The organism is Oceanobacillus caeni, from assembly GCF_042678465.1.
GTDB lineage: Bacteria > Bacillota > Bacilli > Bacillales > Amphibacillaceae > Oceanobacillus > Oceanobacillus caeni.
Genome location: NZ_JBHTKV010000013.1, coordinates 1 through 57,671, shown reverse-complemented (window position 1 = coordinate 57,671; position 57,671 = coordinate 1). Strand labels below are relative to the sequence as shown.

At 35.1% G+C, this 57,671-nt stretch carries 56 protein-coding genes, 2 tRNA genes, 1 other RNA gene and 2 other annotated features; of the genes, 19 read left to right on the top strand and 40 right to left on the bottom strand.

Features of this window, described 5'->3' with window-relative positions; all coding sequences use genetic code 11:
* Positions 1 to 146: 146 nt before the first annotated feature.
* The 7 genes from veg to metG all read right to left on the bottom strand — a co-directional run bounded on the left by veg (position 147) and on the right by metG (position 7,851).
* The gene (veg, locus tag ACFQ18_RS10840) at positions 147 to 401 is read right to left on the bottom strand and encodes a biofilm formation stimulator Veg (RefSeq protein ID WP_047186895.1); all 255 of its coding nucleotides are present in this window, start codon (positions 399 to 401) and stop codon (positions 147 to 149) included.
* Positions 402 to 800: 399 nt separating this feature from the next.
* On the bottom strand, positions 801 to 1,691 hold the full coding sequence (yabG, locus tag ACFQ18_RS10835) for a sporulation peptidase YabG (RefSeq protein ID WP_204798309.1): 891 nt from the start codon (positions 1,689 to 1,691) through the stop codon (positions 801 to 803).
* 260 nt (positions 1,692 to 1,951) lie between these two features.
* Entirely contained in the window at positions 1,952 to 2,830 is an 879-nt protein-coding gene (rsmA, locus tag ACFQ18_RS10830) for a 16S rRNA (adenine(1518)-N(6)/adenine(1519)-N(6))-dimethyltransferase RsmA (protein ID WP_145523710.1), read from the bottom strand.
* The gene (gene rnmV / locus ACFQ18_RS10825) at positions 2,823 to 3,389 is read right to left on the bottom strand and encodes a ribonuclease M5 (RefSeq protein WP_047186892.1); all 567 of its coding nucleotides are present in this window, start codon (positions 3,387 to 3,389) and stop codon (positions 2,823 to 2,825) included. Before rnmV ends, rsmA begins: the two co-directional genes overlap by 8 nt.
* 113 nt (positions 3,390 to 3,502) lie before the next feature.
* Entirely contained in the window at positions 3,503 to 4,711 is a 1,209-nt protein-coding gene (locus ACFQ18_RS10820; RefSeq protein ID WP_145523711.1) for a G5 and 3D domain-containing protein, read from the bottom strand.
* 357 nt (positions 4,712 to 5,068) lie between these two features.
* Positions 5,069 to 5,836, bottom strand: a complete 768-nt coding sequence (locus ACFQ18_RS10815; RefSeq protein ID WP_047186890.1) for a TatD family hydrolase — start codon at positions 5,834 to 5,836, stop codon at positions 5,069 to 5,071.
* A 65-nt stretch (positions 5,837 to 5,901) separates the two neighbouring features.
* Positions 5,902 to 7,851: a methionine--tRNA ligase gene (gene metG / locus ACFQ18_RS10810; protein ID WP_060668395.1), complete on the bottom strand. Its 1,950-nt coding sequence runs from the start codon at positions 7,849 to 7,851 to the stop codon at positions 5,902 to 5,904.
* Between the two features lie 353 nt (positions 7,852 to 8,204).
* Between metG and ACFQ18_RS10805 the strand changes: the two genes are divergently transcribed.
* The gene (locus ACFQ18_RS10805; protein WP_047186888.1) at positions 8,205 to 8,489 is read left to right on the top strand and encodes an AbrB/MazE/SpoVT family DNA-binding domain-containing protein; all 285 of its coding nucleotides are present in this window, start codon (positions 8,205 to 8,207) and stop codon (positions 8,487 to 8,489) included.
* A 237-nt stretch (positions 8,490 to 8,726) separates the two neighbouring features.
* On the opposite strand, the gene rsmI is transcribed toward ACFQ18_RS10805, so the two are convergent.
* The 18 genes from rsmI to tadA all read right to left on the bottom strand — a co-directional run bounded on the left by rsmI (position 8,727) and on the right by tadA (position 21,034).
* Positions 8,727 to 9,596, bottom strand: coding sequence for a 16S rRNA (cytidine(1402)-2'-O)-methyltransferase (gene rsmI, locus ACFQ18_RS10800; protein ID WP_145543129.1), 870 nt, complete (start codon positions 9,594 to 9,596; stop codon positions 8,727 to 8,729).
* Positions 9,574 to 9,867, bottom strand: a complete 294-nt coding sequence (locus ACFQ18_RS10795; protein WP_060669069.1) for a GIY-YIG nuclease family protein — start codon at positions 9,865 to 9,867, stop codon at positions 9,574 to 9,576. Before ACFQ18_RS10795 ends, rsmI begins: the two co-directional genes overlap by 23 nt.
* Entirely contained in the window at positions 9,860 to 10,600 is a 741-nt protein-coding gene (locus tag ACFQ18_RS10790) for a tRNA1(Val) (adenine(37)-N6)-methyltransferase (protein WP_204798310.1), read from the bottom strand. The genes ACFQ18_RS10795 and ACFQ18_RS10790 overlap by 8 nt, the downstream gene beginning before the upstream one ends.
* A gap of 169 nt (positions 10,601 to 10,769) precedes the next feature.
* Complete coding sequence (gene yabA / locus ACFQ18_RS10785; RefSeq protein WP_204798311.1) at positions 10,770 to 11,126, bottom strand: DNA replication initiation control protein YabA; 357 nt, start codon at positions 11,124 to 11,126, stop codon at positions 10,770 to 10,772.
* Positions 11,127 to 11,140: 14 nt separating this feature from the next.
* Entirely contained in the window at positions 11,141 to 11,965 is an 825-nt protein-coding gene (locus ACFQ18_RS10780) for a PSP1 domain-containing protein (protein WP_204798312.1), read from the bottom strand.
* Between the two features lie 5 nt (positions 11,966 to 11,970).
* Entirely contained in the window at positions 11,971 to 12,960 is a 990-nt protein-coding gene (gene holB, locus ACFQ18_RS10775; RefSeq protein ID WP_047186882.1) for a DNA polymerase III subunit delta', read from the bottom strand.
* A 93-nt stretch (positions 12,961 to 13,053) separates the two neighbouring features.
* Positions 13,054 to 13,485, bottom strand: coding sequence for a YaaR family protein (locus tag ACFQ18_RS10770; protein ID WP_047186881.1), 432 nt, complete (start codon positions 13,483 to 13,485; stop codon positions 13,054 to 13,056).
* 33 nt (positions 13,486 to 13,518) lie between these two features.
* Complete coding sequence (locus tag ACFQ18_RS10765; RefSeq protein ID WP_047186880.1) at positions 13,519 to 13,848, bottom strand: cyclic-di-AMP receptor; 330 nt, start codon at positions 13,846 to 13,848, stop codon at positions 13,519 to 13,521.
* 83 nt (positions 13,849 to 13,931) lie between these two features.
* On the bottom strand, positions 13,932 to 14,561 hold the full coding sequence (tmk, locus tag ACFQ18_RS10760) for a dTMP kinase (RefSeq protein WP_204798313.1): 630 nt from the start codon (positions 14,559 to 14,561) through the stop codon (positions 13,932 to 13,934).
* A gap of 97 nt (positions 14,562 to 14,658) precedes the next feature.
* Positions 14,659 to 16,080, bottom strand: a complete 1,422-nt coding sequence (locus ACFQ18_RS10755) for an aminotransferase class I/II-fold pyridoxal phosphate-dependent enzyme (protein WP_204798314.1) — start codon at positions 16,078 to 16,080, stop codon at positions 14,659 to 14,661.
* A 112-nt stretch (positions 16,081 to 16,192) separates the two neighbouring features.
* Positions 16,193 to 16,384, bottom strand: a complete 192-nt coding sequence (locus tag ACFQ18_RS10750) for a sigma factor G inhibitor Gin (RefSeq protein WP_047186877.1) — start codon at positions 16,382 to 16,384, stop codon at positions 16,193 to 16,195.
* 151 nt (positions 16,385 to 16,535) lie between these two features.
* On the bottom strand, positions 16,536 to 16,799 hold the full coding sequence (locus ACFQ18_RS10745; RefSeq protein WP_047186876.1) for a pro-sigmaK processing inhibitor BofA family protein: 264 nt from the start codon (positions 16,797 to 16,799) through the stop codon (positions 16,536 to 16,538).
* A 233-nt stretch (positions 16,800 to 17,032) separates the two neighbouring features.
* Entirely contained in the window at positions 17,033 to 17,248 is a 216-nt protein-coding gene (locus tag ACFQ18_RS10740; RefSeq protein WP_047186875.1) for a YaaL family protein, read from the bottom strand.
* 118 nt (positions 17,249 to 17,366) lie between these two features.
* Entirely contained in the window at positions 17,367 to 17,963 is a 597-nt protein-coding gene (gene recR / locus ACFQ18_RS10735; RefSeq protein WP_047186874.1) for a recombination mediator RecR, read from the bottom strand.
* 10 nt (positions 17,964 to 17,973) lie between these two features.
* Positions 17,974 to 18,288, bottom strand: a complete 315-nt coding sequence (locus ACFQ18_RS10730; RefSeq protein WP_047186873.1) for a YbaB/EbfC family nucleoid-associated protein — start codon at positions 18,286 to 18,288, stop codon at positions 17,974 to 17,976.
* Between the two features lie 40 nt (positions 18,289 to 18,328).
* Positions 18,329 to 20,014, bottom strand: a complete 1,686-nt coding sequence (gene dnaX / locus ACFQ18_RS10725) for a DNA polymerase III subunit gamma/tau (RefSeq protein WP_204798315.1) — start codon at positions 20,012 to 20,014, stop codon at positions 18,329 to 18,331.
* Positions 20,015 to 20,245: 231 nt separating this feature from the next.
* An RNA gene (gene ffs / locus ACFQ18_RS10720) (signal recognition particle sRNA large type) lies at positions 20,246 to 20,511 on the bottom strand.
* A 55-nt stretch (positions 20,512 to 20,566) separates the two neighbouring features.
* A complete protein-coding gene (gene tadA / locus ACFQ18_RS10715) occupies positions 20,567 to 21,034 on the bottom strand; it encodes a tRNA adenosine(34) deaminase TadA (RefSeq protein ID WP_047186871.1) in 468 nt (155 codons plus the stop codon).
* 160 nt (positions 21,035 to 21,194) lie between these two features.
* Between tadA and ACFQ18_RS10710 the strand changes: the two genes are divergently transcribed.
* Complete coding sequence (locus ACFQ18_RS10710; protein WP_204798316.1) at positions 21,195 to 22,484, top strand: LysM peptidoglycan-binding domain-containing protein; 1,290 nt, start codon at positions 21,195 to 21,197, stop codon at positions 22,482 to 22,484.
* A 65-nt stretch (positions 22,485 to 22,549) separates the two neighbouring features.
* Here ACFQ18_RS10710 and ACFQ18_RS10705 read toward each other — a convergent pair whose 3' ends face one another.
* On the bottom strand, positions 22,550 to 22,990 hold the full coding sequence (locus tag ACFQ18_RS10705; RefSeq protein ID WP_204798317.1) for an RrF2 family transcriptional regulator: 441 nt from the start codon (positions 22,988 to 22,990) through the stop codon (positions 22,550 to 22,552).
* Positions 22,991 to 23,157: 167 nt separating this feature from the next.
* Between ACFQ18_RS10705 and hmpA the strand changes: the two genes are divergently transcribed.
* Positions 23,158 to 24,384, top strand: a complete 1,227-nt coding sequence (gene hmpA, locus ACFQ18_RS10700) for an NO-inducible flavohemoprotein (protein WP_204798318.1) — start codon at positions 23,158 to 23,160, stop codon at positions 24,382 to 24,384.
* A gap of 217 nt (positions 24,385 to 24,601) precedes the next feature.
* Here the strand turns inward: hmpA and acsA are convergent, their stop codons facing one another.
* The 7 genes from acsA to guaB form a co-directional block, all read right to left on the bottom strand.
* Complete coding sequence (gene acsA, locus ACFQ18_RS10695) at positions 24,602 to 26,317, bottom strand: acetate--CoA ligase (protein ID WP_204798319.1); 1,716 nt, start codon at positions 26,315 to 26,317, stop codon at positions 24,602 to 24,604.
* 167 nt (positions 26,318 to 26,484) lie between these two features.
* A tRNA-Arg gene (locus tag ACFQ18_RS10690) sits at positions 26,485 to 26,557 on the bottom strand.
* A 134-nt stretch (positions 26,558 to 26,691) separates the two neighbouring features.
* Entirely contained in the window at positions 26,692 to 27,504 is an 813-nt protein-coding gene (gene proC / locus ACFQ18_RS10685) for a pyrroline-5-carboxylate reductase (RefSeq protein ID WP_204798320.1), read from the bottom strand.
* A gap of 68 nt (positions 27,505 to 27,572) precedes the next feature.
* Positions 27,573 to 27,779 (bottom strand) — a binding site (T-box leader).
* A 121-nt stretch (positions 27,780 to 27,900) separates the two neighbouring features.
* Positions 27,901 to 27,993 (bottom strand) — tRNA-Ser (locus ACFQ18_RS10680).
* 83 nt (positions 27,994 to 28,076) lie between these two features.
* Positions 28,077 to 29,351, bottom strand: coding sequence for a serine--tRNA ligase (gene serS / locus ACFQ18_RS10675; RefSeq protein WP_047186865.1), 1,275 nt, complete (start codon positions 29,349 to 29,351; stop codon positions 28,077 to 28,079).
* A 52-nt stretch (positions 29,352 to 29,403) separates the two neighbouring features.
* Positions 29,404 to 29,628: a binding site (T-box leader), on the bottom strand.
* A gap of 51 nt (positions 29,629 to 29,679) precedes the next feature.
* A complete protein-coding gene (locus tag ACFQ18_RS10670) occupies positions 29,680 to 31,008 on the bottom strand; it encodes a D-alanyl-D-alanine carboxypeptidase family protein (protein ID WP_052771800.1) in 1,329 nt (442 codons plus the stop codon).
* A gap of 211 nt (positions 31,009 to 31,219) precedes the next feature.
* Complete coding sequence (gene guaB / locus ACFQ18_RS10665; RefSeq protein ID WP_060668658.1) at positions 31,220 to 32,692, bottom strand: IMP dehydrogenase; 1,473 nt, start codon at positions 32,690 to 32,692, stop codon at positions 31,220 to 31,222.
* Between the two features lie 170 nt (positions 32,693 to 32,862).
* Here guaB and ACFQ18_RS10660 point away from each other — a divergent pair, with 170 nt between their 5' ends.
* Positions 32,863 to 33,819, top strand: coding sequence for a YaaC family protein (locus tag ACFQ18_RS10660; protein ID WP_047186863.1), 957 nt, complete (start codon positions 32,863 to 32,865; stop codon positions 33,817 to 33,819).
* 98 nt (positions 33,820 to 33,917) lie between these two features.
* On the opposite strand, the gene gyrA is transcribed toward ACFQ18_RS10660, so the two are convergent.
* The 7 genes from gyrA to dnaA form a co-directional block, all read right to left on the bottom strand.
* On the bottom strand, positions 33,918 to 36,434 hold the full coding sequence (gene gyrA / locus ACFQ18_RS10655) for a DNA gyrase subunit A (protein ID WP_060668660.1): 2,517 nt from the start codon (positions 36,432 to 36,434) through the stop codon (positions 33,918 to 33,920).
* A 215-nt stretch (positions 36,435 to 36,649) separates the two neighbouring features.
* Entirely contained in the window at positions 36,650 to 38,569 is a 1,920-nt protein-coding gene (gene gyrB / locus ACFQ18_RS10650; protein WP_204798324.1) for a DNA topoisomerase (ATP-hydrolyzing) subunit B, read from the bottom strand.
* Between the two features lie 176 nt (positions 38,570 to 38,745).
* Positions 38,746 to 39,027, bottom strand: coding sequence for an extracellular matrix regulator RemB (gene remB, locus ACFQ18_RS10645; protein ID WP_145524099.1), 282 nt, complete (start codon positions 39,025 to 39,027; stop codon positions 38,746 to 38,748).
* A gap of 27 nt (positions 39,028 to 39,054) precedes the next feature.
* A complete protein-coding gene (gene recF / locus ACFQ18_RS10640) occupies positions 39,055 to 40,167 on the bottom strand; it encodes a DNA replication/repair protein RecF (RefSeq protein ID WP_145524098.1) in 1,113 nt (370 codons plus the stop codon).
* A 2-nt stretch (positions 40,168 to 40,169) separates the two neighbouring features.
* Positions 40,170 to 40,391 (bottom strand): S4 domain-containing protein YaaA, encoded by a 222-nt coding sequence (gene yaaA, locus ACFQ18_RS10635; RefSeq protein WP_060668663.1) that lies wholly within the window; start codon positions 40,389 to 40,391, stop codon positions 40,170 to 40,172.
* Between the two features lie 234 nt (positions 40,392 to 40,625).
* Positions 40,626 to 41,762, bottom strand: coding sequence for a DNA polymerase III subunit beta (gene dnaN, locus ACFQ18_RS10630; protein ID WP_047186857.1), 1,137 nt, complete (start codon positions 41,760 to 41,762; stop codon positions 40,626 to 40,628).
* A 196-nt stretch (positions 41,763 to 41,958) separates the two neighbouring features.
* Positions 41,959 to 43,296 (bottom strand): chromosomal replication initiator protein DnaA, encoded by a 1,338-nt coding sequence (dnaA, locus tag ACFQ18_RS10625; protein WP_047186856.1) that lies wholly within the window; start codon positions 43,294 to 43,296, stop codon positions 41,959 to 41,961.
* A 1,017-nt stretch (positions 43,297 to 44,313) separates the two neighbouring features.
* Between dnaA and rpmH the strand changes: the two genes are divergently transcribed.
* The 15 genes from rpmH to ACFQ18_RS10550 all read left to right on the top strand — a co-directional run.
* Entirely contained in the window at positions 44,314 to 44,448 is a 135-nt protein-coding gene (gene rpmH / locus ACFQ18_RS10620; RefSeq protein ID WP_010094630.1) for a 50S ribosomal protein L34, read from the top strand.
* Between the two features lie 108 nt (positions 44,449 to 44,556).
* The gene (gene rnpA, locus ACFQ18_RS10615) at positions 44,557 to 44,898 is read left to right on the top strand and encodes a ribonuclease P protein component (RefSeq protein ID WP_204798321.1); all 342 of its coding nucleotides are present in this window, start codon (positions 44,557 to 44,559) and stop codon (positions 44,896 to 44,898) included.
* Between the two features lie 166 nt (positions 44,899 to 45,064).
* A complete protein-coding gene (yidC, locus tag ACFQ18_RS10610) occupies positions 45,065 to 45,844 on the top strand; it encodes a membrane protein insertase YidC (RefSeq protein WP_047186854.1) in 780 nt (259 codons plus the stop codon).
* Entirely contained in the window at positions 45,841 to 46,458 is a 618-nt protein-coding gene (jag, locus tag ACFQ18_RS10605; RefSeq protein ID WP_047186853.1) for an RNA-binding cell elongation regulator Jag/EloR, read from the top strand. The genes yidC and jag overlap by 4 nt, the downstream gene beginning before the upstream one ends.
* A gap of 250 nt (positions 46,459 to 46,708) precedes the next feature.
* Positions 46,709 to 46,987: a hypothetical protein gene (locus ACFQ18_RS10600; RefSeq protein WP_145524096.1), complete on the top strand. Its 279-nt coding sequence runs from the start codon at positions 46,709 to 46,711 to the stop codon at positions 46,985 to 46,987.
* The gene (locus ACFQ18_RS10595) at positions 46,980 to 47,171 is read left to right on the top strand and encodes a YozQ family protein (RefSeq protein WP_047186851.1); all 192 of its coding nucleotides are present in this window, start codon (positions 46,980 to 46,982) and stop codon (positions 47,169 to 47,171) included. The genes ACFQ18_RS10600 and ACFQ18_RS10595 overlap by 8 nt, the downstream gene beginning before the upstream one ends.
* Before the next feature lie 41 nt (positions 47,172 to 47,212).
* Entirely contained in the window at positions 47,213 to 47,461 is a 249-nt protein-coding gene (locus ACFQ18_RS10590; RefSeq protein WP_060668667.1) for an alpha/beta-type small acid-soluble spore protein, read from the top strand.
* Positions 47,462 to 47,863: 402 nt separating this feature from the next.
* Positions 47,864 to 49,240 (top strand): tRNA uridine-5-carboxymethylaminomethyl(34) synthesis GTPase MnmE, encoded by a 1,377-nt coding sequence (mnmE, locus tag ACFQ18_RS10585; RefSeq protein WP_047186927.1) that lies wholly within the window; start codon positions 47,864 to 47,866, stop codon positions 49,238 to 49,240.
* 276 nt (positions 49,241 to 49,516) lie between these two features.
* A complete protein-coding gene (gene mnmG, locus ACFQ18_RS10580; RefSeq protein ID WP_060668668.1) occupies positions 49,517 to 51,403 on the top strand; it encodes a tRNA uridine-5-carboxymethylaminomethyl(34) synthesis enzyme MnmG in 1,887 nt (628 codons plus the stop codon).
* A gap of 216 nt (positions 51,404 to 51,619) precedes the next feature.
* Complete coding sequence (gene rsmG, locus ACFQ18_RS10575) at positions 51,620 to 52,333, top strand: 16S rRNA (guanine(527)-N(7))-methyltransferase RsmG (protein ID WP_047186848.1); 714 nt, start codon at positions 51,620 to 51,622, stop codon at positions 52,331 to 52,333.
* 486 nt (positions 52,334 to 52,819) lie between these two features.
* On the top strand, positions 52,820 to 53,677 hold the full coding sequence (gene noc, locus ACFQ18_RS10570; protein ID WP_047186847.1) for a nucleoid occlusion protein: 858 nt from the start codon (positions 52,820 to 52,822) through the stop codon (positions 53,675 to 53,677).
* Between the two features lie 423 nt (positions 53,678 to 54,100).
* The gene (locus tag ACFQ18_RS10565; RefSeq protein WP_047186846.1) at positions 54,101 to 54,874 is read left to right on the top strand and encodes a ParA family protein; all 774 of its coding nucleotides are present in this window, start codon (positions 54,101 to 54,103) and stop codon (positions 54,872 to 54,874) included.
* Entirely contained in the window at positions 54,855 to 55,694 is an 840-nt protein-coding gene (locus ACFQ18_RS10560; RefSeq protein WP_047186845.1) for a ParB/RepB/Spo0J family partition protein, read from the top strand. The genes ACFQ18_RS10565 and ACFQ18_RS10560 overlap by 20 nt, the downstream gene beginning before the upstream one ends.
* A 184-nt stretch (positions 55,695 to 55,878) precedes the next feature.
* The gene (locus ACFQ18_RS10555) at positions 55,879 to 56,496 is read left to right on the top strand and encodes a stage II sporulation protein M (protein ID WP_047186844.1); all 618 of its coding nucleotides are present in this window, start codon (positions 55,879 to 55,881) and stop codon (positions 56,494 to 56,496) included.
* 297 nt (positions 56,497 to 56,793) lie between these two features.
* Positions 56,794 to 57,671, top strand: an 878-nt coding sequence (locus tag ACFQ18_RS10550; protein WP_379566317.1) for an ISLre2 family transposase, incomplete at its 3' end; no start/stop codon positions are given.

Below are 57,671 nucleotides of genomic sequence, written 5' to 3'. Positions count from 1 at the left end.
TCGCCGTTTCTTGGGACGAATGCCTAGTTGCACTTATACAAATCTTTACGGTGGGACGAATAATCGGAGCTCAGAAAGAAAGGGTCTTTATACTCTCAAAAAAAAGAAAAAAAACAGTAGACGTATGGCTGTCCACTGTTTCACTCTTAAATAATGGAAGTATTATCTTCTAAAAAATTAATTTCTACCGTTTCAGTTAGTACGTCTGCATAGCTGTAAGAAACACGCTCGAATGCATTTTCGTCTTGGTCTAACTCGACAATAAATACAGAAGGATATGTTTCCGCTAAAGTACCTTGGCGTACAATTGTCTTTCGTCTGCCACCGTTAGCCTTTAATCTAAGTTTTCTTCCTACCTGACCTTCAAGACCTTGCTTAATTTCGATTAATGTTTTAGCCAATACACTCCACCTCACTATGAATAGTATAGCACAAACTTGTATAATAGTCAAAAAGTAATATTATAACAAGATGTGTTTTTACATGTCAACAAAGAGTTTTGTCTACTTTTCATATTATTTGTCAAAGTTTTCAATTTATGTATAGAATTTTCACTTTTGTTAGTAGGAATTTCAATGAACCAACGCGAAAAAGCCCTTGTTAAGAACGCGATGTCATGTCGCAACGCCTGTACTCACACATCTTGTGCTTCGTAGCAATGTATGGAGGCGAAGGAAGTCTCGCTATTGCTTTAGCGCTGGAGCCGGACATGGCCCTCCCTATGACAAGATTTAATAAGCCAATTTTTTATACTTTCTTTTCTTTTTAAAAAAACTTATCCAGCATTCGGATAAGCTTTTTCAATCATTATCATAGTTATTACCGTCTAAGTCATCATCTAATAAATATGGCATTCCAGTACGGAGTAAACCTTTCGTTTCTACCCCACCCATTCCTTTTTCTCCTGTTAACGTATTTCTAATTGCGTCCCACACACTGACTCGTTCCATAAAAGAGGTATAAGCAATTTTTGCTGCAATATAAACAGGGTCTAACGCATGTATATTAATTCGGGTAGGGGAACTCGCAAAATTTGCTCCTGCACGTATAAGAGACTCAAAATGAGACTGACAAGCACCTGCAAATATAACTAGTTGATCAAGATTAGGATTAATTCGCCTAGCTTCTCTAACTGACTCAGCGAAATACCTTGAATGTCGGTAGGCCCTTAAGTCCTTTTTTGTTCCTTTATTTTTTGAGAAGGAATCGTGTCCTGTTATTACAATCATATCTGGCTGGATTTTTTGAACTAATTCACCAATTTGATTTGGCATTTCCTTTTCATTCAGATGGACACCGTGTACTTGTAAACCTATTCGCTGATAGAGTTCTATACATTTTCTTAAGTACATTTGATCACCATCTAGATGAAGGACTTTTGCGGGCAATTGGAAGTACTTTGCATAGTTTTGATATCCATCTGATGCTTGATAATCGCGTTTTTCCTTCATTAATTGATAATCTTGACGAAATAGCCTATAAGAGAATTCTTCTTTTTCCTTTTCTTTTTTTCTTCTTGTTTCTAATTCTCTATCTTCAATTCTCCGGAGATCTTCTAATGGTGCATCTGCCTCAAGTCGCATGTCTTCCCCATATAAACTTGCTATATTGTCTTTAATATTCGCAATACGGAATAGCAAATCATGGTTATAGGATTTTCTAGTTACTAAATTATTTTTCGTTAAATCCATACGTTCACCCCATAGTCTACTTGAAAGAACGACGCCTTCCCACTATAAACTATGAATGGAAAATAAGTATTGTGCCTTATATGAACTCGATCTCTAGAAAACTTGATATTTAGCCAAGCCTTTTTAGGAAATTGTGCCCAAGTTGCACTTATGCAAAGACGAGTAATTTTTATAAAGAAGACTTCCAACATCGGGGGGTTCCTTCATTCCCCACTGATGGTTAATCGCAAAAAATAAGCTATCTGCCGTGGACAGACAACTTATTTTTGTAGTGCATTAGTAAATGTATTTGCTAAATGTGCAAATTCCTCTATACTTAGGGATTCGCCGCGCCTTTTAGCATCTATACCGGATTGCAAAAGAATATCCGTAATCATGTCTTTATCATATTTATCTTTGAAGAAACTTTTTAAATTATTTTGAAGTGTTTTCCGTCTTTGTGCAAAACTTGCTTTTATTATGTCAAAGAAAAAATCCTCATCTTGTACATGAACAGGAGGCTTCTCTCTTAGGTTTAATTTTAATATGGCTGAGTCTACATTTGGTTGTGGCATAAAAACTGTTTTAGGTACGACCATAACCACTTCAGCCTCCGTATAATATTGTAAAGCAATAGTTAAGGACCCATAACTTTTTGTATTTGGCTCTGCTGCCATTCTCTCGGCAACTTCTTTTTGAATCATCACCGTAATGCTCGATACTGGTAATTTATCCTGAATTAACTTCATTAGAATTGGGGTAGTAATGTAATATGGTAAATTTGCAACGACATGTACTTTTTGATCCGGAGCAAAGTTTTCCTTAATTACTTCCTTAACATTTGCTTCTAAAATATCTTGATGGATGAGATTGATATTAGAATAATCACCTAAGGTATCCTTCAATATTGGTAATAATCGTTGGTCGATTTCAAAAGCAACCACTTTATCCGCATGAATTGCTAACTGCTCCGTTAACGCTCCAATTCCTGGTCCTATTTCTATGGCACCTGCGTCTTTATCTATACCAGCATGTTTCACTATATTTTGAAGTATATTCACATCGACTAAAAAGTTTTGTCCTAAACTTTTCTTAAATGTAAACTTATATTTATTTAAAATTTCCTTCGTACGCGATGGTGTGGCGATATAATTACTCATCTTCTTCCTCCTGATCCAGTTTTAAAATTGCTTGATTAAACTGGTCTTTCGTTATTTGAAATAATGTTAGTCGTTTTAATAACTGCTTCCCATTCGTATGACCTATTTGGAGAAGTTCGCCTAGTCTTTCCCTTCTTTTTCGTGCTTCTTTTGTCCCGATTAATCGTGCTTTAATAATATCTTCTTGATCTATTTCACTTTCTATAGGTTCAGCTAATTCATAAACATCCTTTAGGGCTTGTCTTATATCTTCAATGCTTGCATGTTCAATCCCCAAACTTTTATTATGCGGATGTTTTGCCCTTGCTTTATCTTTCGTTAAAAAAGCATGTTTACAACCCGGAACATATTCATTAATAATTTGTCTAATTCGTTCACCAGGATAGTCTGGATCCGTGAAAATAATGACCCCACGCTTTTCTTGTGCATGTTTGATTTGGGTAAGTGTAGATTTATTAATTGCTGATCCATTTGTTTCTATCGTATCTGCATCGACTGCGTGTTTTATTTTCGTCGTATCGTCTCTTCCTTCAACTACTATGACTTCTTTAATTTTCATTGATTTCCCCTATCATCTATTGTTAATAAAAAGGCCACATCTAGCTCCAGCGCTTTTAAATATAAAAAGCTCCTACCATTTATCATGGTAAGAGCATATAACTTACATACATCTTAATCAAGGATTTTCACTTGGACATCACGAACTCCCCAACTGTATGCTTTCGATTTATCCGGTACATGAACATCAATTCGGTTTCCATTAATATTACCACCAGTATCACCAGCAATTGCCTCTCCATATCCTTCCACCCATACTTTTGTTCCTAAAGGAATGACATTTGGATCTACTGCAATTACCTTATTATTTGGATTATCCTTCAAGTTAATTCCTGTTGTTGTGTAACCAGAACAGCCATTACAACTTGCTGTAAACGCACTTGCAGTCATGGTTATTGTTTTATCACTTGAAGCATTATTATTGCTTGAACTAGAGGTAGAGGTTTCAGATACTACTTGTGCAGGCTCTTTCGTACCTACTGCGACAACACGATTTACCTTTTTCTCCTGAATCGCTTCGTCTAATAATTTACGATCCACCTCTTCTCCATTTTCTAAGGTAACTTCAAAAGTTTTATGGACCTTTCCTTTTTCCCCTTCCGTTACCACCTTTTCTTTCCCTTTTTCTAATGAAGAATCCTCTTTAGTTTCTGTATCAAAGGCAACTTCTTCTACTACTTTCTCCTTCTTTTTTTCCACACGGGTAATCGTAATAACAGTATCTTTAGTAACTACATCGTCTAAGGAAGGAGAAATCTTATCTAGGTCATTTAACTCTATTTCACTTTTCTCTAATAGATTTTGTACGGTTCCACCTGTAACTTTTGATGCTTTCTCTTCTCCACCATCATTTACTGTTACTTCAAACGCCTTTTTCACTTTTATTTCTTGTCCATCTTTTAATATGTCATTATCCTGGAGCGAAACTTCATCATCCTTCGAGAATGAAAGGCTTTGCTCCTCTAAGAATTCTTTTAATGTTTGTGCTGTTGAATAATATGTATGAACTTTACCGTCTATCTCTAAGGTAAGTCGTTTTGCAGATTCATAATCAATCTTCATACCGTCTTCAATATCAGCATCTAAGTTATGGGATAATGCATCATGATCACCAACTTCGATACCTTCTTGATCTAGTATTTCACCAACGGTATTTTTATGTGTCTTTATTTTTTTCTCTTCACCGTTGTTTGTAATGATTACTTCTGCTTTTGTTGATTCAAAAACAACCATACTGGTAAATAAAACTAGTGCAAGTACACCTATACTAGAAATAACCAGCTTCATTTTTGATGCCGGCAATAGCTTTGATACAAATCGCATGCATCTTGCCCCCCTTTGTATGAACGATTATATGAACAAAATATACGTAAAGTAAATGAATTTCCTTTTACGGTTGATTTACAATTCCATTACACAAGCCCTATTCGACATCGTTTTACTTTACTTAAAAAGAGAAGATAATTGATTCTAAAGGGATATGTTGGAATCTATTAGAAAACAAAAATAGGGACTAGCTTATCGCTAATCCCTATTTTCGCCATCATTCTTCTATTAATTCACTTGGGTTCTGGTATTATTTCACTATAATGTTACAGTTATATTTCATTTGATTGCTAACATAATAAAATTAAGGGAAAACAATAAAATACTTTCCCAAAAGATGATTTTTTAATGAAATTATTCTATTCCAAAGAAGCGAAATGCGTTTTTTGTAGTTATTTCACTAATATCTTCATAGCTCATATTCCTAAGTTCGGCAATTTTCTCCGCTACTAGTTTTACATAAGCTGGTTCATTTCTTTTACCTCTATTAGGATGTGGTGCTAAATAAGGTGCATCCGTTTCTATTAATAGACGGTCTAAAGGGACATATTGAGCTACTTCTTTTGGTAGTGGCGCATTTTTAAATGTTACAGGTCCTCCCAAAGAAATATAAAAATTCATATCTAAACAATCATCTACATATTTGACAGAATCACTATAACAATGCATAATGCCGCCAATTTCCTTTGCGTTTTCCTCTTTTAAAATTTGAATAATGTCCTCGGTTGCTTCACGATTATGGATAATGATTGGCATTTTTAGCTTTTTAGCTAGACGAATTTGTTTTCGGAAGACATCTTTCTGGACATCCTTTGGTGATTTATCCCAATGATAATCAAGGCCCATTTCACCTATTGCTACTACTTTAGGATGCTTTGCTAATTCTTCAATCCAATCAAGTTCCTTGTCTGTCATATCTATTGCATCAACAGGATGCCAACCTACAGCTGCATAAATGGTTTCATATGCTTCCGCAATTTCAATGGCAAGTGGAATTGTTTCATGGTCAAAGCCAACTACCGTCATGTATGTTACACCAGCATCGAATGCACGCTGTATTGTTTCTTCGCGATCCTCTAGAAATTGTCTTGCATTTAGGTGAACATGTGTATCAAATAACATATTTACCTCCTATGAATAAAAAGCCAAGCTCTCCACGAGATTGGCTTTTAAAGTTTGAATTTTACTTACTTCACAACGGATCCATTTGGTAAAGATGAATCTACGGTTGCTAGAGATAAGTTCCCTTTTTCATCTTCGCCTGACAAAATCATACCCTCTGACATTTCTCCGCGTAGCTTGACAGGTTTCAGATTTGTTACACAAATAACCTTTTTACCTACTAATTGTTCTGGCTCATAGTACTTCGCAATCCCTGAGACAATTTGACGTTTTTCCGATCCAAGGTCAAGTTGTAGTTTTAGCAATTTGTCAGCTTTTTTTACCTTTTCAGCTTTTAATACTTCACCAACTCGTAAATCTAACTTCATAAAGTCGTCATACTCGATTTGTTCTTTTTTATCTTCTTCTTTTTTTGGTTCTTCAACCACTGTTTTTTTCATCATTGCTTTAATAGCTTCGATTTCTTTTTCTACATCGAGTCTTGGGAAAATAGGGTCACCTTTTTGAACCTTCGTTCCAGCTGGGATTTCTCCGTCCTTATAAACACTATCCCACACTTTTAAAGATTCATTCGTAATATTTAACTGACGGAATATTTCTGTTGGTGCTTCTGTTAAGAATGGTTGAAGCATCACAGCTGACTTTCTCAATGATTCGGCTAAATGAGCCATCACATTTCCTAATCTTTCATTATTTTGTTCGTCTTTTGCAAGTACCCATGGTTGGGTTTCATCAATATATTTATTTGTTCGGCTAATATATTGCCATAAGGAAGAAAGCGCAACAGAGAACTGCATATTTTCCATCGCTTCTTCTACTCTTTTAATCGTATCCTTAGCAAATTGTTCAAGTTTACCGTCTACTTCTGTTTCAGATGATTTATATACAGGGATTTCTCCATCAAAATACTTTTTAATCATTGCCACTGTTCGATTTAACAAATTACCTAAGTCATTTGCTAAATCATAATTTGTTCTTTCTACGAATCCTTCTGGAGTAAATACACCATCATGACCAAATGGTACTTCGCGTAATAAGTAGTAACGTAAAGCATCTAGCCCATAACGGTTTATCAGACTTACCGGGTCTACCACATTACCTTTTGATTTCGACATTTTTCCATCCTTCATCAAAATCCATCCGTGTGCAAATACCTTTTTCGGTAAAGGTAAATCAAGCGCCATTAATATGATTGGCCAATAAATAGTATGGAATCGAACAATCTCTTTACTCATTAAGTGAACATCCGCAGGCCAATATTTCCTAAACTTCTCATCGTTTTCAGTTCCGTAACCAAGTGCCGTAATATAGTTCGTTAACGCATCTACCCATACATAAATAACATGTTTTGGGTTTCCAGGGACTTTAATTCCCCAATCAAAAGAAGTACGTGATACAGCTAAGTCTTCTAAACCTGGTTTTATAAAGTTATTAAGCATTTCGTTTTTACGACTTTCAGGTTGGATGAATTCCGGATTATCTTCATAATATTGAACTAGTCGATCCACATACTTGCTCATTTTAAAGAAATAGGACTCTTCTTTAACCTTTTCAACCGGACCACCACAATCTGGACAGCTTCCTTCATTTAATTGTCTCTCCGTAAAGAAAGATTCACAAGATGTACAATACCAGCCTTCATATTCATCAAGGTAAATATCGCCTTGTTTTACTAGCTGATCAAAGATTTTCTCAACGACATCTTTATGTCTATCTTCTGTTGTACGGATAAAATCGTCATTTGAAATCTTTAGTTTTTTCCATAAATCTTGAATACCACTAACAATCTCATCTACGTATTCCTGTGGGGTTACACCTTTTTCTTCTGCCTTCTTTTGAATTTTTTGTCCGTGCTCATCCGTTCCAGTTAAATACATTACATCATAACCACGCATACGTTTGTACCTAGCTATTACATCACCTGCAACTGTTGAATATGCATGACCTATATGTAAATTACCACTTGGATAATAGATTGGTGTAGTAATGTAAAACGTTTTTTTCTCCTCTAGCATGCTGCTACCTCCTTAAAAAAACTTGGCTTTAGGGGTTTTTCCGACAAAGTTCTAATTAAAAATTAAAAAGTCTACAAAAATGTCATTTTTAAACTATTACCATTGTAGCTATTATAACGTATTTTGCCAAATACTGTGTATTATTAATTATGGACCAAATCAAGATAAGATAAGCATTTGCATAGGCTTTTTTTAATTTAGCATTCAAATTATCATACCTTAAATATTGACATCGAAATAAAATATTGCTATTCTAAAGCAAAGAAATTGTCAGAAAATCTAAATTATTTAAAAATCACCATTTCCTTTACTAATATAGATAGAATTCAAATTCAAAAATTAGGGGGCTTACTATGAATTCAACCGGAATGTTCCGTAAAGTTGATGAACTTGGAAGGGTAGTACTTCCAGTAGAAATTAGAAATACGTTAGACATTCAACCAAAAGATAAAATGGAAATATCCCTTGATAAAAATAAAATAGTTCTTAAAAAACACCAACCAAATTTGACATGTCAAATTTCAGGTGAATATTCGGAGGAAAACTTGGTATTAGCAGATGGTAAGATTGTTTTAAGTCAAACTAGTGCTAAATTACTACTTAAGGAAATTGAATCCCTATTAAACCACAATGATTAATAAAATTGAAAATAGGATAATTTTCTACAAATTTCTATTTACAAAAACGTAACCCCTTGTTAAAATCAATTAAAAGCCCAAAGAGAGCTGACGCTTGCAGAAGCACGTCAACTCTCTTTTTTAGTAGGTAAGAAGATATAAGAATTCAGCTTATCAAAGCTTGCCATAAGGAAGGCCACGTCCAGCTCCAGCGCCCAGGAACTAGCGAACTTCCCTAACCAGGCTCTTCCGCTTTTGTTAATCTACATGATAGGCTTGATATATTTCTCGTTTAGGCATATTCCTGTCTGTGGCAACTTGTTTTATGGCTTCCTTTGAAGATAATTGACTTTTATTGATATAGTAATTTACATGTTCCATAATGGTTAAGTCTTTCCACCATATTTCCGTCTCTTCCTCTTCTGCGTCATTTCCAGCAACAACTAAGCAAAATTCCCCTTTTTGCTCATTCTGATTTGCCCACTCTATTAATTCTTCAACAGAACCCCTAGTAAATTCCTCGAACCGTTTCGTTAGCTCTCTAGCAATCGCTATTTGTCTATTTCCCAGAACTTTATGCATTGTTAGTAGGGTTTCTTTAATACGATATGGCGATTCGTAAAATAATAAAGAAGCTTGAATATATTTTAAACGCTCTAATTCTGCTTCCTTATCTTTCTTCTTTCGAGGCAAGAATCCATAAAAATAAAACTCATTCGTGGAAAGCCCAGAACCTACTAAAGCACAAAGGGCTGCATTCGCTCCTGGTAGAACGACTACTTTCAGTTCCTCTTCTATTGCTGATCTTACTAATTCATATCCTGGATCTGAAATAGCTGGCATCCCAGCATCACTGACAATAGCAATGGACTCCCCTTTTCTCACCCGCTCCAATAACTTCTCTTCTCTAGAAAGCTTATTATGCTCATGATAACTAATAAGTGGTACATTTATTTCAAAATGGTTTAAAAGCTTCTTTGTGTTTCTTGTATCCTCTGCTGCTATGATTGATACATCTTTTAATGTATTCAAAGCCCTAAATGTAATATCTTCTAAATTTCCAATTGGTGTTGGTACAACATAAATAGCCCCTAGGTTTTCATCACTAAAGCTCTTTTGAATTTTCATTCTGAACCACTTCTTTCAACCAATTCTGGATTAGTAATAGTTTCTCTTTTCTTTTTAGTTGTTTTATTTCATATTCTCTTTTTAAAGCTTGCTCTTTCGTTTCTATTTTTTCAATGTATACCACTTGAAACGGCCCTCTACCTCTAGTATACTTTGCCCCTTTTCCGTCCCTATGTGCTTTCAAACGGTTCTCTAGGTTATTTGTATAACCTGTATATAGAGAATTATCTTTACACCTTAAAATGTACACGACATGTTCCTTATCATCCATATATAATTTCCTTTGCTTCCTCCGTATATGTACCATCTTCGTTGTATATATACAATGGTGGTAAAATTTTTAAATCTGCTTTGCCATCCCGGATTCCTTCTATTAAAAGCATGTTTGCTTCTTTCCCCATTTTTGGAAATACCAACTGCATCCGTTTTGGTTCAATGTTATATTTCCTAAATAAAGCTATCATATCTACAAGTCTCCCTGGTCTGTGAACCATCGCTACTTTTCCTCCCGGTTTTACATGTAGTTTACACGCCTTTACAACATCTTCTAATGTACAATAAATTTCATGCCTTGCGATGGTTAAATATTCATTTTGATTTTGTTCCTTACTAGAAGGTGTTTGAAAATAAGGTGGATTACATGTTACCGCATCATAAGCACTTTGCTTTAAAACATGTTTCATTTCTTTTAAATCACCGTGAATGACATGTATTTGCTCCTGCAATTGATTTAACTCAATACTTCTCTCTGCCATACTAAAAATACGATTTTGAATTTCAACACCAGTTATTTCAACCTTGGTTTTTCTAGCTAACAATAATGGGATGACCCCATTACCTGTACATAAATCTAAAACCTTTCCTCTTCTTTTTGGGACAGAAGCAAAATGTGCAAGTAGCACAGCATCTAAAGAAAAGGCGAAAGCAGTCGCACTTTGAATAATACTCATACTTTCGTCAGCTAATAAGAAATCTATACGTTCATCGTCCAATAATTGTACCATTTATTTCTCCTACTCCTAATCGAAACTTTAGCTATTACCGTTTAACATATCCATGATCTTTCTATACATTAGAAAACTAGTTATGTAAATTTTATACCAATTAAAAGAAAACTGCCCCTATATAGAGACAGTATTTTTTCGTTTATATGGATTAACATATTTCCGAATTCTACTTTGTTTTATCAAAGAACTCAAGACAAAACATACAATCCTCGTTTCTTCTCGGTCTTCCAAATTCTAAATTACAAATATGGAATCCTTCATCATACAATCTTGCTAAATTGTCATATCCTTCACTTGGTAAGTTATCTTTTTTCTTAGCTGATTTTTCTTTATTAGTTGTTTTTTGTTTACCTTCTTCTATCGTATCTAAATGGTTTCTGAGATTATGATTTTCCATAGCAAGTCGATTATTTTCTTCTAGTAATTCACTTAACTTTTGTTTAAGATCACCAAGTTGCTGATATAATTCTCCGATTTGTTTTTCCATATCAGACACTTGATCAAAGATTTGCCGATTCCTCACTCCCACTCACCTCGTTATCTTTGGCCCTGAGCTAAAATTCCCTCTTCAATTAGTTCATCTAAAGTATACTCAATAACACGTTCCTTTTCTGGGATTTCGATTTGAATCAATTTCTCAAGGATATTTAATCCAACCACTTTCCCTTTTCCATACGGAGTATTCATGGCTTCTCCTATATCTGGTAATTCCCGCTTCGCATTTTCGTATTCGTCATTTTCGTATTTTAAACAACACATAAGGCGACCACATAGACCAGATATCTTAGCCGGGTTTAAAGAAAGATTTTGATCCTTTGCCATTTTAATAGATACAGGTTCAAAATCTCCCAAAAAGGTTGAACAACAAAGCATTCTTCCACACGGTCCAATACCACCAAGCATTTTTGCTTCGTCTCGAACACCAATTTGTCTTAATTCAATACGGGTTTTGAACATCGCTGCTAAGTCTTTTACTAATTCTCGAAAGTCTACACGTCCATCAGAGGTAAAGTAAAAAATAATTTTGTTACGATCAAATGTATATTCTACCTCTACTAGATTCATATCTAGCTGATGTTCCTTTATTTTTGTTGTACATATATCAAAGGCCTTTTTAGCTTCTTCCTGATTTTCTAAAACGGTGAGCTTGTCTTTTTCATCAGCAACCCTGATTACTTTTTTCAAAGGCAGCACAACATCTTCCTCGTCTACCTTTTTATTTTGTATAACTACTTTTCCAAACTCAACGCCACGTACCGTTTCCACAATAACATAACTGTTTAGTAAAATATCTTCTTCACCAGGGTCAAAGTAATAGATCTTCCCCGCCTTTTTAAACCGAACGCCAATAACTTCAATCATTTGTTTCACCTCTGTATTTGAAGAGCCAATTGTTCAAACACTAATGTTGGTTGAACATTTTGCTTCAATTTTCTTTTAGCTTTTAAAATAGCATTTAAGTTATCTATAATTTGCTCTTCGGAAAATGACATTGCTGCTTTTTCAAGTAAAACATCTGTCGATTGATAGAATATAGGTTCATTTTCATTACCGATGTGATAATAAAGAATATCTTTAAATGCTAATAATAATAAATCGAGAAATTTCTCTTGATCTTTTCTTTCTTTTAAGAGAGGTATCAAATGACTATGGATAAATAAGTACACATCTTCTGGTTTGGTTGAAAACATTTCAACCAATTGTATCACTAACTTCCTAGCTTCCTCAAACCACTGATCTTTTGACCATTCAATCGCTTCTTGAAGGTTATTGGTTAAAGCACTGAATAGGATGGCTTCTTGTTTTTTTAGCCCGTTTTCTAGTAGCTTATTTTGAAAGGAAACTGGATTTAGTGGTTTTAAGTCTATAATTTGACAACGTGAACGAATCGTTGGGAGAATGGCTTGACTGTTTTCTGTAATCATAATTGCTGTTGTTTGTCTTGTCGGTTCTTCTAAAAACTTCAAAATACGATTAGAAGCATTTACAGTTAAAGTATCAGCGTCTTTTATTACATATACCTTCCTATTAGATTCAAGTCCAGAATATGTAAATTCCTTTTGCAGATTTTCAACCTGTTCCTTTTTTATGGACTTTCCTTCAGGTTCAATCCAATGAACATCAGGGTGGTTATGGGACTCAATTCGTTTACAGTTTATACATTCATTACATGGTTCTATTCCATTAAGATCCATACAAAATAGAACCTTTGCAAGAATAATAGCGATTTCCTCTTTTCCAGTGCCACGTTCTCCATGAATTAAATATGCATGTGAAACCCGATCTTTTTTAATACTATTTGTTATTATCTTACTTGCTAAAGGCTGTATCTCTGCAATTTCCGACCACGTCTTCATCCAATATCCATCCTTCAAAACATATCAAATTACCGATTATTCTTAACGACATAGGAAAGTATAAAAATTTAGCTTACGCTTACGTCTTTGTTTCTAAGTATATAAATTAATCAACAAGCCTTTTATTTCTCCTATTAGCCCAAGTATATCAACTGTTTTCTTCTCTTGGCTCATGACTTGCTCCGTTAATTCTATGAGTTTTTCATCTACTTGTTTGATTAAAGTTAAATGACTACTACCATTCCTATTGAAACTTTGTTCCTTTTTAATACGTAAACCGCCAGATACCGTTTCTCCTAAGAAGGATTTAATCAATCTTTTAAATTTAGCAAGGTCTTTAAAGTTTCGGGAACGGGCTAATTTTTCGCCTTGTAAGGTAATATTCTTCATCATATTGTCTAATTCCTGTTTTTTTTGCGATAGATATTGGGACTGAAGTGAATGATGGAAAGATTTCATTTCTGTAGTTGCTTGTCTAGTATATGATGGATCTCTTTGCCTATGCACTTCATTTATGATTTTCATTTACTTCGTCCCCTTAAAGAGATTATTCAATATTTAAAATTGATAAAACGATTCAATCGGTAAAACAAACACGGTTGCTCCACCAACCTCTACTTTGACAGGATTCGGTATATAAGAATCTACATTTCCTCCCATCGGGGAAATAGGTGCAACCATTTGTTCACGATTAGAACAGTTATCTTTAATGATTTTTAACACCTTATCTACATTTCCATCTTCGCATCCAATCATTAATGTTGTATTACCTTCTTTTAAAAAACCACCAGTTGAAGCAAGCTTCGTAGATTGGAAATTCTCCTCACCTAAAACGTTAATTAAGCGATTTGTATCCTTATCCTGAACAACAGCCATTATTAGCTTCATACTTGGCCTCCTCTATATTTTTTTTTAAATAAGAATTGATTAATATACATTATGAGATCTTACATCATGAGTGACTAACAAGATTATTTTTTTATATAAAGAAGAATCTTATTCAAAACTTCCTTTCCAACCTGTTCCAATGGTTGATCTGCATTTACGGATTGAATACGGTTGGGAAATTTATCTAAAAGGATTTGGTAACCTTTATACACTCTTTCGTGAAATGAGATAGTTTCCAAATCCAAGCGATTTCTTTCCCTATCTTTATTCGACGCAATACGGCTTAACCCCTTTTTTGGCTCAAGGTCAAATAATATAGTTAAATTAGGCAGCTGATCTTTAATTGCAAATTGATTGATTGCAAATACCTCATCAATCCCAAGCCCTCTTGCATATCCTTGATACGCCAAGCTACTATCGATAAAACGATCACATAGAATGACTTTCCCTTGTTCAAGTGCCGGGATTACCTTTTCCACTAGATGTTGTCTTCTAGCGGCAGCATATAGTAATGCTTCTGTTCTTTCTTCCATTTTAGTATTGTTTGTATTAAGAATAACATGACGTATTTGTTCAGCAATTTCGATTCCACCAGGCTCTCTTGTTGAGACAACATCATAGCCTAGTGACTCTAATTTACCGTGAATGTCCTGCAATATCGTTGTTTTCCCCGCACCCTCGACACCTTCAAAAGTAATAAAATATCCGTTCACTCTACTTGTACTCCTTTATTATGTCCAGCTTAAGCGCCTAGCAACTAGCGAGACTTCCTCACCTACATATGTCGCTAAACGGGCACTTACGCTTGTCTTATCCATTGCTATAAATTTTGATACCATTTGTTCTTTGTTGTATGTTAACCCCTTGCTTAAGCAAATGGTTCACCGTCATAGCTTGAGTTTCTGTTATTTTTTCCCCTTTTAAAATAAGTGGGATTCCAGGTGGATATGGAATAATGGATTCAGCAGCAATTTTCCCTAATCCTTTATCAAGAGTGACAGTTGTATATGTTAATTGATTCATTTCTTGATAGGTTAAAGCTAATTCAGAAATGGCTTCTGGAAAAAGCTTTGATACATCTATTGTAGCATGGATTATATCTTTTTTTAATTGTTCATTGATTCTTTTTATCGCTTTTTCTAACTGCCTAAATGGTTTAAACCGCGCCAATCCATGAATGAGCAATATTTGACGGTCTGTCGTTAATTCCGGGTATATATGAAATTCCTCAAATCCTGAGACTACTTGTTGGACAGAATAGTATGGTTTTACGTTTAAAGATATTTTTAATGGGTCATCTTTACTTGTTAACGGTAATACTTCAAATCCTTTACATTGTCCAAGTAATTTTCTTACTTTGGAAACGCTACTAATGATCTCTTCTGTATCCTCATCTGTTCGTGTAGCTAAATAATTCCTTGCTATATCCAATGATGCCATTAGGGGATAAGAAGGACTACTAGATTGTAACATCTGCAAATAATAAGCAACCTTGTCTTTAAGATTAAAAACACTTTTAATATGTAAGTATGAGGATTGGGTCATGGCAGGAGCTGTTTTATGTGCGGATTGAACTACGATATCCGCTCCTAACTCAAGAGAAGATACTGGAAAAGGAGCTCCTAGAGAAAAATGTACTCCATGGGCCTCATCTACTAAAACAGGAATATGATACTGATGAATGAAGTCTATCATTCTTTTTATATCGTAGGTTCTCCCAAAGTAATCTGGATAAGTAAGAATAACAGCCTTTGCATCTGAGTGTTTCTTAACTGCTGCTACTACAGTTTGATAACTAGGAGAAGTAAAACGACCAACATCCTTATCAAACTCAGGCGCAATAAAAACAGGCTTTGCACCACTTAGTTCTAATCCATGCATAATGGACTTATGGCTATTACGTTGCACAATAACTTTATCCCCTGGTTGAACAGAAGCCATGATCATTGCCAAATTACCAACTGTACTCCCACCAACAAGAAAAAAAGTGTGCTCTGACTTAAAAAATTCCGATGCTAGTTGTTCTGCTTCTTGAATTGCACCGGTTGGGGCATGCAAATCATCCAAACCCGGAAGCTCAGTGACGTCTAATGTTAAAACTTGTTTAAAATATGAACTTGCAAAGTCTGCAAAAATCTCACCATTTTTATGACCAGGAACATGGAAAGATGTAGATTGTTTCCTTGCAAATCTATCTAACAAAGAAAATAAAGGTGTACTTGACTGATCCATTTCTTATCTCCATTCTATTTTTGTTATAAAGTAAGAAAGAATGTATAAATATTGAGCTTATTAAATATTATAATACGGCAAGAAAAAAAGCCTTTGCAAGCAAAGACTTGGACTAGGAGTATAGTTTTGGTGTACTAATATTTTTCAACTTGTGCAAATAATATTTATACTTTTCTTCTCTTGGCTCCGTATGAATCATGTTATGTTCACACTCTGAACAAATAAACATGTTGTATAAATGAATCCCAGTCTCTTTTTCATCTTCACAAATTCCACATCGTTCAAATAGATTTACTTTCTCCATCCTTTCCACCTCCGTTAAAATTTAGTATCTCCTAATCTAACGGAAAGTATACAAGGAATCTTTGAAACTTTAATTTCACCTAAATGTGCGTATTCAAAAAGGAGGATGAAAAGGAACAAGGTCGGCTAAGGTCACCTTTTTGGAACAACCTCTAAATGATGAATAAATGAATGGCGGTTAAGGAGGCTACCCCAAATAAACCTAGAAATCCAGCCACAATGGCGGTATACATATTAATAGGAATATGTAAGCCAATGGCACCGCCAAATACATTTACAAAAAATAGAAATAGAATTCCTATTCCAATTTTTACAGTAGCTTGTCCAATAAATCTCATTGGCTTTATAGGAGCTCCAACTAACAATAAAAGGACAATTAATGCTACCATAATAGTAATAATGAGTGTTGAACTCATAAAAAATCAACCCCTCTTTTTCCGCATATATTTTTATCCCACTAAACGGGTAGTAAGATCCCCACCTCAAGCTTCTGGGGATACAAAGAAAAGTGCGACTAACCATCAGGAGGATGAAGGAAAACACCCACTGATGGAAGCCTTCTTTATCTTATACTTATGACTAAAGGAAAGAGAAAAGAACTAAAAAAGACAAGGAATTACCCTTGTCTTAAAGTTATTCTAGTATTCTATTACTCTATTTTAAAAGCATGCAAATTCCGATGTCTTGCCTCTTTTAATAAAAATATATACTTCGCTTGAGCGAGTGACTCTTGAAGACGACCAACATAAGATGCCTCCACACTATGCTCCATGATAGAATGAATTTGTTTCCATTCTAATTCTAATTGATATATCGAATTTAATAGTTCCATGTCGACATCTTTTTTCTTTATTTTTTTCCCCATAATTTCACCTTTTTAATGCGTGTTCAAAAAGGAAGATAAAAAGAACCGGAACGGCTAAGAAGTCCTTTTCAACCCCGACACTAGCACGTCCTGTACCGGACTCTTTGAACATCTTCTTTTATAAGTCTCTTCTACCCTCTAACGCTTTTGATAAAGTCACTTCATCTGCATATTCCAAATCTCCACCAACTGGAAGACCATGTGCAATTCGGGTTGTGCGAATACCTGATGGTTTCACAAGGCGTGAAATATACATTGCGGTAGCTTCACCTTCAATATTTGGATTTGTTGCAAGTATAATCTCTTGAACTTCCTCATCCTTTAAGCGTTTCAGTAAATCAGGGACATTTATATCCTCTGGGCCAATTCCATCCATTGGGGAAATTGCACCGTGAAGAACATGATATTTACCTCTGTATTCTTTCATTTTTTCCATAGCAATGACATCTTTTGGATCTTGTACAACACAAATAATAGAATTGTCTCTAGATGTATCGGAGCAAATCGCACATGGATCTTGATCGGTAATATGACCACAAACAGAGCAGTGCGTTAGTTCCCGTTTAGCATTCACTAGAGCATTCGCAAAATCCATTACGTCGTCATCCTTCATATTAATAACGAAAAAGGCCAGGCGTACAGCTGTTTTTGGCCCTATACCTGGCAATTTGGTAAAACTATCAATTAATTTTGAAATAGGTTCTGGATAATACATGTTGTGCCTCCTAGAACATTCCCGGCATATTTAACCCCTTCGTAAACTGCCCCATTGTATCATTTGTTTTGTCATCTACTTGTTTTAAAACATCATTTGTCGCAGCAAGAATTAAATCTTGAAGCATTTCAATATCATCGGGATCTACAACTTCCTCTTTAATTTGAACATCAGTAATTTCCTTTTTACCATTTGCAATAACCGTTACCATTCCGCCGCCAGCTGAAGCTTCAAATGTCATTTCAAACAGTTCATCTTGAGCCTTCATCATTTTTTTTTGCATTTTTTGCATTTGTTTCATCATATTATTCATATTTCCCTTCATGGAAATACCTCCTTTTATTTATCCTATTTTCTAAAGAAAATTAATCATGTATTTCTACTAAATCATCACCAAAAAGCTTCTTTGCTTCATCTACTACAGGATCTGGTTGTTCTTTCGTTTTTTCAGGATTACTTTTCTCCTGATTTTGGATAAAATCAGCTCGTAGTTCCTGCCAATCGTGATCAGGTATAGCAATTATTTCCATTTGCTTTCCTAATACACTCATAAGTACGGATTGTACAGTATCTTTATGATCTAAAAACAAGGAGCAATGTATTTCATATTTAAAAGAAACTACTATTGCCTGGTCAGATGCTGCTACTGGTTTACTATCCTGAATAGTAGCATGTGCCGGAGCATTTGTCCCTTTTAACTGACTTAGAAAATTAGCCCAACCCGATTGAACCTGTTTTAGTGAAGGTTTATTTGCTTCTTTAAGAACCCCACGAATTCTTTCATAAGGAACTTTATAACTGCTCTTACCAGTAGCTCTTTGTGGCCTTCTTTTTTCCACTTGTGGTGGATTAGCGGTTGCAACTGGATTTTGCCTCAATTGTTGTAATTGCGTTTCGAGTTGGGATATCTTTTGGTTTAATTTCAATATAGCATCAGAATCTATAGTCCCGGACTGTTGTTCTTCACTATGGTAGCGATTTGTAATCGTTAGGATTGCAATTTCAATAAACACCTTTGGACTATTTGTCCATTTTATTTCTTGCTGACATTGATTTAATTGCATGATAGCTGCTTGAATCCAGTCATTTCCAATTGTTTTGGAAAGCGTTTGAAATGCTTCATCAGCTCTCGCCCTTTCCAAAAGTTCAAGAGCCGGAGCACTTTTATATAAGAGTAAATCCCGTAAAAAGTAGATTAAATCATATACAAATCGACCAGGATCTTTCCCGTTTTGAATAATCGTATCCAACAGCTTTAAAGCCTCTTGAACGTTTTTATTATACATTGCATCGACTATTTCAGTAAGTACCCCTTGGGATACTCCACCGGTAACAGCTAGAACATCTTCTAACTCTACGATATCTTCACTATATGAAACAGCTTGATCTAAAATACTTAATGCATCACGCATTCCACCCTCTGCAGCAAGAGCTACAGTTTCCAAAGCCTCTTCCGTAACAGTTAGGTTCTCCGCTTCTATAATTGTCTTCATTCGATTCACTATCGCTTGATTAGAGATTGGCTTAAAATCAAATCTCTGACATCTCGATAAAATGGTTAAGGGAATTTTATGCGGTTCTGTTGTTGCTAAAATAAACACAACATGTTTTGGTGGTTCTTCTAGTGTTTTTAATAAGGCGTTAAATGCATTATTAGAAATCATGTGTACCTCATCAATGATATACACCTTATAAGGAACAGAGCTTGATGCGTATTTTACATTTTCCCGTATTTCACGAATGTCATCCACACTTGTATTGGAAGCAGCATCAATCTCAATCACATCTGGAATCGTACCATCTTGTATTCCTCGGCAGGCTGCACATTCATTACACGGTTCTTTAACGGGGGCGTGCTCACAGTTAATTGCTTTTGAGAAGATTTTGGCAGCACTTGTTTTCCCAGTCCCCCTTGGCCCTGAGAATACATAAGCATGCGAAAACTTTTGTTCAACAATTGCATTTTGTAATGTACGAGTAATATGTGTTTGTCCTGCTACGTCTTCAAATTTCCTTGGACGCCAGACTCGGTATAATGCTTGATAGCTCATAGCGTAAATTCCCCTTTATAGAGGTTGTTCAAAAGGTCCGGTGAAAATGACATTTCGCATTTCATCCTCCCTTTTGAACACGCACTTATATTTATTTTCATTATACCCGATTTGAAGGGTGAATGTGAACTGTCACGAAAAAATCATTTCATTAATAAAGGCTGCATAAGGTAATTTATTGTACAAAAAAAGTTAGAGATGCTATCTCTAACTTTTTATATTCTATGTATACCGTGCACCCATTGTCGATGAGACGACTATATGCGTTACTTAAGTTCATGGCTCAGCCTAGGCTTCCCTGCGGCACACAGAAATGACCACTTACTGCTGCTTCCTTCCGGACCTGACAGGGTTCGTGGGTTTCTGTTGCGCAGGACCCGGGCGTCAACGCCAATTCCTTAAGGACAGACCATACAATCGCCCACCTCGAATGGGGATTCGGCCTCGCTATAGCGGATTGCGAGTATAGGGCACCGCTACCTCCCCGCTTAGCACGGTAATTATCATTATATCGGTATTAGGTTCATTTTGCAATGGAAATAATAGTAAAGTTCAATTAGAGCTATCTTTCTTCCTGTTTCTAAGGTCACGGAAAAAGTCAGTTAATAATTTTGAGCACTCTTCCTCCAGTATTCCGCTAGTTACCTTTACTTGATGATTAAACCTAGGTTCATCAAGTAAATTCATTATGGTTCCTGCACACCCTGCCTTAGGATCATATGCACCATAAACAACATGTGGGATCCTAGATTGAACGATAGCACCTGCACACATAGGGCACGGCTCTAAAGTCACATAAAGTGTACAATCTTCCAATCGCCAACTTCCTATTCCTTTGTTAGCTTCCTCTATTGCAATCAATTCCGCATGAGATAAAGCCGATTGAGAGGACTCACGCAGATTAAAACCTGAAGCAATAATTTCATCTTGATAAACGATGACAGCACCAATTGGTACCTCATTTAATTTACGTGCCTTTTCCGCTTCCATAATAGCAGCATGCATAAATTTTTCATCCATTGTGATCACAACTTTTCTAAAATTATATCGCTAATAATAATGACTCTTCAACAATATATCAAGTATCTTTTATTAATTAATATCATTCCATTGACATAAGTCCTTTCGAATTTTCATACAATTGGTAATAACAAACATTCATTTTAAAGGAGGAAGTTTATTGCAAATTCATGTTGTTCAGCCAGGAGATTCTTTGTATCAAATAGCACGTACATACCATTCCTCTATAAATGCTATTACCCAAGCTAATGAGTTAGAGACTCCCAATCAACTTGTAGTAGGCCAGTCCTTAGTTATTCCAATAATAGGCCAGTTTTATTTTGTACAACCGGGAGATTCCCTTTCCTCCATTTCTAGAAAATTCGGATTATCTTATACAGAGTTGGCTGCTATTAACAACATATCGGTTAACGCCAATTTGCCTATCAACTTTAGATTATATGTCCCCCCACCTAAAAAAAGGGCGATAACATCCATAGCTTATTTTGAACCACTTGGTGGGACTGTTTCCGAAAATCTTGAGAATGCAGCACGGAAAGCATCTCCTTATTTAACTTATTTAGCTCATTTCAGTTACCAAGTGAATCGGGATGGAACGCTTAGTCCGCCTCCTACCGGTAATTTGCCACAAATAGCTAGGCAATATGGTACATCACTATCAATGGTCGTTACCAATTTAGAAGAAGGTTCCTTTAGTTCAGATTTAGCACATATTATATTGACCGTTAGCGCTGTTCAAAATACATTATTAGACCAAATAGTGAATACCGCTACAGCAGGTGGTTATCGTGACGTCCACTTTGATATAGAATTTGTAAACCCTGAAGATAGGGAGGCGTATAATGAGTTTCTACGTAAAGCTAAAGCACGCTTATCCCAGGTTGGGCTTATTATGTCGACCGCCTTAGCCCCGAAAACAAGTGCAACACAACAAGGAACCTTATATGAAACTCATGACTATAGAACACATGGGGAGATTGCTGACTTTGTCGTACTAATGACATATGAATGGGGATATAGTTACGGACCTCCGATGGCAGTTTCTCCGATTGACGAAGTTCGTCGTGTTTTAGAGTATGCCTTAACAGAAATACCAAAGGAAAAAATTGTAATGGGGCAAAATTTATATGGGTATGACTGGACCCTTCCATTCGTCCAAGGAGGACCTGCAGCAAAAGCAGTAAGCCCACAGCGAGCCATTGCAATCGCCCGTGAAAATAATGCGGCCATTGAATATGACGAAGGTTCTCAAGCTCCATATTTTCATTATTGGGATTCAAATGGAAAAGAGCATGAGGTATGGTTTGAGGACGCGAGATCCATACAAGCAAAATTTGACTTAATTCGGGAGTTAGATATACTCGGTATTGCTTACTGGAAATTAGGCTTAGCATTTCCGCAAAATTGGCTATTATTAGGAGACCAATTTAACGTTACAAAGTTGGAATAGTTCATTAAGCGTACTTTATTTATGATAAAAGTGGATTCTTACTTATTAGAGTAGAATCCACTTTTTTATTTTGAAATTCCCATAAGTTCTTTTAGTTCTTGTTCATTTTGGATTAAATCTTGCAAAGTATAACCCTCTAAAACCTTATAAAAGGAATGTAATGCCCTATTCAAAACATGTTTTAATGTACAAGCAGGTGTAATCACACAATGGTTAGACCCCTTATCAAAGCATTCTAATAGTGGTGATTCGCTTTCTAATGCTCGAACAAGTAAACCAATATTTATTTCATCCGCTGGTTTAGCTAGACGAAATCCCCCATTTCTCCCTCTTATTGTTTCTAGCAATCCCAGTTTATTTAATTGATGTACTATTTTACCTAGATGATTTGGAGATATATTAAATACTTGAGAGATTTCCTTTATATTAGCAAGTTCCTCTCCCGACTTCATACCTGTGAAAATTAAAACACGCAACGAGTAATCTGTATACTTTTTTAATTGCAAATTATCTTACCTCACTTAAATGTGTGTTTGAATAACCTCTTTATCGCTTTCACAATATTGTAACACAATTACCGTTTTCCCTATTGCTACAATGTAAATATTTTATATACAATAAAGATGTATATAAAATACATGTTTAAAAAACCTATAGAATGGAGTGGTTTTTAATGGCTACAGAAACATTAACATTAGACCAAAAAACAATCGATACTGTAAAGGCAACTGTTCCAGCACTTCAAGAACATGGTACTAAAATAACAAAACATTTTTATAAAACAATGTTTAAAAATCATCCGGAATTAAAAAATATTTTTAACCAAACAAACCAACGAAAGGGAGATCAACAAAAGGCGCTTGCAAATACTGTTCTTGCTGCAGCGATGTACATTGATAACCTTGGAGCAATTTTACCCGTTGTAAAACAGATTGGCGAGAAGCATAGAAGTTTAAATATTAAACCAGAACATTACCCAATCGTCGGTGAAAATCTATTAATTGCAATTAAAGAAGTATTAGGAGATGCTGCAACAGACGATATCATGACTGCCTGGGAAAAGGCATATGGTGTTATTGCTGATGTATTTATCTCTACTGAAAAGGAAATGTATGAAGAAGTTGCAAATAAAAAAGGTGGTTGGGTAGATTACCGTGACTTTAAAGTAGTAGAAAAAGTAAAGGAAAGTGATGTTATTACCTCATTCTATCTACAACCTGTTGATGGTGGGGAAATAGCAACATTTTTACCTGGACAATATATTACTGTTAAAGCAGAAATAGAAGATCAACCTTATAATCATCTACGTCAATATAGCTTGTCTTGTGCTCCAGGACAAAATTATTATCGTATTAGTGTAAAACGGGAAGACGCAATTGGTGATAATCCAGCTGGTATTGTTTCTAATTTCTTACACACGAATTTAGAAGAAGGGAGCGTTCTCCCAATTAGTGCACCCGGTGGAGATTTCGTTTTAGACCTTAAAGATACTCGTCCACTTGTCCTAATCAGTGGTGGTGTAGGGTTAACGCCAATGATGAGTATGCTTGAAACAGTGATTAAGGAACAGCCTGAACGTGAAGTTTACTACATCCATGCAGCAAGAAATGGAAAACTTCATGCTATGAAAGCTCGAGTAGATGAAATTACACGTAATCACTCACAAGTAAAAAGCTATACCGTTTATGACAATCCAGTTGAAGGAGATCAATTTGATAAAGAAGGCTATATTGATTATGAATGGTTACGCACTATTTTACCAACTAACGATGCCGCATTTTACTTCTGTGGACCAAAAGGATTTATGAGAGCTATGTACCAAAACTTAACTAAATTTGGTGCGAATGAATCAGATATCCATTTCGAAATATTTGGACCCGCTGACGATATAACGAATTAATATCGTTTCATGGTAGATTACTAAAAGGTAAAAAATAATAAGCGTGATGCCTTACAACTATTTGCTTGTAGGTAATACGCTTATTATTTTTAGCAAGAAGGAAAATATAAAAGTCCTTCCCATGTGAGACTCCGATTATTCGTCCCACTGTAAAGATTTGCATAAGTACAACTTGGCATTCACAAGCTAAAGCGAACGCCAAGTTTTTTAACATTCTTTAATTTTCTAATGTAGACGTGTCGCCTGTTGGCAACCCTAACTCCCAAGATTTCAATAAACGACGCATAATTTTCCCGCTCCGTGTTTTTGGAATACTATCCGTTATTTCTATTTCACGTGGAGCGGCATGTGCACTTAAGCCAGTTTTTACAAATTGTCGAATATCCTCTAATAACTCAGGTGATTCTTCATATCCCTCATTTAATGTAATAAAGGCTTTTATAATTTCTCCACGCTCTGGATGTGGTTTACCAATCACACCAGCTTCTGCTACCGCTTCATGTTCAATTAATTTACTTTCCACTTCAAATGGACCAACTCGCTCACCAGAGGTATTAATGACATCATCCAATCTACCCTGGAACCAGAAGTACCCGTCTTCATCACGGTAAGCACTATCCCCAGAAACATACCATCCATTAATAAAATAACTTTCATATTTAGAAGGATTATTCCAAATCTTACGCATCATTGCTGGCCATCCAGCTTTTATAGCCAAGTTTCCCATCTGATTTGGAGGTAACTCATTCCCCTCATTATCGACGATAGAAGCTTCGATACCAGGAATTGGTTTACCCATGGATCCGGGACGTATTTCTAAGGCAGGTATATTAGCAATAAGTTGTGCACCTGTTTCTGTCATCCACCATGTATCGTGAATCCTTAAATTAAATGCCTTCATTCCCCATGTAATTACTTCAGGGTTAAGTGGTTCCCCAACACTCATAATATGTCTAAGGGAAGTTAAATTATATCTTCTTAGTTTATCCTCGCCATAGCTAACCAACATGCGTAGCGCTGTAGGTGCCGTATACCAGACTGTGACTTTATTTTTTTCTAATGTTTGATACCAATCATCAGGTGTGAATCTCCCACCTCGAATGACGTTTGTCACTCCATGTAACCAAGGAGCAAATATTCCATAGCTAGTCCCTGTAACCCAACCAGGATCAGCAGTACACCAATAAATATCATCTTGTTTCAAATCTAAAACCCATGATGCCGTAGCATAATGCTGAATCATTGCATTATGAACATGGTACACCCCTTTTGGTTTTCCTGTAGATCCGGAAGTATAATGAAGAATCATTCCGTCCTCTAAGTCAACCCATTCCATTTCAAATTCCTCTGAAGCGTCCTCCATTTCTTCAGCATATCGAATATATTTTTTGGAGTTATCATTTATTTCCCCGACAATAATGATTTTTTCCAAGTCTGGTAAGTCGGCTTGTGGTACCCTTTCAAGAAGATCAGGTGTTGTAATAAGAATTCTTGCCTCACTATCTTTTAAACGGTCACGTACCGCCTGCTCCATAAAGGCTTCAAAAAGCGGACCTGCAACGGCACCCACTTTTAAAATACCAAAGAAGGCTGTATAAAATTCAGGACTCCTTGGCATGAAAAGAAATACTCTATCCCCTTTTTCAGTACCATATTTCTTAAGAACATTAGCAAATTTATTACTATCCTTACTCAATTGAGAAAAAGTTAATGTTTCTTCCCTCTCTGGTGAAGAATATAATAAAGCAATCTTATCTTTAGTAATTGGATTTTCCGCATGACGGTCTAGCGCCTCATACGCCATGTTTACTTTTCCAGTCTCATACCAGGAAAAGTTCCTTTCTATAGCATCCCATGAAAAATTCTCACGGAACTCATCATAATTCTTTAAGTTATAATCTCCTTCTCTTGCTGAAATTACTTTCATATCCATTACTTTCACCTCACCATTTGGAATCGATTACATTTCTAACTAAATAAAATAATTAAAATATTAGGTATCTTAATTCCATTTTAGAATATTTTGTGACAATTTTAAAGTGTGAAGTTTTAAAAATTAAAAAAAGCATGCTAAATTAATAAGCATGCCTTTCATATAAGCGGCCCCGGCAGGATTCGAACCTGCGGCACATGGTTTAGGAAACCATTGCTCTATCCCCTGAGCTACGAGGCCATATCGAATGAAATCCGTATCTTATATTATACAAAAAAGCTCACAAAATGAAAAGACCTATAACCTAATCTTATCCAACTGAATTTCAAAACTAGCTGTTCATTTAATAGAACAACTAGTTTTTTATATGAAGATTAGTTTTTTCCCAATTCCTCAGAACGTTCTTTAGCCTTATTTACACAATCCATCACAATACGTTGAAAATGGTTTTGTTCTAAGACATTTATCCCGGCCTCTGTAGTGCCATTTGGGCTAGTTATTTTTTTTCGTAATGTACTAGGAGAGTCATCCGATTGTTGCAACATTTCTCCAGCACCTTTTATCGTTTGTGTAATTAGTTCTTTTGCTGTTTGTTGATCAAAGCCTGATTCTACAGCAGCCTTTACCATAGCTTCGACCATATAGTAAAAGTAAGCAGGACCACTACCAGCAATTGCTGTTACAATATGCATGTCATCTTCTTTCACTAGAGTTGTTGTTCCAATGGTTTTAAAAAGTTCCTCAGCTATCCTTAAATGCTCTTCTGAAGCATGCTGACCTTTACTTAATGCAGTTGCAGAATGCCCGATCATTGCCGATGTGTTTGGCATTACTCGAATAACAGGGGAAGCCATTTCTAATTCTTTCGTTATCGTATCTGTTGAAATACCTGCAAGAATAGAAATAATTAATTGTCCTTTATGAATAAACCCTTTAAGACCCTGTAAAGATTCGTGAAGATCATATGGCTTCATAGCTAAAATAAGTATATCGGCAGAACGGATTGCCATTTCTTTATTCTGTACCGTTGTTACTCCGTACTTTTCCTCTAAATACTCTAAGCGTTGTTGATTACTTCTATTTGTAACAAAGATGTTTTCCTTTTCAATTATCTCCGCATTTACAATTCCAGATAAAATTGCCTCAGCGATTGACCCTGCCCCTAAAAAAGTTATGTTTTTTTTCACTTCACTTCCCCCTTTTTGAACAACCTCTTATAAAATAATATAAAAAACCCATTCCGCCCTATCATAACATTTAGGACGGAATGGGTTCCGCGGTACCACCTAATTTGGTAAATTCATTACCCTCTCTTTTTTGATAACACAGTATTCTGTGGTTAGCTTCTTAACTAACGACTCATAGGTAGGTTCATACACTTTCTTTCGTAGGAAACTTTCAGCCTATGGCTTCCTTCTCTTTTCGAATAAATATGTACTACTAGCCTATTCTTTGCCTTACTTATTTAGTTATTTAAAGTAATATATGCTTTATTAAAAATAATGTTCGTATATTAGAAGACACCATTACAATAAGTAACGGTGTCCTTTTATCTCCAAAGTTATGTGCGCGTTAATTAAAAATGGAGGAGGTAGAGGGATTCGAACCCCCGCGCGGTTTGACCCGCCTCTCGGTTTTCAAGACCGACCCCTTCAGCCAGACTTGGGTATACCTCCGTAACAACAAAAATTAATATACCATCTTTCGACAAGCATGTCAATAATTTTTATAAAAAAAAGGGAGAAGTTCTCTCCCTTTTTTACTTCAAATATTCTAAACCACCCATATAAGGAACCAAGACTTTTGGTACTTTAACTGAGCCATCTTCCTGTTGATAGTTCTCAAGAATTGCTGCAACTGTTCTTCCGATTGCTAATCCAGATCCATTCAATGTATGAACAAATTCAGGCTTACCATTTGCTTCTCTACGGAATCGAATTCCTGCACGTCTTGCTTGGAAGTCTTCAAAATTAGAACAAGAAGAAATTTCACGGTACGTATTTTGATTCGGAATCCATACCTCTATGTCATACTTTTTAGCTGCTGTAAATCCTAGGTCTCCAGTACACATACTCATTACTCGATAAGGTAATTCAAGTAATTGTAGTACTTTTTCCGCATGATTTGTCAATGTTTCTAATGTTTCATAAGACTCTTCTGGCTTCACAAATTGGACCAATTCTACTTTATTAAATTGATGTTGGCGAATTAATCCTCTTGTATCGCGACCAGCAGATCCCGCTTCAGAACGGAAACATGCACTATATGCTACATATTTTCGTGGTAAATCATCCACATTTAAAATTTCATCACGATGATAATTCGTAACAGGGACCTCTGCTGTAGGGGCTAGGAAATAATCCCAATCTTCTACTTTAAATGCATCTTCTTCAAACTTTGGCAATTGTCCAGTACCAGTCATGCTTGTGCGATTTACAATAGACGGTGGGAGGACTTCGGTATAACCATGTTTATCTGCATGTAAATCCATCATAAAGTTAAGAAGTGCACGTTCTAATCTAGCACCCAATCCTTTATAAAAAACAAACCGACTTCCCGTAACTTTTCCAGCTCGTTCGAAATCTAAAATATCAAGATCTGTTGCGATATCCCAATGTGCTTTATCCTCAAAATCAAATGTTGGAACGTCACCCCACCTGCGAACTTCCACATTATCATCCTCATCTTCACCTACAGGGACACTTTCATGGGGAATATTAGGGATAGAAAGCATGATCTGTTGTAATTTATCTTCTAACTCTTTTAATTCTTTGTCTAATTTCGCTATTTGGTCTCCTACTTCACGCATTTCCTTTATTGCAGGCTCAGCATCTTTTTTCTCCCTTTTTAGGGCGGAAATTTGCTTAGTCACTTCATTTCGTTTTGCTTTTAAAGTTTCTGTTTCTAAAATAAGTCGTCTACGTCTTTCATCGACCTCACCAAAATGGTCTAATTCTGATAAATCTTCACCGCGGTGGTTAAGTTTTGTTTTTACTTCTTCAAAATTATTACGTAAATATTTTAAATCTAACATGACACTTCCTCCTTAAATTTTGGATAAATACAAAAAACCCCCATCCCAAATAGATAGGGACGAGAGTATAATTCCCGCGTTGCCACCCTTATTGAAGAGATAATCTCTTCCGGCTTTCACGTTGTAACGGCACTTACCGGGTTTACTTACTTGGAGGGAATTCCTTTCCGTAAACCAGTTCAAGGATGGATTCACAGCACTCTAACATCGATTTCCACCAACCATCGACTCTCTTTAGATAGGTGTTACTGTTACTAATTCCTTTCAACACTGTTGATAAGATTGTTTTATTATCATTATCATAATCATTTTTTAATAAAGATGCAAATTAAAATAAACCTTTAATCCAATCTACTGCTGAAGAAAATATATTAGCAAAGAAGTCACCAATAGCTCCGATTGTAAGCATAAACCAATTTGCTTTTTCTACCGCTTGGTCTGTTACAATTGGTACAGACCCTTGATCATCCGTAATATATCCATAATCATTATCGCCTTTATAAACAAGTTTAGCTGTACCAATTACTTCGCCTTTTTCAATTGGTGCAATTAATTCACCATCTTCATTTAATTTGGATTTATCTAATTCATATTTAAGAGTATAATTTTCAGCATCGTCACCTTTAACTGGTACGGTAATGCCTTCAGCTAAAGAAACCTCTACATTCTTTTCTTTCCCTTTAGATACAGGAACCTCCGTTTGTCCTTTTAGTTGATAACCTTTAGGGAATAATTCCTGTGCTGTAAAGTTATTATAACCATAATCTAAAAGTTTACTTGTTTGTTGGAAACGTTGTGCTTCACTTTCCGACTTCATCACAACAGAAATTAATCGTTGTCCGTTTCTTACAGCTGTTCCTGTAAAATTATATCCACCACTATCCGTAAAGCCGGTCTTTAGTCCGTCTACACCTTCGTAATAAAACTGTTTAAAGTTTACTCCCTCATGTGGAAGCATTCTATTCCAGTTATCTATCTCTTGTCCATCAAATGTTGTTTTCGGGATAGAAGCAATTTCTAAGACCTCTGGGAAATCTTTTATAAGGTTATATGCTAGTATTGCCGTAGAACGGGCAGTTAATAAATTCAAATCTTCCACACTAGTACCTTCCGGCTGATTTCCTTCTAAATCTTTATTGTCTAATCCTGAAGCATTAACAAACTTGGATTCTAGGCCTAATTCCTTGGCCTTTTGATTCATCATTTTAACAAATTCAGTTTCAGAGCCGCCAACAAGTTCTGCAAGTGCAATTGTTGTTGCATTGTCTGAGTTAATCGCCATTGCTTGATATAAATCTTTTACAGTATACTGCTTATTTTGTACTAAACCTACGCCTGATAATGAGGTATTAGCTGAGATAGCATAAGCATAATCACTAATTTGTGTAGTTGTATCCCATGAAATTTTTCCTTCTTTAATTGCCTCCATTACTAAATACTCTGTCATCATTTTCGTCATACTTGCTGGAGGAAGTAACACGTTCTCATTTTTTGCGTATAATATCTTCCCTGTATCAAAGTCAACTAGAATAGCTGCCTCTGCATCTATATCTAAGGAAGCCTCCGCTTTTATATTATTAGGATGATAGGTAAGAATTCCTAGTGAAACCGTTAGTAGGAAAAATAACGATATAATTTTCTTGTGATGTTTAAACATTTTTTACCTCCAAAAATTCCCTTTGTCTATTTTTATTAGGTAGAAAGAAATAAAACTTTCTTTTTTTACAAAAATGGCATGTTTTCTATTTAAAATTTCACAGATACTTTGTTATTTTAACATAGCATCTCAAAAAAAAATAGATGAGGAAAGTCCTCACCTTAAAAAAATTTTATAGAGGTTGTTCAAAAGGTTTTACCTAACCATTTAGTTATTGAACGGAATAGTTAGGAGCCTCTTTTGTAATTTGGACATCATGTGGATGGCTTTCACGTATACCAGCATTAGTAATTCTTACAAATTGAGCTTCATTTCGTAAAGCATCAATGGTTGCTGTTCCACAGTAGCCCATACCAGAACGAAGACCACCGCTTAATTGATGAATCGTATCTGCTAACGAACCTTTATAAGGTACTCTACCTTCAATACCTTCAGGAACTAGTTTTTTATTATCTGTATCGCCTTGGAAATAACGGTCTTTAGAGCCGGCTTTCATAGCCCCGACAGATCCCATACCACGATATACTTTATATTTTCTTCCTTGATAGATTTCTGTTTCACCAGGACTTTCAGTAGTACCAGCAAACATACTACCCACCATAACAGCATGCGCACCTGCTGCCATTGCTTTAACGATATCTCCAGAATATTTAAGACCACCATCTGCAATAATTGGTACACCATATTCTTGTGCCGCCATAGCGCAATCGTTTACCGCTGTAATTTGTGGTACTCCAACACCCGCTACGACACGTGTCGTACATATTGATCCCGGTCCGATACCAACTTTAACAATGGAGGCACCCGCTTCAATAAGTTCTCTAGTACCATCTGCAGTTGCAACATTACCAGCAATAATATTTAATTCAGGGTATTCTTTACGTACTTCTTTAACCTGGTCAAGAACACCTTTAGAATGACCATGTGCTGTATCGATGACAATAACGTCTACACCCGCTTCTACTAGCTTATCGATACGCTTCATTGCATCCTTCGTTACCCCAACAGCTGCTCCGACTAAAAGTCTGCCTTGAGCATCTTTAGCAGCATTTGGGAACTCAATTACTTTTTCAATATCTTTAATCGTAATTAAACCTTTTAATACGTTATTCCCGTCCACTAATGGTAATTTCTCAATTTTATATTTTTGGAGGATTTTTTCCGCTTCTTCCAATGTTGTTCCAACCGGCGCAGTAATTAAATCAGTACTAGTCATCACTTCAGAAATAGAAATAGAATAATCTTGAATAAAGCGTAAATCACGGTTGGTAATAATACCAACTAATTGTTGTTCTTCTACAGAATTTACAATTGGCACACCTGAAATACGGAATTTACCCATTAAATGTTCGGCATCATATACTTGATGTTCTGGTGTTAAGAAAAATGGATTAGTAATAACACCACTCTCTGAACGTTTTACACGGTCAACTTGTTCAGCTTGTTCTTCAATCGACATGTTTTTATGAATGACTCCAAAACCACCTTGACGAGCCATAGCAATTGCCATTTCAGCTTCTGTTACGGTATCCATTCCGGCACTTATAAATGGCGTATTTAATTTTAAACTTGGCGTAAGCTCCGTACTCAATTGAACTTGATTAGGTAAAACTTCAGATTTCGCTGGTATTAATAATACATCATCAAACGTTAAACCTTCTTTTGCAAATTTATCTTTTCGCAATGTAACTCCTCCTTCTCAAATTTAAAAGGTATTTAATAAAAGATGAATGACTAAACTAGTAGATAATCTCTATTTTTATATACAATACGCCAACTATCCTTCTTTTTCAACAACATATTATTGAAAAATGAGAAGTAAATAGATTCTGAAAATTACCTTAGGAGATTATTATGAGTAAATCAGATGGATTTTTTTCATTTTTAACCTCACAACAAACTGCTCAAGTTTACTTACAAAGCTGTTATAAAAAGATAAATGAACAGGATGTTGAAGCTAAAAGTTACCAAAATTATAATGCTTTATTATATTATCTTGATCATGGTAGGAAATTTTATGAAATTGGCCATAAGGTAGAGCTTTTTGCTAAACCTGTTTTATATTTTTATGGATTAACCCATTTATTAAAAGCCTGTTTATTAACTAAGCGTCCGAATTACCCAGAATCTACCGTTTTATTGTCACATGGAGTTACATCTAGGAAGAGAAAAAAGCGTAATTATACATTTATGTCGGATGAAGTGAAAGTCCAAATTAATGGGCTTTTTCCATACCTTTCGAAGCATCTATATTCTATTAATCCTGTTCCTTTTGACAAGATTCAAATGGTGGACTTATTTTCCCTTATACCAGAAATGCAAACCTTCTTTTCCTTCCAAGGAACTGAAAAAATGGTAGTGGTTGGTTCAAAGGATTCTCCAATACTTCAATTTCCTACTACAATACTGGATTATTATCACATAACGAAAGATGCTTTTCTCAATCGAATCAAACCCTATTTATCGGTAATCAAACATATGGAAGAGCGTCAGTCCGTCATTACTGTTCAGTTGGAAGAAAGGCTAGAATCATTTAATGGGCCTTTTTACAAACACATGGACGATGATAAAATATATTTTCCACTTAATAGAGAACATTTTCTACCAATATCGGATGTCATGATTCATTATTTACTTTTATATAATCTAAGTATGCTTTGTCGTTATGAAGCCGAATGGTGGGGGGACTTATTATCATCAAAACCGGAAATGGATTACCCTTTCATATTACAGTTTTTAGATATAACAGCAAAAAAGATTCCAAAAATACTAGAAGATGAATTATACAAAAATATGGATAAAGGAAATTAAAATATGGCAATTCCTATGTCCATTTTATTTAAAAAGCTTTGGTGGACAGGGAAAGCCCTTCTTACCAGCTAAAAAAGGTGGCTTTAAAGCCACCTTTTTTATTCATCTATTTTGTTATCTGTTTCCGTTTCAGTTTCTTCTTTAGACCCTAATTCAGTAGCATCTTCATTTTCAGCATCATTTTCTTCTTGTTCAATTTTAGCAACTGTAGCTACCTCTTCATCATCATGTAAGCGAATGAGTCGGACACCCATTGTACTTCTTCCAGTTATAGAAATATCTTTTACAGGAATACGAATGAGTACGCCTCCTACAGTAATTACCATTAAATCTTCTTCGCCATTAACAGCTTTAACAGCAGAGACATGCCCTGTTTTATCATTTAACTTACATGTAATAACGCCTTTACCACCACGGTTTATTCTACGATATTCAGATTCCGGTGTTTGTTTTCCGTAACCTTTATTCGTCACATGAAGAATATGAGAGCCTTCTTCTAATACTTCCATTGATACTACTTCATCATCATCACGTAAAGATATACCTCTTACACCTGCAGCAGTTCTACCCATCGCTCTAATCTGGGTTTCCTCAAAGCGAATAAGATACCCTTGTTTCGTTGCAATCATAATATCTTTACTTCCATTGGTCAATTTAACGGATATAAGTTCATCATCTTCTCGTAATCCAAGAGCAATAAGTCCACCTTTACGTATGTTAGCAAACATAGATAAAGATGTACGTTTGGTAATACCAAATTTTGTAGTAAAGAATAGATAGGCCTCTTCCTTATATTCACTTACCGAAATAACTGCATTAACCCATTCTCCACTTTCTACTTGAAGCATATTAATGATTGGTATACCTTTTGCCGTTCTTGAAAACTCAGGAACTTCATATCCCTTAGCTCTATAAACTTTTCCTTTATTCGTAAAGAATAGAATCGTATCATGGGTAGATGTAGAAACTAAATGTTCTACAAAATCATCTTCATTTGTACCCATACCTTGGATTCCACGTCCACCCCGTTTTTGGGTACGATAAGTTGAGGACGGAAGACGTTTAATATACCCTTTATGAGTTAATGTAATGACGATATTTTCTTCTGGAATAAGGTCTTCATCTTCAAAGAAATCAGTTCCACCAACGACAATTTCTGTACGTCTATCATCATTATATTTTTCCTTAATTTCTAATAGCTCTTCACGGATAATTTCAAGTATTTTCTCGTCATCCGCTAAAATTGCTCTTAATTCAGCAATAAGCTTTTGTAATTCAGTATATTCCTCTTCAATTTTATCTCGTTCTAGTCCTGTTAAACGTTGCAAACGCATATCCAAGATTGCTTGTGCTTGTTTTTCGGATAGATGGAATGTTTCCATTAAACCTGTACGAGCAATATCAGTTGTTTTCGAATTACGGATAAGTGTAATTACTTCGTCTATATGGTCTAAAGCAATGCGTAGTCCTTCTAAAATATGGGCACGTGCTTCTGCTTTCCTTAATTCAAATTCCGTTCTTCTTCTAATAATCACTCTTTGGTGGTTTAAATAATGTACTAAACACTCTTTAATGTTCAATACCTTAGGTTGACCGTCAACAAGAGCTAGTGTGTTAATACCAAATGTTGTTTGCATAGAGGTTTGTTTATATAAATTATTTAAAACGACATTGGCATTTGCATCTCGACGTAATTCAATTACGATTCGCATTCCATTACGGTCAGATTCATCTCTAAGATCTGTAATACCTTCAATTCTTTTATCACGAACAAGTTCTGCTATTTTTTCAACCAATTTTGACTTGTTTACTTGATAAGGGAGTTCAGTGACAATAATGGAAGACTTCCCATTAGCATGTTCTTCAATATTGGCCTTTGCACGAACGGTAATAGAACCTTTTCCTGTCTCATAAGCCTTACGGATACCACTTCTACCGAGAATTTGCCCAGCAGTAGGGAAATCAGGTCCTGGCAAATAGCTTTCCATGATTTCTTCAATTGTAATTTCTGGATCTTTACTTACGGCTAATACCGCATCAATGGTCTCACCTAGATTATGTGGAGGAATATTGGTTGCCATTCCAACGGCAATTCCCGAGGTCCCATTGACTAATAAATTAGGAAAGCGAGATGGAAAGACAACTGGTTCGCGTTCTGAACCATCATAGTTATCCTGATAATCAATGGTATCTTTGTTAATATCACGAACTAATTCCATAGATATTTTGGACATTCTTGCTTCTGTATAACGCATTGCAGCTGCGGAGTCACCATCAACCGATCCAAAGTTGCCGTGACCATCAACAAGCATATATCGATAACTAAAATCTTGTGCCATACGTACCATCGTTTCATAAACTGCTGAATCACCATGTGGATGGTATTTACCGATTACTTCACCAACGATACGAGCTGATTTTTTATGAGCCTTATCTGAATGCATACCTAAATCATTCATTGCATATAAAATTCTACGATGAACAGGCTTCATTCCATCCCTAACATCTGGGAGGGCACGCGATACAATAACACTCATCGCATAATCTAAGAAAGATGTACGCATCTCTTTACTAATATTAACATCCTGTACACTAGGACGGCTTTCTTCAGCCATATATTTTATACCTCCTATGAAAAGCAAAAGAGTAAACATTAGAAAAACTCACATTCGCTTGTCCTTAAGCGAATGTGTTAGCTTTTCTTATACTTGGAACATTAAAATTTTTTGCTACACCGAATCCGCTTCTCGCTCAAATTTTATCCTTTGCCAAGTATAAAAGAATGAGCTAATTGCTCATTCATATATCTTTTACTTCTACTTACCTATCTTTAAATATCTAAATTCTTCACATATTGAGCATTTTCTTCTATGAACTGACGTCTTGGCTCTACTTTATCACCCATTAACATATCAAATACTTGGTCTGCATCAATCGCATCTTCTAATTCAACCCTTAGTAAAGTACGTTTATCTGGATCCATTGTTGTTTCCCATAATTGTTCTGCGTTCATTTCGCCAAGACCTTTATAACGCTGAATACCAGGTTTTGGATTTTGAGGTAATTTATCTAAAATTTCTTGTAATTCCTTGTCATCATAAACGTAATGAACGGCTTTTCCTTGTTTGATCTGGTATAAAGGTGGTTGTGCAATATAAATATATCCATTTTCTATTAATGGGCGCATATAACGATAGAAAAATGTTAATAGTAATGTACGTATATGTGCTCCATCTACGTCAGCATCTGTCATGATAACTACTTTATGATATCTTGCTTTAGAAATATCAAAGTCCTCAGAAATCCCTGTCCCTAAAGCTGTAATCATCGCTCGAACTTCATTATTTGACAGAATTCGGTCTAAACGTGCTTTTTCTACGTTTAAAATTTTGCCTCGTAAAGGGAGAATTGCTTGGAAGTGACGGTCTCGCCCTGATTTAGCTGAACCACCAGCTGAGTCTCCCTCAACGATATAAAGTTCACTAATAGATGCATCCCTAGAAGAACAATCAGCTAGCTTCCCAGGTAAACTTGACACATCTAAGGCACCTTTTCTTCTTGTTAATTCACGTGCCTTTTTAGCTGCCATACGTGCTCTTGATGCCATTAATCCCTTTTCTACAATAATTTTCGCAACGCTAGGGTTTTCAAAAAGAAATGCAGAAAATTTATCGCTGAAAACAGCATCCGTTACTGTTCTTACTTCACTATTTCCAAGTTTTGTTTTCGTTTGGCCTTCAAATTGTGGATTAGGATGTTTTATAGAGACAATTGCGGTGATACCTTCTCTCACATCATCCCCAGTAAGATTGGCGTCTCTCTCTTTGATTAAATTATTTTTACGCGCATAATCATTTATTACACGGGTTAACCCTGTTCTAAATCCAACTTCATGTGTTCCGCCTTCATACGTGTGAATATTGTTTGCAAAAGAGTATATATTTGTAGCAAATCCATCATTATATTGGATGGAGACCTCTACAGAAATTTCCTGATCTTCTCCTTCAGCATAAAAGGGCTCATGTAAGACTTCCTTTTTGGAGTTAATATATTCAACGTAAGATTTAATTCCACCTTCATAATGGAAACTTACAGGTTCTTGATCAATTCTTTTATCTTCAAGTGATATTCTTAATCCTTTATTTAAGAAGGCTAATTCACGAACACGTTGAGTTAGTGTTTCCATGTTATATTCCAATGTTTCAGTAAAAATTTCTGGATCTGGCTTAAAATGTGTAACCGTGCCTGTTATATCCGTTTCTCCAATTACTTTAATTTCGTTTTGTGGAATACCTTTTTCATAACCTTGAAAGTGGATTTTACCATCACGATGCACATAGACCTCCATATTAGCTGATAAGGCATTAACAACCGATGCACCAACACCATGAAGTCCACCAGAAACCTTATATCCGCCACCGCCAAACTTACCGCCAGCATGGAGAACCGTCATAATAACTTCTAAAGCTGGTCTGCCTGTCTTCTTCTGAATATCTACTGGAATACCACGTCCATTATCTTGAACCGTAATACTATTATCTTTTTCAATAGCGATTTCAATGTGATCACAATATCCAGCCAAGGCTTCATCGATACTATTATCAACAATTTCCCAAACAAGATGATGCAATCCACGTTCAGATGTAGAACCAATATACATTCCGGGTCTTTTTCGAACAGCTTCTAACCCTTCTAAAACTTGTATTTGATCAGCATCATAAGCTTGTTCTGTTGTTGTATTTTCTTCCATTGCCATTCTCTCACACTCATTTCTTATGAAAACTAAATCTATTTTAAGAGGTTGTTCAAAAGTCCGATTAATAAAGACACTTCGGTACTAAAGACTTTAGCCGACTCGATCCTTTTTATTCTCCTTTTTGAACCTCGTTTTAATGATAGAAATCATGAATTTATTTGAAATCAAATTTATAGAGAAATTTCATCAGAAAAATCTTGTTCATTACTAATTCCCTGTGTTATGCCTGTACGTTTTTTAAGTGTTGAAACGGAAACTGCCGTATAATATATTTGATTTTCCGTTACAATAACTGATTTGGCATTACTTTTTGGTCCAACAATTTTCTTTTCCTTTTTCCAAGCTTGTATCATTTCTTCCATAATCACAGACGAAGAAATGCTTTGATAATCGATAATTGCTATGACATCTTTAGATTGAATAACATTACCATTTCCTATATGAATAAACATTTTCCAAATCCTTTCTAATTGATTTGGCTAAAGTTCAATGTTACCTTTACTGACACGAAATAACTCCGCTTTTTTTAATGTTTCGTGGTGAATACCATCTACGCTAGTAGTAGAAACAAAGGTTTGTACTTTTCCTTGAATGGTATTTAATAAATGTGATTGTCTATAATCATCTAATTCGCTTAAAACATCATCAAGAAGTAATATGGGATATTCTCCAACTTCTTTATGGATCAATTCAATCTCTGCTAGCTTTAAAGATAGGGCTGTTGTCCGTTGCTGTCCTTGTGAACCGTATGTTTGAACATCTTTCTCATTAACTAAAAAAATTAAATCATCACGATGAGGACCGATAAGAGTGGTTCCCCGTTCTATCTCTTTGTCTCTTATTTCCTGAAATTTATCAAAATAGATACTATTTATTTTCTCCTTATTTCCATCGTCTGATACTTCTATTGTCGCACTATACTTAATTTCTAGTTTCTCTAATCCTCTACTAATGCCATGATGAATGGAATTAGCCCAACCCTTTAGTAAATTTAGAAATATAAAACGTTTCTCTAAAATAATAGCTGCGTGTTCAACTAATTGTGTCGTTAATACTTCTAACATGGCCATATCTGTTTTTTCTCTTCGTTGCATTTGTTTTAAAAGAAAGTTTCTTTGTTTTAAAATTCTTTGATATTGCCCTAGATGATAAATATAGGTAGGTTGAATTTGCCCTAATTCCATATCAATGAATCTGCGTCTAATCTGTGGTGGCCCTTTGACAAGAGTTAAATCTTCGGGCGCAAACATGACGATATTCATTGCACCTATATAGTCACTTAATCTTTTTTGCTCGAGATGATTCAATTTTGCCCTCTTGCCCTTTTTAGAAATAATAAATTCCAATGGGACAGATTGATTTCTCTTCTTTACTCTACCTTCTATTTTAGCATACTCTTTATCCCATTGGATAAGTTCTTTTTCATGTGAAGTACGGTGAGACTTTGTGAAAGCTAATACATAAATTGCCTCCATCAAATTTGTTTTGCCTTGGGCATTTTCTCCAATGATGACATTTACTTTGTCATCAAATTCAATAGATTGACTCTCGTAATTCCGATAATTTTTTAGCTCTAGCCTTTCTATGTGCATAATTAGGCCTCTTTTTTTACAATATAAGAACCATGCTCTTCTATTTCTACGACATCATTTGGATATAGCTTTCTTCCTCGACGATGTTCTTTCTCACTATTAACCATTACACCAACATCTTGTAAGTAAGCTTTAACCATACCACCCGAATCAAAAATGTTTAGAAGTTTAATTAATTGTCCTAATGTAATATAATCCGTTCCAATTTTTACTTCTTCATGCAAATTTCTCACCACAATCTATTTTAATATTTTTATGTCTATTAACCTTCTTATCCTTCTAAAACTTTTATATACCTATTTTACTAAAGTTTTTGCTTTTAGGGAAGGTAAACCCCTAGAAAATAAAATAAATCGCTTAAAAAGGCCTATATTTGATTTTTAGCATAAGGTTTATTTCAGAATACAAAAAAGGAAATTAGTATGAACCAATTTCCTTTTTTCTTTCTACATAGTTTTTTAATACGTTCTTACTGGAAGTATAAGTTGTAAAATAGAATCATCATTTACAGGGCGGATGACAAATGGTCTCATTGCACCAGTAAATGCAATAGATACCTCATCATATTCAATTGCCTTTAATGCATCAATCATATATTTGGAGCTGAAAGAGATCTTTAATTCTTCTCCTTCCATTAGTTGAGCCATTATTTCTTCCGTTACATTCCCAATTTCTGGTGAGTTACTACTAATTTCAATTAATTGTGATTCCTGTGTAGTTAATCGGACAACATTATTACGTTCCTCTTTTGCTAGTAACGAAGCACGATCAATAGTACTCAAAAGTTCTTTTGTTTTGACTTGAATTTGTGTTTTATATTGTTCTGGAATTAAACGTGCAGTTTCTGGATAATTCCCATCTAATAAACGAGATAGGAAATTTAAGTATTTTGTACGGAATAATATTTGATTATTTGTAACACTTATTTCTACCGTTTCTTCTGAGTCAACTAATATTTTATTTAGCTCATTTAAACTTTTTCCAGGTACTACAATATTTTTAAATTCAAGATTTGTATTAGAAATAGGTACTTCTCTTGAAGCTAAACGGTGACTATCTGTTGCTACAAACTTTAATACATTATTGCTTAAATTTAAATTAACCCCAGTTAAAATCGGGCGTGTTTCCATGGTAGAGACAGCAAATACGGTTTGTTTAATCATACCTTTTAATAAATCAATTGGTATTTCAAAACTATCGTCTGTTTGAATTGTTGGTAGCTGTGGATATTCATCCGCATCTTGTCCATTTAGAATAAATTCTGCTTTACCTGATCGAATCGTTACTTTTAAATTAGGATCAGATTCAATTTCGACTGTTTTCTCTGGCAATTTACGTACAATATCAGGGAAATATTTAGCCTGTAAAACAATGTTACCTTCTTCAATTTGCTCTACATTAACATTTCCATCTTCTTCACGTGGAATATAGGATTCAATTGACACATCTGAGTCACTACCTGTTAACGTAATTCCATGTTCTTTTGCTTCAATCTTAATTCCTGTCAAAATCGGAATAACTGGTCGGGATGATACAGCCTTCATTACATTTTGAACACTAGAAATCAATTGCTCTCTTTGAATAATAAATTTCATAAAAAAATCCTCCTAGTTGGAAGTTCTATTTATATTATTTATTTATAAAAATATAATAATAATAGTAATAATACCTGTTATTATGTGGATAAGTGCATTTTATAGTTTTAAACCTTTGTTTTCCACATGTGGATATAGTGTTTATAATTATGATGTTCCATTAACAATATTCACATGTGGATTACTGTTAGTTTCGTCATAATGATTTAATTGTTTCTTTAAGATCTTCAATATCTCGATTAAAATCGGAGTCTTTTTCTAGTAATTTAGATATTTTTTCATGAGCGTGTATAACTGTTGTGTGATCACGCCCACCAAATTCTTCTCCAATTTTAGGCAATGAAAAATCTGTCATTTCACGTGATAGATACATTGCTATCTGCCTGGGAAAGGCAATAGATTTCGTCCTTTTCTTAGCTGCAAAATCCTCCAATTTCACATTATATTTTTCACCAACTGCTTCTTGAATCCCTAGAATCGTTACTACTTTTGGTTTATTTGAAGGAATAATATCTTTTAATGCATCCGCTGCAAGTGAAGCATCAATGTCTTTATTTACTAGAGAAGAATACGCTACTACTCTAATTAGCGCTCCTTCTAATTCACGAATATTCGTATCGATTTGATTAGCAATATAAAGCATAACTTCATTAGGAATATCAAGTCCGTCTGCTTTAGCTTTTTTATTCAAAATAGCAATTCTTGTTTCTAAATCAGGTGGTGTAATATCGGTAATTAATCCCCATTCAAAACGAGAGCGTAAACGATCTTCTAGTGTAGGAATCTCTTTAGGTGGACGGTCACTAGAAATAATAATTTGTTTACTTTCCTCATGTAATGTATTGAATGTATGGAAAAATTCTTCCTGAGTTGATTCTTTTCCGGCTATAAATTGAATATCATCTATTAATAGGACATCAACATTTCGATACTTATTGCGAAAACTTGTTGTTTTATTATCCATAATCCCATCAATAAATTCATTCGTAAATTTTTCAGATGTAATATACACTACTTTTGCTTTAGGATTATGTTCTAATACATAATGGCCAATTGCGTGCATTAAATGGGTTTTTCCTAAACCAACGCCCCCATAAATAAAAAGAGGGTTATACGCCTTAGCAGGTGCTTCTGCAACAGCTAAAGATGCTGCATGAGCAAATCTATTACCAGCACCTATAACAAAAGTATCAAACGTATACTTTGGATTTAGCATCGTTTTTGGAAAATCATTTGCTGTGTCTTTAACCTTTGGAATTGGTTTTAATTCTTCTACTTCCGGGGTTATATCCGGAATAATGAACTTTGTTTTAAGACGTGATCCGGTTATTTCACCGATAATGTCAGAAATTAAATCAGTGTATTGGTTTTCTAGCCAATCTCTAGCAAATTCATTTGGAGCCGATACAACTAACGTATCTTTTTCTAGTGCTTCAGCTTTTGTATTCTTTAGCCATGTATCAAAACTTGGTTTACTAATTTTTTCTTCGATTTTTTCTAAAGTAGCAACCCAAAGCTCCTCAATATTTTCCAATACGGAGTTCACTCCTTTCAAAAAATAACAGAAAAAGCATCCCTCATTTCATACCGAATGATGGAAAAGGCATGCTGAATATAAAGTATATGATGATTTTTGTAGAATTCTTTTGTGGATAATTAAAATATGAATAAAGAAGGGTTAGAAAAGGTTATATACGTTATCCACATGTATGTTTATAAAATTGTTATATAGGGTGTTAATAAATATCCACAGCTTATTCACAGTTTGTGGATAAATTATTTACCAGTTATTTTTTCCACAAGTGAAAACATTAATATGATAACAAAAAAAAACTAGATGTGCAATGGTTTTTGAACACTTATCCACAAAGACAACTACTTGTGCAAAAACACTATCCACACTACTATATTTTGTTATTTACTTGTCGATAATTGTTGTGGATAGAAAAATATTGTCGATTTTTTGTTAAGATAGGATTGTGGATAAAAAATTAATTGAAATATATAGGCGTTTTGGGGGAAGTTAAAATATTTGGGTGGATCTGAGTGAGGATATTAATTTGGAGTAAAGGATGTTCAATTGAAGGAGCTTTAAGTGGGTGATTAAAAAGAAGGATGAAGCGAGGTCGACTAAAAGCGTAATGTATATAGTTAATAGATGAGCAAGTGCACTTCATTCCAGAAAAGTGAGCCAACTAGAAACTTCGAAGTATTATTTCCATTGAACTTTTTGAAAAGAAAGTATAAAAAAATAGCTTATTAAATCTTGTCATAGGGAGGACCACGTCCGGCTCCAGCGCCCAGCGACTAGCGAGACTTCCTTCACCTCCGTACGATAAGTCAACATCGACTCACTCCGTTCGTCGTGTTTCTTTTATCTCCTGCGGCTCAGTCCAGTCCGTACGTCGCTAAACGGGCGCTTTCGCCTTTGTTCAAAAATAGATTTGACAAATCACCTAGAAATTACGTATAATTACAAAGACTGTCTGATAGATAAGTTATGAACATTAATTTTAGATATGAAGTTTTCCCTTAGGGAGGTGCAAGATAAATGAAAAGAACATTCCAACCAAATAATCGTAAACGTAAAAAAGTACACGGTTTTCGCGCTCGTATGAGCACAAAAAATGGACGTAAAGTTCTAGCTCGTCGTCGCCGTAAAGGAAGAAAAGTATTATCAGCATAGGCCACTGTTGACTCAGTGGTCTTTTTCTACATATCATTACATTAATGAAAGATTGTACATATTAAAAACAAATAGGACAGGCTTGTAAGGGTTAGATAGGTGGTAAGAATGAAAAAAAGATTTCGTATTAAAAATAATGAGGAATTCCAGTTTGTGTTTAAAAAAGGTAAATCCTTTGCTAACCGTCAGCTTGTTATTTACTACATAGAAAAACCTGGACAGAGTCATTTTAGAGTTGGACTTTCGGTCGGTAAAAAAATCGGAAATGCTGTGACACGTAATAGAATTAAAAGATATTTGCGTCAAGCTTTTCAAGAATTGGAAGGTCAAATAAAATACCCACATGATATCGTAATTATTGCTAGAAATCAGACGAAAGATATGGGGTATGAAGAAGTAAAAAAGAGTTTAACCCATCTTTTATATAAAGAACGTTTATTAAAAAGGTAAATGTTTTGGTTAGGTATAAAGTCCTTCCCATTTCATAAGTGCAACAAGGCATTTGTTTAAAGGCTTGGTAAATGCCAAGTTGTTTAAGTTTAAAATAGAAAGTTATGTCTTTTTAATATAAAATATCAATTAGTATATATCCGTGTTTATTTGAGGAGGAAAAGAATTGCGCAAGAAGTATTTATTGCTTCTGGCTTTCGTTGGATTGGTCGTACTACTCGCCGGCTGTACGCAAACTGGCCAACCGATAACGTCAGAAAGTGAAGGTATTTGGAATGAGGTTTTTGTTTATCCGCTTTCATGGGTAATTATTAAAATAGCCCAAATATTTAACAATAGTTATGGTCTATCTATTATTATTGTTACTATTTTCCTTAGACTTTTGATATTACCTTTAAGTGTGAAGCAAATCAAAAGTTCAAAAGCAATGCAGGAAGTTCAACCTAAATTACAAGAAATTCAGAAGAAGTATAGCTCTAAAGATGCTAACACTCAACAAAAGCTTCAACAAGAAACAATGAAGTTAATGCAAGAGCATAATGTAAATCCACTCGCAGGTTGTTTGCCAATTATCGTTCAAATGCCGATTTTAATTGCGATGTACCATGCGATTGTTCGTACTTATGAAATTAGTAACTATAGCTTTCTATGGTTTGAATTAGGATCACCAGATAATATTTTACCATTTATTACAGGTATTCTTACTTTTTTCCAATCCAAATTAATGATGTCAACTAATACATCTGCAAACTCTAACCCACAAGTAGCAATGCAGATGAAAATGATGTTATATGTGATGCCAATTATGATTACGGTTATGGCATTCATGTTCCCAGCTGCGTTAGCTTTATATTGGGCAACTGGTAATGTCTTCATGATTTTACAAACTATTCTTATCAATAAACCTTTGATGAGTAACAATAATAGTGGAGGAGTTAAAAAGTGAAAGAGATAACTGCTAGTGGACAAACAGTTGAAGAGGCGGTCCAATCAGCATTAGAGCAGTTAAACACCACGAAAGACCAAGTGGAAATTACCATTATTGATGAAGGCAAGAAGGGAATATTGGGTTTATTTGGTGCAAAGCCTGCCATTGTAAAAGTTGAAATGTTACCTGATCCAATTGAAGAGGCTGAAAACTATATTAAACAAGTGACAGCTAATATGAATCTGGATGTTCATATAAATACAACAGTAGATGGAAAGCATGTAACATTTGAGTTAAATGGGGGAAATCTTGCAATTATTATCGGAAAACGAGGACAAACATTAAATGCACTTCAATATTTAGTTCGACTTGTGATTAATAAAAATAGTAAAAAGTATTACACTGTAACATTAGATGCGGAAGGCTATCGGGAGAGAAGAAGAGAAACATTGGAATCATTAGCTTCACGAATGGCGGATAAAGTTATTCGTACAAAGACGAAAGTTGCTCTTGAACCAATGCCAGCTTATGAGCGGAAAATTATCCATAGTGTTTTACAGGACATCCCCGAAGTTTCGACTTGTTCCGATGGTCAAGAACCACATCGTCATATTGTAATTAAACCATCTTAAGAACAAAAGCGGAAGCCCCCTTACAGGCTAAAAACGAGACGTACGGGCTGGACGTGGCGATTCTTAAGAAAAGCTTAAACAAACTAAATCTAATACTTACTTTTAAAACCTTGGAAGATCTCCAAGGTTTTTTGTTTAAAAATCGCTAATTAGCATAAATTAATATCAAATTCCTTTTTCACATTATGAATGCAATAGGAGATAAATCTAATACTATGCATAATGATTAATTGAAAAAGGAGTTTTTTTTATGGAGCAATATAACGGAGATATATTTAGTGGGGAATTTCTTGAAGACAATGAGAACTTTTATTTAACACAAGTAAAAAGTATGGAAACAGGATCTGAATTGTCTTTAACCCAGCTTATTCAATTACGTAATTATTTAGCGAAACAACAGGATAGCTTTATGCTCACAGTGAATGATCAAATACCTATCATGTTAAAAGAAGAGGAAATGGATTTATTATTAGACGATCTCTCTAACATCTTAAATATTTTAGAATACGGAGGAACTGGACATGCCTAAAAAGGATAGAACAAAATCGGTAGTAGGAGATAAGACGTATCAGCATTCGGATTATCATAGTAATGACCAGCTTTCAAAAGGGATGGCAGAGACCCATGAACAAGTTTCTGATTCGTATATGGAAGGATCAATAGAAGAACATAATATAACCGATGGTAAGGATGGGAAATTACCAAGAGAGTAATTGTCAAAGAGGTGTTCAATAATAGGGAAAAGGTGGATAAAATGGCAAAGAAAAATAAAATTCTTGTCCCAGAAGCTAGAAATGGCCTTGATCAACTTAAAGCAAAAGTAACAGAAGCGAATAGTCCAGACCAAGCTAAATATGAGGTTGCTAAAGAACATGGTATTCCGCTAAGCAACGGTTATAACGGAAATATAAAAGCAAAAGATGCTGGTAAGATTGGCGGAAATATTGGTGGAAACATGGTTAAAGAATTGGTACAAATGGCTAAAAACGAATTAAATAAATAAGATTAAAGCTCTGCAAAAAATTGCAGAGCTTTTTAATGGAAAAATATATGGTTGATAATTTTTTATAGGGCGTTATAATAAAGTGTCTGAAATATTATCCACATGTTGATAATATATTTATTGATTGTTTTTATACCGATTATTGTGGATAAGTTTATTATTTTGAATTTATGTGTTATCCTATTATGTTAGAGACTAAAATTTAAAGTTTATCCACTTAAACGGGCAGTAAGACTTCCACTTCAAGTTTCTAGGGAAATAGAGTAGGTGGTAGGTCAACTGCCCATAAAGGTTCGATAAGTACAATTAACCATCAGTGGGGATGAAGGGCAACTCCTACTGATGGAAGTTTTCTTTATAATATAGATTAGTGTTGAGGAAATGTTGGAGGTGAAGGTAATGATGGAGGCAGATACAATTACTGCAATTTCAACCCCAATTGGTGAAGGGGCCATTGCGATTGTTAGATTAAGTGGGAAAGAAGCAATTCAAATAACGGCTAAGGTATTTAAGGGGAAAGATTTATTGAATGTGGATTCGCATACGATTAATTATGGGAAAATCATCAATCCGGAAACGAAGGAATTAGTGGATGAAGTGATGGTTTCCATCATGCATGCGCCTAAGACATTTACTCGCGAAGATGTAGTAGAAATCAATTGTCATGGTGGTATGGTGGCAGTTAATCGTATTTTAGATTTATTATTATCGAATGGTGCTAGACTTGCAGAACCGGGTGAGTTTACGAAAAGAGCATTTTTAAATGGACGAATTGACTTATCTCAGGCGGAAGCAGTAATGGATTTAATTCGAGCCAAAACAGATAAAGCAATGAATGTGGCATTAAAACAAATGGATGGTAGATTATCAGGTCTCATTCAACGTTTACGACAAGATTTACTAGAAACGGTTGCTCATGTTGAGGTAAATATTGATTATCCAGAATACGATGATGTGGAAGAAATGTCGCATGAAATGATGCGAACAAAAACGAAAGAAGTTCATGCTGAAATAGAAAAGCTTTTAGAAGTAGCAAAACAAGGGAAAATTTTACGAGAAGGTCTTGGAACTGCTATTATAGGTAGACCAAACGTAGGGAAATCTTCTTTAATGAATACACTTGTTCAAGAAAATAAAGCAATTGTTACAGAGGTTCCGGGCACTACCCGTGATATTATAGAAGAATATGTAAATGTAAGAGGGGTTCCATTACGATTAATAGACACAGCTGGTATCCGAGAAACAGAGGATATTGTTGAAAGAATTGGTGTGGAACGATCAAGACAAGTATTAAAAGAATCAGATCTCATTTTATTTGTTTTGAATTATAATGAAGAACTATCTGAAGAAGATATTCGATTATTCGAAGCAGTAAAAGGTCTAGAATATATCGTAATCGTAAATAAAACAGACTTGGAGAAAAAACTCGATCTGGAGCAGGTTAAAGAACTTGCTCATGGTAAACTATTGGTTACTACCTCATTATTACAAGAGGAAGGTATTAACGAATTGGAAAAGGCTATTGCCAACACGTTCTTTTCTGGTGAAATTGATGCTGGCGATATGACGTATGTTTCAAATGTTCGACATATACAACTATTAAATAAAGCCAAAAAAGCCTTAGAAGATGCGATGGAGGGCATTGAACTTGGGATGCCTTTAGATATTGTTCAAATAGATGTGACAAGAACATGGGAATTTCTTGGTGAAATTATAGGTGATACAGCTAGTGATAGTTTGATTGATCAATTATTTTCACAATTTTGTTTAGGAAAATAAAAATAATAGTGGTTGTTCAAAAGGGAGGATGAAAAGGACCGAGGTCGGCTAAAGTCGCAACGTCCTGGGGCTCCGATTACTCGCCCCACCGTAAAGATTTGTTGCAACGCCGACACTAGCACGTCCTGTGCGTCGCAGTTCGAGGCGGCGTAGCTCCCGTTACCGGAACGTATGCAGTTAATACGTAGGGAACGGTGTGTCTTGCCAACTAGAAACGTCGAAGTGTCATTTTCACCGGACTTTTTGAACATATTCTTATAGAGAGGATGAAAATATATGACATACAATGCAGGACGTTATGATGTCATCGTTGTAGGTGCTGGTCATGCTGGTGTAGAAGCTGGTGTTGCGGCAGCACGAATGGGAGCAAAGACATTAATGCTCACACTAAATTTAGATATGATCGCTTTTATGCCATGTAATCCATCCATTGGGGGTCCTGCAAAAGGTATTGTTGTTCGTGAAGTGGATGCCCTAGGTGGAATCATGGGCAAAATGATTGATAAAACCTATATTCAAATGCGTATGCTAAATACTGGGAAAGGCCCCGCGGTACAGGCATTGCGCGCACAAGCGGATAAAGCTTTATATAGTAGAGAAATGAAAAAGTTAATTGAAAATGAAAAGAATTTAACTATACGTCAGGCAATGGTGGAAGAAATTATTGTAGAAGACGGGGTATGTAAAGGAGTTATAACAGAAACTCATGCTGCTTATTATGCAGATGCAGTTATTTTGACTACTGGGACATACATGCGTGGTAAAGTATTGATGGGGGACCTTGAATATGAAAGTGGTCCAAACAACCAACGTCCATCCCTTAAATTATCAAGTAATTTAGAAGCATTAGGATTGGAATTGGTTAGATTTAAAACGGGAACTCCACCACGTGTAAACCATCATACGATTGATTATTCCAAAACGGAGATTCAACCAGGGGATGAAAATCCTAAATATTTTTCATATGAAACAACGGAAAATTTGGTTGAACAAATCCCATGTTGGTTAACTTATACGAATGAATTTACTCACCAAGTTATTAACGATAATTTAGGGTTATCTGCTATGTATTCAGGGGCTAAACGAGGAACAGGTCCACGTTATTGCCCATCTATTGAAGATAAAATTGTTCGTTTTAATGATAAACCTCGTCATCAAGTGTTTTTAGAACCTGAAGGAAGAAACACAGAAGAGGTTTATGTACAAGGATTGTCTACCTCATTACCAGAGGCGGTTCAGCATAAGGTTGTCCGTTCTATTCCTGGTTTAGAAAATGCTGAAATCATGCGTCCTGGTTATGCCATTGAATATGATGCAGTAGTTCCAACACAATTATGGCCAACACTTGAAACAAAGGCAATCCCCGGACTATTTACAGCTGGACAAATTAATGGTACATCTGGATATGAAGAAGCAGCTGGTCAAGGTATTATGGCTGGTATTAATGCAGTTAGAAAAGTATTTGAGAAAGAGCCTATTATTTTAGATAGATCACAAGGTTATATTGGGGTTATGATTGATGACCTTGTTACTAAAGGAACGAACGAACCCTATCGTTTATTAACTTCTCGTGCGGAATATCGTTTATTGCTAAGACATGATAATGCAGATTTACGTTTAACAGATATAGGATATGAAATTGGTTTAATTTCGGAAGAACGCTATGAAAAATTCCTTAACAAAAAACGTTTAATTGAGGAAGAAAAAGCTCGCTTGAAAACAGTAACGATTAAACCAACCGAAACAGTCTTACAAATGATGAGTGAAGCAGGGGCATCACCATTAAAAGAGCCGACAAAAGCGTATGATTTATTGAAGAGACCGGAACTCGAATATGAAAATATCGAAGGAATCATTGAGTCGAACCCTGAGTTAAATAATGAAGTAAAAGATCAAGTAGGTATTCAAATTAAATATGAAGGGTATATTAAAAAGGCAATCGACCAAGTAAGACGTATGCTAAAAATGGAGGATAAGAAGATCCCAGAAAACATTGATTATGATGCTATTAGTGGTTTAGCAACAGAAGCTAGACAAAAACTAAAGAAAATCCAACCATTGTCTATTGGTCAAGCATCACGAATTTCAGGGGTAAACCCAGCTGATATTTCCATTTTACTTGTGTATATTGAACAAGGAAATATAGCAAGAGTCGCTAATTAATAGAATGAATTTGTCCATTAGCCAAAGACGGTTAATGGACGACTTTACATATGTAACATAAATTTTAAAAAACTTGGCATTCACTATTAGGCTGGGTGAATGCCTTAGTTGCACTTTTGCAGATTTTTACGTCGGTGCGAGTAATCGGAGCCCCAGAAAGAAAGTCTTATACTTTCCTACCTGCCAAATTAGTATAATAAAGGAGTTTATTACTCTATGAACCCAGAACAATTTGAAAATGCCTTAAAGGAAAAGGGAATAGAATTAACTAAAAAACAACTAGATCAATTTGCCGAGTATTATAAAATCCTTGTGGAATGGAATGAAAAAATTAATTTAACCGCACTAACAAGTGAAGAAGATGTTTATTTAAAACATTTTTATGACTCTATTTCTGCTAGCTTTTTTTATGATTTTACTAAGGAGCAGACTTTATGTGACGTTGGAGCGGGAGCTGGTTTTCCAAGTATTCCTTTGAAAATTGTTTTTCCAAACATAAAGGTGACTATTGTTGATTCATTACAAAAACGTATTGGGTTTTTAAATCATCTTGCAGCTCAACTAGACTTAACAAACATAGCATTTTACCATGATCGGGCCGAAACATTTGGGAAAAATAAGGATCATAGGGAATCATTCGATATTGTTACTGCTAGAGCTGTTGCGCGTATGTCGGTATTAAGTGAACTTTGTCTACCATTGGTTAAAAAGGGTGGGAAATTCATTGCAATGAAAGGCGCACAAGCAACAGATGAATTATCGGATGCGAAGAAAGCCATTGACTTATTAGGTGGGGAGGTAGAGGAATCACATACATTCTTACTTCCAGAAGAGGAAAGTGAGCGAAATGTCATTTTGATTCACAAAAAAGGAAAAACACCAAATAAATATCCAAGAAAGCCTGGCACACCAAATAAAATGCCATTATAATGAACGAATTTAAACATAATTTTTCTTGCTTGTTGTCTAGGAAGTTATAAAATTTGTATGGCTGTGGCTAACTTAGATACAGAAATAGCCACGTCCGGCTCCAGCGCCCAGCGACTAGCGAGACTTCCTTCACCTCCGTACGATAAGTCAACATCGACTCACTCCGTTCGTCGTGTTTCCTTTATCTCCTACGGCTCAGTCCAGTCCGTACGTCGCTAAACGGGCGCTTGCGCCTTTGTTCTGTAAAACTAGGTATTTGCCAAAGGACTTGGCGAATGCCTAGTTTTCTAATAATGTTAACTTTTTGATGCCTTTATAAGTCTATATATGGTAAAATGGAATGTGAGATTAATACCAATCTAGTCGTATATAATTAGTTTCATATACTGAATTTTTATTATATATATTTAAAGCAAATTGTTTCACGTGAAACAATTTTTTACATAGATAAAAACTAGTCTTATAGAATTTAAGGTGGTGTCAAATGTGGTGCATCCTTTTAATCGATTTTTTGGATTGGGCGATAAAACATCTTCCAAAGACATAGATGAGGAATCTTACCAGTCAGATGAAGTAATTCAACTTCCTGTAAAAGATATAATACCAAACCGTTATCAGCCGAGGTCTATTTTTGATAATGAAAAAATTCAGGAATTAGCGCAAACGATTCATACACATGGGATGATACAACCGATTGTTGTTAGAAAATATGAAAATGATCAATATGAAATAATTGCTGGTGAGAGAAGATGGAGAGCTGTCCAATCATTGGGCTGGGAAACAATCTCTGCTATTGTACGTGAAATGACTGATACAGAAACGGCTTCAGTTGCTTTAATTGAGAACTTACAACGTGAAGAATTAACAGTAATAGAGGAAGCCTTCGCATACTCTAAATTATTAGAAATGCATTCATTAACCCAAGAAGCGCTAGCACAAAGGCTTGGAAAAAATCAATCTACCATTGCTAATAAATTACGGCTTTTAAAACTCCCAAAAGAAGTACAAGATGCATTATTGAATAAATTAATTACAGAACGACATGCTAGAGCTTTAATTAAACTTAAAGACGAAGAAAAACAAAATAAAATTTTACAAATTATTATTGAAAATGAATTGAATGTGAAACAAACAGAAGAACGAGTTGCAAAAATGCAGGAGCCGAAAGAACCTAAAAAGAAACGTCCGAAACTAAAAGGTATTAATAAAGATATTCGTATTGCAATGAACACCATTCGGCAATCATTGAGTATGGTTACCAAAACTGGTGTGGATGTAGAATCCGATGAAAAGGAATTTGATGAGTACTATCAAATAACTGTAAAAATACCGAAAAAGAAATAGCAATTATACACTTCTAATCTAACCCATCTTACAGATATAAGGTGGGTATTTGTATAGGATTAAGAAATATAATTTTCCACTAGGCTATTCTCTATAAAGAGGCTGTGGTTACTTGGCAGATGGGAAAGTATAAAACTTTCTTTCTGGGGTCCTCCACTGTAAAGATTTGCATAAGTACAACTATGTCATTCTCCCAGCTTAATAGAGAATGCCAAATTTTCTAATTCAACCGAATAAATTTGTCAGTTAATTACTCAGCTACGTAAAGATTTTTATATAGAGTAGCTGCCTGCAGAAAGCTAATTAGCAAAGTATACCCAAACAGCCTTTAACTATAAGGATATGAAAAAAGTGTAAATAATATAACCGTTTTAATAGAAAGAGTGATAGAATAACAGTATATAGTTTTAGGAAGGTGTCAACATGGGGAAAATAATGTCCATCGCTAATCAAAAAGGTGGCGTAGGAAAAACAACTTCATCGGTGAATTTAAGTGCATGTCTTGCCCACTTAGGAAATAAAGTGTTATTAATCGATACAGATCCACAAGGGAATGCAACAAGTGGAGTAGGGGTTAATAAGGCAGATGTTAGTCATTGTATATATAATGTCCTTGTTGATGATGTAGAAGCAGAGGATGTTATCATTTCAACTAATGTAAATAATTTAGATTTAATTCCGGCTACCATTCAACTAGCTGGTGCAGAAATTGAACTCGTTCCAGTCATATCTAGGGAAATTCGTTTAAAAAGAGCATTAGAAAGTATAAAGGATTCTTATGACTATATAATAATAGATTGTCCTCCTTCGTTAGGCTTACTCACTTTAAATGCTCTAACAGCTTCAGATACAATCATTATTCCGGTTCAATGTGAATATTATGCTTTGGAAGGTTTAAGCCAATTATTGAATACCATTCGGTTAGTTCAAAAACATTTAAATAAATCATTAATGATTGAAGGAGTACTTCTAACGATGTTAGATGCCCGAACAAATTTGGGGCTTCAAGTAATCGAAGAGGTTAAGAAGTATTTTCAAGATAAAGTATATCAATCTATCATTCCAAGAAATGTACGATTAGGTGAAGCGCCTAGTCATGGACAACCAATTATTACGTATGATCCAAAATCAAAAGGAGCAGAAGTATATCTTGAATTAGCAAAGGAAGTGGTGGCTAGTGGCGAAAGGGTTGGGTAAAGGTATAAGTGCATTATTCCCAGAAGTCGAAGATACAGGTAAAGCTTCCGTTCAGGAGATAGCTATTAAAGAGTGTAGGCCAAATCCGTATCAGCCGAGAAAAACGTTTCATGCTGATGCTATTGAGGAGTTAAAAGAGTCTATCATTCAACACGGCATTCTTCAGCCGATTATTGTACGTCAAAGTATAAAAGGGTTTGAAATTGTAGTAGGGGAAAGACGATTCCGAGCTGCAAAAGAGGCTGGATTAAAGAAAGTTCCTGCCATCGTTAAAGAACTAACAGATGAAAAAATGATGGAGCTTGCTTTATTGGAGAATTTACAGCGAGAGGATTTAACACCAATTGAGGAAGCACAAGCTTATTCGAATTTAATGAATGAGCTAGGCATTACCCAGGAGGACTTGTCAAAGCGACTAGGAAAAAGTAGATCCCATATTGCTAATATGGTTCGCTTATTATCATTACCAGAAAATATTGTTGCTTATATTAACAATGGAGAGCTCTCTATGGGGCATGGTAGAGCATTACTTGGTTTAAAAGATAAAGAACGGTTGATTCCTTTAGTTAATAAAATCAGAAGTGAGAAGTTAAATGTTAGACAAGTTGAAAGGTTAATTTCTACTTTAAATGAAAAACAGCCAATAAAGAAGAAGGATAATCCTAAAAAGGATATATTCCTTGCAGAAAGGGAATCTGTTCTACGTGACCATCTAGGTACAGCTGTATCTATTCATCGTGGAAAACGTAAAGGGAAAATTGAAATAGAATTTTATACAGATGATGATCTTGAGAGAATTATTGAGTTATTAGAAAAATAATAAGAAATGAATGAAGGCTGATGTAAAACATCAGCCTATTTTGGTGTTAGGAAGGTTATCTTACATAAGTACAACTAAGTGTTAAATGTCCATAAAGATGTTTCATTTAAAATAATGTTGTTAAAAGCTACAATCTTTTTATTCCATTAAAGGTACAGATGGTTGGGTAAATTAATTAAGTGAGGTGGTTACTATACCAAATGTAGTTAATAAAACTGTTTTTAAAAGATCAATTAAGTTTTTAATAATTGCTGTAGTACTAACAACTGTTGCAACGGTAATAACATACATAATCAATCCGGATTTAAAAGAAATAACAGAAGGAATTGGAAATAATTTACCGGATCAAGTGAAAGAATCTAATGGTATTAAGAAAGTATGGTCATTTATTGTTAATAACGGATTTATGGTTCCTTTACAAATGCTTATCTTGGCTTCAATTCCAATACAATTTCTATATCTCTTGAATATAATTTCAACTGTTTCTCTTCCCGGAATTCTTTTTGGGATTGCTTTAAAGGCCAATTTCAAAAAAGGCCTTGGCATAATCATTTCAACTATCCCTCATTATATTTTTGAGGTTTACGCCTTTTGTTTACTTGCTGCAGTTCTATTTGAATTAAATCAAGTTGTTAGAGTTAAAATAAGAAGTGTATTTAAGGCAGACGAAGTAGAAACATCCCTAATAATGAAGGTTCTAGAGACAATAAAGATTTACTTCCTTTTAATTTTACCGATAATTATTATGGCGGCATTTTTGGAAACTTATATAGCTGATATTATATTTAGCTTATTTGAATAGCAGATTTTAATAAAAGGAGTGTGAATGTGCAATGCACCTTCCATATTTTCGGATGGTGTATTGCACATTTTTAGTTCGAAAAATAAATAACTTTATTGACATTTCATACTAAGGTGTTCGCTCAGTAGTAATTTCCAGGCTTTCCAAGTGTTCGACAAATTATATGAGAATATAAGTTTTTTAACTATGTGTAAAATAGTTCTCGGGGATTTGAAACAAAATTCTAGAAAAAAAAGAAAAGGCGCTCTATCATAAATGTATGCTTAGCCGGCAAATACATTAGAAAGAGGCCTTTTCATGAATACAATTATATCAAAAATTAGCGAATTATTAAAGGATACAAATGACTTAATTGAGTTTGAAGAACAAATTCAAATTAGTATATATGATCTACTTACTACACTAATGGGGAGCGTATTTACACAACTTAATCAAACGATTAAAAGAAGAATGCAAAGTAAAGGTTGGACGGTTGAACGAGAAGATGAAAAAACGATTCAGTTTATTTTTGGGGCGGTTCGCTTTACTCATACCTTGATGCGCGATGTGAATGGAAAGGCGCATTATCCTTTTGATGAATGGATTGGATTTAGAAAATATCAACGACATAGTCCTTTAGTTGAAGTAAAAGTGGCAGAGTTGGCTAGTGAGAGTACGTACCGAGAAACGGCACGCATATTAGGTGAATGGACCGCAGTAACTCTTAGTCATACAACTGTGGGAAGTATTGTGAAACGTGTTGGGAAGGCACAAGCGCGAGCTGATGAAGAAATGTTAGCGGAATTAGAGGAAGCTGCTTATTTACCAAAGGGAGATGAGTTGGATTTTTTATTTGCCGAGGCAGATGGTGTATTTGTGCGTGGAACAAAGAAAAAGACAAGTCATGAAGTCCATCATGCGATCATTCATGAAGGTTGGAGTAAAAATGGGAAGCGTATTTCCCTAAAGAATCCACAGGTCATCATGACAACCAAACCAACGAATGATTTTTGGAAAGAAGTCCAGGCGTATACAGCTAATCATTATTCCTTAGAAAACACTCAAGTTGTCACCAATAGTGATGGTGGTCCCGGTTATACGGCAGAACGTTTTCAAGAGGCTTTCTCACAGTCTAGTTATCCTGTTTTAAATCAATTGGATTCCTTTCACATTTCTAAAGCACTGAATCGAACTTT

What these genes read in the sequence shown, in the direction of transcription:
- ACFQ18_RS10790 (WP_204798310.1), bottom strand. Translation starts at nt 10,600, where the DNA reads ATGGTACAATTATTGGACGATGAACGTATAGATTTCTTATTAGCTGAC.
- ACFQ18_RS10740 (WP_047186875.1), bottom strand. Translation starts at nt 17,248, where the DNA reads ATGGGGAAAAAAATAAAGAAAAAAGATGTCGACATGGAACTATTAAAT.
- dnaX (WP_204798315.1), bottom strand. Translation starts at nt 20,014, where the DNA reads ATGAGCTATCAAGCATTATACCGAGTCTGGCGTCCAAGGAAATTTGAA.
- ACFQ18_RS10670 (WP_052771800.1), bottom strand. Translation starts at nt 31,008, where the DNA reads ATGTTTAAACATCACAAGAAAATTATATCGTTATTTTTCCTACTAACG.
- ACFQ18_RS10600 (WP_145524096.1), top strand. Translation starts at nt 46,709, where the DNA reads ATGGAGCAATATAACGGAGATATATTTAGTGGGGAATTTCTTGAAGAC.
- rsmA (WP_145523710.1), bottom strand. Translation starts at nt 2,830, where the DNA reads ATGAGTAATTATATCGCCACACCATCGCGTACGAAGGAAATTTTAAAT.
- tadA (WP_047186871.1), bottom strand. Translation starts at nt 21,034, where the DNA reads ATGGATGAAAAATTTATGCATGCTGCTATTATGGAAGCGGAAAAGGCA.
- mnmE (WP_047186927.1), top strand. Translation starts at nt 47,864, where the DNA reads ATGGAGGCAGATACAATTACTGCAATTTCAACCCCAATTGGTGAAGGG.
- ACFQ18_RS10805 (WP_047186888.1), top strand. Translation starts at nt 8,205, where the DNA reads ATGAATTCAACCGGAATGTTCCGTAAAGTTGATGAACTTGGAAGGGTA.
- ACFQ18_RS10795 (WP_060669069.1), bottom strand. Translation starts at nt 9,867, where the DNA reads ATGGATGATAAGGAACATGTCGTGTACATTTTAAGGTGTAAAGATAAT.
- ACFQ18_RS10595 (WP_047186851.1), top strand. Translation starts at nt 46,980, where the DNA reads ATGCCTAAAAAGGATAGAACAAAATCGGTAGTAGGAGATAAGACGTAT.
- rsmI (WP_145543129.1), bottom strand. Translation starts at nt 9,596, where the DNA reads ATGAAAATTCAAAAGAGCTTTAGTGATGAAAACCTAGGGGCTATTTAT.
- ACFQ18_RS10565 (WP_047186846.1), top strand. Translation starts at nt 54,101, where the DNA reads ATGGGGAAAATAATGTCCATCGCTAATCAAAAAGGTGGCGTAGGAAAA.
- holB (WP_047186882.1), bottom strand. Translation starts at nt 12,960, where the DNA reads ATGAAGACGTGGTCGGAAATTGCAGAGATACAGCCTTTAGCAAGTAAG.
- ACFQ18_RS10750 (WP_047186877.1), bottom strand. Translation starts at nt 16,384, where the DNA reads ATGGAGAAAGTAAATCTATTTGAACGATGTGGAATTTGTGAAGATGAA.
- gyrA (WP_060668660.1), bottom strand. Translation starts at nt 36,434, where the DNA reads ATGGCTGAAGAAAGCCGTCCTAGTGTACAGGATGTTAATATTAGTAAA.
- ACFQ18_RS10730 (WP_047186873.1), bottom strand. Translation starts at nt 18,288, where the DNA reads ATGAAGGGAAATATGAATAATATGATGAAACAAATGCAAAAAATGCAA.
- yabG (WP_204798309.1), bottom strand. Translation starts at nt 1,691, where the DNA reads ATGGATTTAACGAAAAATAATTTAGTAACTAGAAAATCCTATAACCAT.
- metG (WP_060668395.1), bottom strand. Translation starts at nt 7,851, where the DNA reads ATGCTAGAGGAGAAAAAAACGTTTTACATTACTACACCAATCTATTAT.
- ACFQ18_RS10780 (WP_204798312.1), bottom strand. Translation starts at nt 11,965, where the DNA reads ATGATTGAAGTTATTGGCGTTCGGTTTAAAAAGGCGGGGAAGATCTAT.
- serS (WP_047186865.1), bottom strand. Translation starts at nt 29,351, where the DNA reads ATGTTAGATTTAAAATATTTACGTAATAATTTTGAAGAAGTAAAAACA.
- ACFQ18_RS10820 (WP_145523711.1), bottom strand. Translation starts at nt 4,711, where the DNA reads ATGCGATTTGTATCAAAGCTATTGCCGGCATCAAAAATGAAGCTGGTT.
- rnmV (WP_047186892.1), bottom strand. Translation starts at nt 3,389, where the DNA reads ATGAAAATTAAAGAAGTCATAGTAGTTGAAGGAAGAGACGATACGACG.
- rpmH (WP_010094630.1), top strand. Translation starts at nt 44,314, where the DNA reads ATGAAAAGAACATTCCAACCAAATAATCGTAAACGTAAAAAAGTACAC.
- recR (WP_047186874.1), bottom strand. Translation starts at nt 17,963, where the DNA reads ATGTATTATCCAGAACCTATTTCAAAATTAATTGATAGTTTTACCAAA.
- gyrB (WP_204798324.1), bottom strand. Translation starts at nt 38,569, where the DNA reads ATGGAAGAAAATACAACAACAGAACAAGCTTATGATGCTGATCAAATA.
- ACFQ18_RS10590 (WP_060668667.1), top strand. Translation starts at nt 47,213, where the DNA reads ATGGCAAAGAAAAATAAAATTCTTGTCCCAGAAGCTAGAAATGGCCTT.
- ACFQ18_RS10765 (WP_047186880.1), bottom strand. Translation starts at nt 13,848, where the DNA reads ATGAAGCTAATAATGGCTGTTGTTCAGGATAAGGATACAAATCGCTTA.
- remB (WP_145524099.1), bottom strand. Translation starts at nt 39,027, where the DNA reads ATGTTTATTCATATAGGAAATGGTAATGTTATTCAATCTAAAGATGTC.
- mnmG (WP_060668668.1), top strand. Translation starts at nt 49,517, where the DNA reads ATGACATACAATGCAGGACGTTATGATGTCATCGTTGTAGGTGCTGGT.
- recF (WP_145524098.1), bottom strand. Translation starts at nt 40,167, where the DNA reads ATGCACATAGAAAGGCTAGAGCTAAAAAATTATCGGAATTACGAGAGT.
- hmpA (WP_204798318.1), top strand. Translation starts at nt 23,158, where the DNA reads ATGGCTACAGAAACATTAACATTAGACCAAAAAACAATCGATACTGTA.
- ACFQ18_RS10815 (WP_047186890.1), bottom strand. Translation starts at nt 5,836, where the DNA reads ATGTTATTTGATACACATGTTCACCTAAATGCAAGACAATTTCTAGAG.
- ACFQ18_RS10745 (WP_047186876.1), bottom strand. Translation starts at nt 16,799, where the DNA reads ATGAGTTCAACACTCATTATTACTATTATGGTAGCATTAATTGTCCTT.
- rnpA (WP_204798321.1), top strand. Translation starts at nt 44,557, where the DNA reads ATGAAAAAAAGATTTCGTATTAAAAATAATGAGGAATTCCAGTTTGTG.
- ACFQ18_RS10660 (WP_047186863.1), top strand. Translation starts at nt 32,863, where the DNA reads ATGAGTAAATCAGATGGATTTTTTTCATTTTTAACCTCACAACAAACT.
- rsmG (WP_047186848.1), top strand. Translation starts at nt 51,620, where the DNA reads ATGAACCCAGAACAATTTGAAAATGCCTTAAAGGAAAAGGGAATAGAA.
- ACFQ18_RS10770 (WP_047186881.1), bottom strand. Translation starts at nt 13,485, where the DNA reads ATGAAAATCATAAATGAAGTGCATAGGCAAAGAGATCCATCATATACT.
- acsA (WP_204798319.1), bottom strand. Translation starts at nt 26,317, where the DNA reads ATGGATATGAAAGTAATTTCAGCAAGAGAAGGAGATTATAACTTAAAG.
- dnaN (WP_047186857.1), bottom strand. Translation starts at nt 41,762, where the DNA reads ATGAAATTTATTATTCAAAGAGAGCAATTGATTTCTAGTGTTCAAAAT.
- ACFQ18_RS10755 (WP_204798314.1), bottom strand. Translation starts at nt 16,080, where the DNA reads ATGGATCAGTCAAGTACACCTTTATTTTCTTTGTTAGATAGATTTGCA.